Origin of the sequence: Streptomyces sp. CG4, assembly GCF_041080655.1 — a bacterium.
Lineage (GTDB): Bacteria > Actinomycetota > Actinomycetes > Streptomycetales > Streptomycetaceae > Streptomyces.
Genome location: NZ_CP163525.1, coordinates 4,392,017 through 4,449,687, shown reverse-complemented (window position 1 = coordinate 4,449,687; position 57,671 = coordinate 4,392,017). Strand labels below are relative to the sequence as shown.

45 protein-coding genes and 1 tRNA gene (2 of these 46 running past the window's edge) are annotated in these 57,671 nt (G+C 70.8%); 18 read left to right on the top strand and 28 right to left on the bottom strand.

The features are described 5' to 3' along the window. Window positions 1-980, top strand: partial view of a PucR family transcriptional regulator gene (locus tag AB5L52_RS20215; RefSeq protein WP_369365418.1) — the 3' portion only. It extends 232 nt beyond the left edge of the window; 980 of the gene's 1,212 nt are visible here — the last part of the coding sequence; its start codon lies off the left edge, out of view; its stop codon occupies window positions 978-980. Here the strand turns inward: AB5L52_RS20215 and AB5L52_RS20210 are convergent. Then, window positions 970-2,865 (bottom strand): alkyl/aryl-sulfatase, encoded by a 1,896-nt coding sequence (locus tag AB5L52_RS20210; RefSeq protein ID WP_369365416.1) that lies wholly within the window; start codon window positions 2,863-2,865, stop codon window positions 970-972. The genes AB5L52_RS20215 and AB5L52_RS20210 overlap by 11 nt on opposite strands. 182 nt (window positions 2,866-3,047) lie before the next feature. Between AB5L52_RS20210 and AB5L52_RS20205 the strand changes: the two genes are divergently transcribed. The 5 genes from AB5L52_RS20205 (at window position 3,048) to AB5L52_RS20185 (ending at window position 8,043) form a co-directional block, all read left to right on the top strand. Further along, a complete protein-coding gene (locus AB5L52_RS20205; protein WP_351566762.1) occupies window positions 3,048-3,923 on the top strand; it encodes a class I SAM-dependent methyltransferase in 876 nt (291 codons plus the stop codon). A 127-nt stretch (window positions 3,924-4,050) separates the two neighbouring features. Next, on the top strand, window positions 4,051-4,989 hold the full coding sequence (locus tag AB5L52_RS20200) for an ATP-binding cassette domain-containing protein (protein WP_351026057.1): 939 nt from the start codon (window positions 4,051-4,053) through the stop codon (window positions 4,987-4,989). After that, on the top strand, window positions 4,986-5,837 hold the full coding sequence (locus AB5L52_RS20195) for an ABC transporter permease (RefSeq protein ID WP_369365413.1): 852 nt from the start codon (window positions 4,986-4,988) through the stop codon (window positions 5,835-5,837). The genes AB5L52_RS20200 and AB5L52_RS20195 overlap by 4 nt, the downstream gene beginning before the upstream one ends. A gap of 251 nt (window positions 5,838-6,088) precedes the next feature. Continuing rightward, window positions 6,089-7,378: a histidine kinase gene (locus AB5L52_RS20190; RefSeq protein WP_369365411.1), complete on the top strand. Its 1,290-nt coding sequence runs from the start codon at window positions 6,089-6,091 to the stop codon at window positions 7,376-7,378. Further along, window positions 7,375-8,043: a response regulator transcription factor gene (locus AB5L52_RS20185; RefSeq protein WP_351026060.1), complete on the top strand. Its 669-nt coding sequence runs from the start codon at window positions 7,375-7,377 to the stop codon at window positions 8,041-8,043. Before AB5L52_RS20190 ends, AB5L52_RS20185 begins: the two co-directional genes overlap by 4 nt. 24 nt (window positions 8,044-8,067) lie before the next feature. On the opposite strand, the gene AB5L52_RS20180 is transcribed toward AB5L52_RS20185, so the two are convergent. Beyond that, the gene (locus tag AB5L52_RS20180; protein ID WP_369365408.1) at window positions 8,068-8,847 is read right to left on the bottom strand and encodes a polysaccharide deacetylase family protein; all 780 of its coding nucleotides are present in this window, start codon (window positions 8,845-8,847) and stop codon (window positions 8,068-8,070) included. Then, complete coding sequence (locus AB5L52_RS20175; protein ID WP_369365406.1) at window positions 8,844-10,232, bottom strand: glycosyltransferase; 1,389 nt, start codon at window positions 10,230-10,232, stop codon at window positions 8,844-8,846. The genes AB5L52_RS20180 and AB5L52_RS20175 overlap by 4 nt, the downstream gene beginning before the upstream one ends. Window positions 10,233-10,470: 238 nt before the next feature. On the opposite strand from AB5L52_RS20175, the gene AB5L52_RS20170 reads away from it, so the two are divergent. Beyond that, window positions 10,471-10,911 (top strand): BlaI/MecI/CopY family transcriptional regulator, encoded by a 441-nt coding sequence (locus AB5L52_RS20170; protein ID WP_369365404.1) that lies wholly within the window; start codon window positions 10,471-10,473, stop codon window positions 10,909-10,911. Further along, entirely contained in the window at window positions 10,883-11,923 is a 1,041-nt protein-coding gene (locus AB5L52_RS20165) for a M56 family metallopeptidase (RefSeq protein WP_369365402.1), read from the top strand. The genes AB5L52_RS20170 and AB5L52_RS20165 overlap by 29 nt, the downstream gene beginning before the upstream one ends. 125 nt (window positions 11,924-12,048) lie before the next feature. Here the strand turns inward: AB5L52_RS20165 and AB5L52_RS20160 are convergent, their stop codons facing one another. The 12 genes from AB5L52_RS20160 to AB5L52_RS20105 form a co-directional block, all read right to left on the bottom strand. Then, complete coding sequence (locus AB5L52_RS20160) at window positions 12,049-12,894, bottom strand: serine protease (protein ID WP_351572433.1); 846 nt, start codon at window positions 12,892-12,894, stop codon at window positions 12,049-12,051. A gap of 472 nt (window positions 12,895-13,366) precedes the next feature. Next, window positions 13,367-14,638, bottom strand: coding sequence for a TIGR02679 family protein (locus AB5L52_RS20155; protein ID WP_369365399.1), 1,272 nt, complete (start codon window positions 14,636-14,638; stop codon window positions 13,367-13,369). Next, window positions 14,635-18,873: a TIGR02680 family protein gene (locus AB5L52_RS20150; protein ID WP_369365397.1), complete on the bottom strand. Its 4,239-nt coding sequence runs from the start codon at window positions 18,871-18,873 to the stop codon at window positions 14,635-14,637. Before AB5L52_RS20150 ends, AB5L52_RS20155 begins: the two co-directional genes overlap by 4 nt. Beyond that, a complete protein-coding gene (locus AB5L52_RS20145) occupies window positions 18,870-20,195 on the bottom strand; it encodes a TIGR02678 family protein (RefSeq protein ID WP_351572442.1) in 1,326 nt (441 codons plus the stop codon). The genes AB5L52_RS20150 and AB5L52_RS20145 overlap by 4 nt, the downstream gene beginning before the upstream one ends. Continuing rightward, the gene (locus tag AB5L52_RS20140; protein WP_351572445.1) at window positions 20,192-21,832 is read right to left on the bottom strand and encodes a TIGR02677 family protein; all 1,641 of its coding nucleotides are present in this window, start codon (window positions 21,830-21,832) and stop codon (window positions 20,192-20,194) included. Before AB5L52_RS20140 ends, AB5L52_RS20145 begins: the two co-directional genes overlap by 4 nt. A gap of 488 nt (window positions 21,833-22,320) precedes the next feature. Beyond that, window positions 22,321-23,214 (bottom strand): phosphorothioated DNA-binding restriction endonuclease, encoded by an 894-nt coding sequence (locus tag AB5L52_RS20135; RefSeq protein ID WP_351572448.1) that lies wholly within the window; start codon window positions 23,212-23,214, stop codon window positions 22,321-22,323. A 31-nt stretch (window positions 23,215-23,245) separates the two neighbouring features. Beyond that, entirely contained in the window at window positions 23,246-24,619 is a 1,374-nt protein-coding gene (locus AB5L52_RS20130; RefSeq protein ID WP_369365394.1) for a DUF4041 domain-containing protein, read from the bottom strand. 750 nt (window positions 24,620-25,369) lie between these two features. Continuing rightward, entirely contained in the window at window positions 25,370-27,754 is a 2,385-nt protein-coding gene (locus AB5L52_RS20125; protein ID WP_351572454.1) for a hypothetical protein, read from the bottom strand. 972 nt (window positions 27,755-28,726) lie between these two features. Further along, entirely contained in the window at window positions 28,727-29,065 is a 339-nt protein-coding gene (locus AB5L52_RS20120) for a hypothetical protein (RefSeq protein ID WP_351572457.1), read from the bottom strand. A gap of 922 nt (window positions 29,066-29,987) precedes the next feature. Then, window positions 29,988-30,061, bottom strand: a tRNA-Pro gene (locus AB5L52_RS20115). A 66-nt stretch (window positions 30,062-30,127) separates the two neighbouring features. Beyond that, window positions 30,128-30,886 carry a Pr6Pr family membrane protein gene (locus AB5L52_RS20110; protein ID WP_369365392.1) on the bottom strand — a complete coding sequence of 253 codons (759 nt, stop codon included), beginning with the start codon at window positions 30,884-30,886 and terminating at the stop codon, window positions 30,128-30,130. A gap of 115 nt (window positions 30,887-31,001) precedes the next feature. Continuing rightward, window positions 31,002-31,925, bottom strand: a complete 924-nt coding sequence (locus AB5L52_RS20105; protein ID WP_369365390.1) for a metallophosphoesterase — start codon at window positions 31,923-31,925, stop codon at window positions 31,002-31,004. A 177-nt stretch (window positions 31,926-32,102) separates the two neighbouring features. On the opposite strand from AB5L52_RS20105, the gene AB5L52_RS20100 reads away from it, so the two are divergent. Further along, the gene (locus AB5L52_RS20100; RefSeq protein ID WP_351026074.1) at window positions 32,103-32,570 is read left to right on the top strand and encodes a GatB/YqeY domain-containing protein; all 468 of its coding nucleotides are present in this window, start codon (window positions 32,103-32,105) and stop codon (window positions 32,568-32,570) included. Between the two features lie 223 nt (window positions 32,571-32,793). Here AB5L52_RS20100 and AB5L52_RS20095 read toward each other — a convergent pair whose 3' ends face one another. Then, window positions 32,794-35,109, bottom strand: coding sequence for a transglycosylase domain-containing protein (locus tag AB5L52_RS20095; RefSeq protein WP_369365387.1), 2,316 nt, complete (start codon window positions 35,107-35,109; stop codon window positions 32,794-32,796). Between the two features lie 517 nt (window positions 35,110-35,626). On the opposite strand from AB5L52_RS20095, the gene wblA reads away from it, so the two are divergent. Beyond that, on the top strand, window positions 35,627-35,965 hold the full coding sequence (gene wblA, locus AB5L52_RS20090; RefSeq protein ID WP_067046754.1) for a transcriptional regulator WblA: 339 nt from the start codon (window positions 35,627-35,629) through the stop codon (window positions 35,963-35,965). 362 nt (window positions 35,966-36,327) lie between these two features. On the opposite strand, the gene AB5L52_RS20085 is transcribed toward wblA, so the two are convergent. Together AB5L52_RS20085 and AB5L52_RS20080 are read right to left on the bottom strand one after the other, a co-directional pair. After that, the gene (locus tag AB5L52_RS20085) at window positions 36,328-37,740 is read right to left on the bottom strand and encodes an ArsA family ATPase (protein WP_369365385.1); all 1,413 of its coding nucleotides are present in this window, start codon (window positions 37,738-37,740) and stop codon (window positions 36,328-36,330) included. After that, complete coding sequence (locus tag AB5L52_RS20080; protein WP_351026077.1) at window positions 37,737-38,714, bottom strand: ArsA-related P-loop ATPase; 978 nt, start codon at window positions 38,712-38,714, stop codon at window positions 37,737-37,739. Before AB5L52_RS20080 ends, AB5L52_RS20085 begins: the two co-directional genes overlap by 4 nt. A 143-nt stretch (window positions 38,715-38,857) precedes the next feature. Between AB5L52_RS20080 and AB5L52_RS20075 the strand changes: the two genes are divergently transcribed. The 4 genes from AB5L52_RS20075 to AB5L52_RS20060 all read left to right on the top strand — a co-directional run bounded on the left by AB5L52_RS20075 (window position 38,858) and on the right by AB5L52_RS20060 (window position 41,395). After that, entirely contained in the window at window positions 38,858-39,019 is a 162-nt protein-coding gene (locus AB5L52_RS20075; protein WP_003975360.1) for a DUF4177 domain-containing protein, read from the top strand. Continuing rightward, window positions 39,016-39,480, top strand: a complete 465-nt coding sequence (locus AB5L52_RS20070) for a RidA family protein (RefSeq protein ID WP_351026078.1) — start codon at window positions 39,016-39,018, stop codon at window positions 39,478-39,480. The genes AB5L52_RS20075 and AB5L52_RS20070 overlap by 4 nt, the downstream gene beginning before the upstream one ends. Window positions 39,481-39,677: 197 nt before the next feature. Continuing rightward, entirely contained in the window at window positions 39,678-40,559 is an 882-nt protein-coding gene (locus AB5L52_RS20065) for an NUDIX hydrolase (protein WP_369365379.1), read from the top strand. Further along, window positions 40,556-41,395, top strand: coding sequence for an MBL fold metallo-hydrolase (locus AB5L52_RS20060; RefSeq protein ID WP_351026082.1), 840 nt, complete (start codon window positions 40,556-40,558; stop codon window positions 41,393-41,395). Before AB5L52_RS20065 ends, AB5L52_RS20060 begins: the two co-directional genes overlap by 4 nt. A gap of 9 nt (window positions 41,396-41,404) precedes the next feature. Here the strand turns inward: AB5L52_RS20060 and AB5L52_RS20055 are convergent, their stop codons facing one another. The 4 genes from AB5L52_RS20055 to AB5L52_RS20040 form a co-directional block, all read right to left on the bottom strand. Further along, on the bottom strand, window positions 41,405-41,875 hold the full coding sequence (locus AB5L52_RS20055; protein WP_369365377.1) for an SRPBCC family protein: 471 nt from the start codon (window positions 41,873-41,875) through the stop codon (window positions 41,405-41,407). Window positions 41,876-41,889: 14 nt separating this feature from the next. After that, on the bottom strand, window positions 41,890-42,789 hold the full coding sequence (locus AB5L52_RS20050) for an RNA polymerase sigma-70 factor (RefSeq protein ID WP_369365375.1): 900 nt from the start codon (window positions 42,787-42,789) through the stop codon (window positions 41,890-41,892). Window positions 42,790-42,893: 104 nt separating this feature from the next. Next, window positions 42,894-44,381, bottom strand: a complete 1,488-nt coding sequence (locus AB5L52_RS20045) for an alpha/beta hydrolase (protein ID WP_369365373.1) — start codon at window positions 44,379-44,381, stop codon at window positions 42,894-42,896. A 271-nt stretch (window positions 44,382-44,652) separates the two neighbouring features. Beyond that, window positions 44,653-45,327, bottom strand: coding sequence for a Crp/Fnr family transcriptional regulator (locus AB5L52_RS20040; protein WP_018547939.1), 675 nt, complete (start codon window positions 45,325-45,327; stop codon window positions 44,653-44,655). Between the two features lie 366 nt (window positions 45,328-45,693). Here AB5L52_RS20040 and nth point away from each other — a divergent pair, with 366 nt between their 5' ends. The 3 genes from nth (at window position 45,694) to AB5L52_RS20025 (ending at window position 48,651) form a co-directional block, all read left to right on the top strand. Beyond that, window positions 45,694-46,584 (top strand): endonuclease III, encoded by an 891-nt coding sequence (nth, locus tag AB5L52_RS20035; protein WP_351026090.1) that lies wholly within the window; start codon window positions 45,694-45,696, stop codon window positions 46,582-46,584. 54 nt (window positions 46,585-46,638) lie between these two features. Further along, window positions 46,639-47,334: a CoA pyrophosphatase gene (locus tag AB5L52_RS20030; protein WP_351026091.1), complete on the top strand. Its 696-nt coding sequence runs from the start codon at window positions 46,639-46,641 to the stop codon at window positions 47,332-47,334. 117 nt (window positions 47,335-47,451) lie between these two features. After that, a complete protein-coding gene (locus tag AB5L52_RS20025) occupies window positions 47,452-48,651 on the top strand; it encodes a MarP family serine protease (RefSeq protein WP_351026093.1) in 1,200 nt (399 codons plus the stop codon). A gap of 78 nt (window positions 48,652-48,729) precedes the next feature. Here AB5L52_RS20025 and AB5L52_RS20020 read toward each other — a convergent pair whose 3' ends face one another. The 6 genes from AB5L52_RS20020 to AB5L52_RS19995 all read right to left on the bottom strand — a co-directional run bounded on the left by AB5L52_RS20020 (window position 48,730) and on the right by AB5L52_RS19995 (window position 56,653). Beyond that, window positions 48,730-48,909: a hypothetical protein gene (locus AB5L52_RS20020; RefSeq protein WP_351026095.1), complete on the bottom strand. Its 180-nt coding sequence runs from the start codon at window positions 48,907-48,909 to the stop codon at window positions 48,730-48,732. A gap of 138 nt (window positions 48,910-49,047) precedes the next feature. Then, entirely contained in the window at window positions 49,048-49,980 is a 933-nt protein-coding gene (locus AB5L52_RS20015) for an alpha/beta fold hydrolase (protein ID WP_369365369.1), read from the bottom strand. Beyond that, entirely contained in the window at window positions 49,977-50,465 is a 489-nt protein-coding gene (locus tag AB5L52_RS20010) for a phage holin family protein (RefSeq protein ID WP_351026098.1), read from the bottom strand. The genes AB5L52_RS20015 and AB5L52_RS20010 overlap by 4 nt, the downstream gene beginning before the upstream one ends. Before the next feature lie 105 nt (window positions 50,466-50,570). Further along, window positions 50,571-52,007, bottom strand: coding sequence for a Na+/H+ antiporter NhaA (nhaA, locus tag AB5L52_RS20005; RefSeq protein WP_351026100.1), 1,437 nt, complete (start codon window positions 52,005-52,007; stop codon window positions 50,571-50,573). Between the two features lie 225 nt (window positions 52,008-52,232). After that, window positions 52,233-54,188, bottom strand: coding sequence for an acetate--CoA ligase (gene acs / locus AB5L52_RS20000; protein WP_369365366.1), 1,956 nt, complete (start codon window positions 54,186-54,188; stop codon window positions 52,233-52,235). A 131-nt stretch (window positions 54,189-54,319) separates the two neighbouring features. After that, the gene (locus AB5L52_RS19995) at window positions 54,320-56,653 is read right to left on the bottom strand and encodes a SulP family inorganic anion transporter (protein ID WP_369365364.1); all 2,334 of its coding nucleotides are present in this window, start codon (window positions 56,651-56,653) and stop codon (window positions 54,320-54,322) included. A gap of 280 nt (window positions 56,654-56,933) precedes the next feature. Between AB5L52_RS19995 and AB5L52_RS19990 the strand changes: the two genes are divergently transcribed. Then, a protein-coding gene (locus AB5L52_RS19990) for a hypothetical protein (RefSeq protein ID WP_369365362.1) crosses the window boundary here: on the top strand, window positions 56,934-57,671 show its 5' portion. It continues 528 nt past the right edge of the window; 738 of the gene's 1,266 nt are visible here — the first part of the coding sequence; its start codon is at window positions 56,934-56,936; the stop codon falls past the right edge of the window.

Here is a 57,671-nt window from a genome sequence, read left to right as displayed (position 1 = left end):
AACGCGCCGCCCAGCGCGCCGGGGAAGGGATGCCGCTGAACCTGCTGCTGCGCACGTACACCCTGGGCACGAAGGAATTGTTCCGGGCGCTGCGCGAGACCGCCCGGCCCGATGAGCGGGACGCCCTGGCCGAGCTGGCCGAGGCGCTGTTCGGCGCGGCGGACCGGGTCGTGGGAGCCGTCGCCGAGAGCTATCTCGACGAGCAGGCCGCGGCGGCCGCATGCGGGTCCCCCCAGGCCCTTTGGCACTGGGGGAGGGAGGAGGAGCGGCGCTCGCGTGCCCGGACGCTGCTGGCCGGCCGGCCGGTCGCCGACGGGGTCACACCGGACGGGCCCGCGCTTGTGGTGTGGCTGCGCTTCGACAACTCGGCATCGGGCAACGGGAGTTCACCGGTGGCCGTCCGGCGGCTGGTGCGGCGGGTTCAGGCCGCGCTGGACCGGGGCTTCGGCACGTGCGTGCCCGCCCTGCTCGACGCCGACGGCGGGCACGCCGTGATACCCGGTACGACCGAACTCCCCTGCCGGATCCCGGAGTTGCTGCGCGAGCCCGCGGGGGCGGGGGTGCGGCTGGCGGCGGCCGGTGCGACCGGGGCCGGTGACATCCCGCGCGCCGCGCGGCTGGCCCGGGAGGTGGTCCGGATCGCCGCCGCGTGCGGCCGGGAGCCCGGGCTGCACCGGCTCGACGACGTGCTGCTGGAGTACCACCTGTCCCGCCCCAGCGCGGGCAGCGACCGGATCGCCGCACTGCTCGACCCCCTGGCCGGCCGGCCCGAACTCGTCGAGACCCTGCGCACGCATCTGGAGCAGCGCCAGGACCGCCGCGCCACCGCCCGCCGACTCAGTCTCCACCCCAACTCCGTCGACCACCGGCTGGCCCGCGTCCAGGAGCTGACCGGCCTCGACCTCGCCGACCCCCGGAACACCGCCCTGGTCCTCGCGGCCCTGCTGCTGCGCGAGACGGACGCCGGCGTCATGGAGTGACGATCGCGAAGTCCGGGTCCGGCGCGTCCAGCAGCGCACCGAACGTGACCAGGGCCCGCGCGTCACCGTCCAGGACCACCGCGCCGCCCGCGACCTCGTCGGCGAAGGTCGAGGCTCCGCCCAGCACGGAGTCGAGCGTGGTGCGGGCCAGCCGCAGCACGACGGCGGGCTGCTCGCCGCGCGGGGCGTCACCGGCCATCGGGGTCAGCGCGCCGTTGGACAGCAACAGGGACCACACCTCGCCGCTGTCGGTGAACTCCCAGCGCAGCAGCAGCCGTCCGGCCCCGGCGGCCCGCGGGCCGTTCACGCGTACGGCCAGCGACCGGAAGACCTGCTCGACCGTCAGCGCGGCCAGGATGTCCGGGGCCGTGCGGGTCGGCGTACCGAGGATGCCGCCGCGCAGCTCGGCAGCGCCCATCAGATAGAAGTTGCGCCACGGGCCGCACTCCGCGCCCCGGCCGAGCCGTTCGAAGGTCTCGGCCTGCAGGGCGCGCGCCTCGGCGTGCTCGGGGGCGGCGAAGAGCACATGGCTCAGCACCTCCGCGACCCACCGCAGATCCCCGGCGTCGTACGACGCCTTCGCCTTGGCGACCACGGAGTCCGCACCGCCCATGAACTCCACGTACCGGCTCGCGGCTTCGGCGGGCGGATGCTGCCACAGATGGGCCGGGTTGCCGTCGAACCAGCCCATGTAACGCTGGTACACGGCCTTGGCGTTGTGGCTGAGGGAGCCGTAGTGGCCGCGGGTGTGCCAGGCCCGGTCGAGGGCGGGCGGGAAGCAGAGCTGCTCGGCGATCTCCGCCCCGGTGCGGCCGGAGTTGATCAGACGCACGGACTGGTCGTGCAGATAGGCGTAGGCGTCCCGCTGCTCCTCCAGGAAGCGGACGACGCGGTCCTGCCCCCAGGTCGGCCAGTGGTGCGAGCCGAAGACGACGTCCGTGTCCGCGGCGAACAGCCGGACGGTCTCGGTCAGATACCGGGCCCAGGCGCCGGGGTCCCGTACCAGGGCCCCGCGCAGGGTGAGCACGTTGTGCAGCGTGTGGCAGGCGTTCTCGGCGACGCACAGCACCCGCGCATCCGGGAAGTGGAAGTTCATCTCGGCCGGGGCCTCGGTACCGGGGGTGAGCTGGAAGACGATCCGCACCCCGTCGACGGTCTCCTCCTGCCCGGTCGCGGTGATGTCGACGGTGGGCGCGATCAGTCCGACGCTCCCGGTCGACGTCGTCTGCCCGAGCCCGCAGCCGATCTGCCCGGCCGGGCCCTTGGGCAGCGCGGCCCCGTACATGTAACCCGCCCGGCGGGCCATCGCCGTACCCGTGAGGACGTTCTCGCTCACCGCGTGCTCCAGGAACCCGGCCGGCGCCAGGACCGGTACCAGCCCGTCCGCCACCTCGGCCGGGTCGACGATCCCGCGCACCCCGCCGAAGTGATCGACGTGGGAGTGGCTGTGGATCACGCCCGTCACGGGCCGCGCGCCGCGGTGCGCGCGGTACAGGCCGAGCGCGGCCGCGGCCACCTCCGCGCTGATCAGCGGGTCGATGACGACGACACCGCGGTCGCCCTCCACGAAGGTGATGTTCGACAGATCGAGCCCGCGTACCTGGTAGATCCCGGCCGCCACCTCGTACAGACCCTGGCGTGCCACGAGCCGGCTCTGCCGCCACAGCGAGGGATGCGCGGTCGGCGGACACTCCGCGTCCAGGAAGCCGTACGCGTCCGCGTCCCACACCACCCGGCCCCGCGCGTCCCGCACCACGCCGGGCTCCAGCCGGCCGAGGAACCCCCGGTCCGCGTCGACGAAGTCCTGCCCGTCGTCCTGCTCGTCGTCCCGTTCTTCACCCCGGGCGAGCCCGCCGTCCAGGGGCTCCCGCTCACTGCCGGTCATGACCGACGATCCTCACACGCCCCGCGCGACGGCGCCCGATGACGCATCACAGAGCAGCCGCTGACACATCACAACCGACGGCGGCGCGTGATCGCAGGCGAGGTGAATCGACTCCGTCGACGTCGGGACCGACCCCGTCGAAGTCGGGAATCGACGCCGTCGAAGCCGGGAATCGATTCGCCATGACCGACAACACCAGTCACGGCAGCAGCACACCGGACCACGAGGAGACGACCCGCCGCTACTACGAAACCAGCGACGTCGACGCCTTCTACGACGCCGTATGGGGCGGCGAGGACATTCACATCGGCCTGTACGCCCACCCGGGGGAGGCGATCGCCGATGCCTCGCGCCGCACCGTGCGGCACGCCGCGGACCTGGTCGCGGACCTGCTCGGCCCGGCGGCCACGGTGCTCGACCTCGGCTCCGGGTACGGCGGTTCGGCGCGCGCCCTCGCCGAGCGCTTCGGCTGCCGGGTCGTGGCCCTCGACCTCAGCGAGGAGCACAACCGGCGGCACCGCGAGGCCAACGCCCGGCAGGGGCTGGACGGCCTGATCGAGGTCGTCACCGGCTCCCTCAACGACCTCCCCTACGCGGCGGAGCACTTCGACGTGGTCTGGTCCCTGGAGGTCCTGTGCCACGTGACGGACCGGGACCGCGCGCTGGCCGAGGCGGTACGCGTGCTGAAACCGGGCGGGGCGCTGGTCTTCTCGGACATCATGGCGGCCGAGGAGACCCCGGCGCAGGCCGTGCGGCCCGCGCTGTCCCGCCTGGGCGTGCAGAGCCTGGCAACGGTGCCGTTCTACCTGGAGCAGCTGTCCGCACTCGGCCTCAAGACAGGCTTCGAGGAGCGCACCGCGGACCTCACCACCCACTACGCCCGCCTCGACGAGGAGGTGCGCCGCCGCACGACCGAGCTGCGGACCGTCATCAGCCCGTCCTACCTCGACGACCTGTTGACCAACCTTCCCCTGTGGACCGACATCACCCGCCGCGGGCTGCTGCGCTGGGGCCTCTTCCACGCCCGCCGCACCCCGCCCGGACCGCCCGGACCGTAGTACCCGGGTACCACCCGCCCGCCGCTGTTCAGTCCCCGGTACCACCGGATCGGGGAGGTCGCGGACCTAGCGTGGCGGAGGAGGCGTCGGGCGTGCCGGACGCCGCGGTCCGAGAGAGAGAACGCGAATGATCGACGCACAGCAGCTCACCAAGAGGTACGGGGAGAAGACGGCCGTCGACGGCCTGGACTTCACCGTGAAGCCGGGCACGGTGACCGGCTTCCTGGGTCCCAACGGGGCGGGCAAGTCCACGACGATGCGCATGATCGTCGGGCTGGACGCGCCGACGAGCGGCTCCGTCACGGTGAACGGCCGGCGCTACGCCCGCCACCAGGCGCCGCTGCAGGAGGTGGGCGCGCTCCTGGAGGCGAAGTCGATCCACCCGGGCCGCTCGGCCTACAACCACCTCCGGGCCCTCGCCCTCACCCATGGCATTCCGCGCAGCCGGGTCGACGAGGTCGTCGACCTCGCCGGTCTCGGCAGCGTCGCCAAGAAGCGCGCCGGTGCCTTCTCCCTCGGCATGGGCCAGCGGCTCGGCATCGCCGCCGCGCTGCTGGGCGATCCGCAGACGGTGATGCTGGACGAGCCCGTGAACGGCCTCGACCCCGAGGGCGTGCTCTGGATCCGCACCCTGCTGACGTCGCTGGCGGCCGAGGGACGGACGGTCTTCGTCTCCTCGCACCTGATGAGCGAGGTGGCCCTGGTCGCGGATCACCTGATCGTCGTCGGGCGGGGCCGGCTGCTGGCCGACACGACCGTACGGGACCTGGTCCGCGCGGCCGGCGGTGACACCGTACAGGTCGCGACGGAGGACCCGGCGCGGCTGCGGGACGTGCTGGCCGGACCGGGCGTCGAGATCACCGGCCGTATCGGCTCCGAGGAACTGCAGGTGACCGGGTTGTCCGCCCGCGAGATCGGGCTGACGGCCGCCGAGCACGGGATCGCGCTGTTCGAGCTGAGCACGAAGGCGGTGTCGCTGGAAGAGGCATTCATGGAACTGACCAGGGACGCTGTGGAGTACCACGGCTCCACCACCGGCACCGACACCTCCGGGAGCGCGGCATGAGCACCCTCACGGCAACACCCGAGACCCCCGAGACCGCCCAGGCGGCCCCGGCCCGGCCCGGCTACCGGGTGACCGGACGGCGCGTGCTGGCCTCGGAGTGGGCCAAGCTGTGGTCCCTGCGCTCCACCTGGATCACCCTCGGCCTCGGCCTGCTGTTCCTCGTCGCCTTCGGCGTCATCGCCGCGAGCCACTACAAGTCCAATCTCGACTCCGGCCGCCACATGGACCGGGACTTCGCCACCGCGACGGCCGCGAGCCTGTCCCTGTTCGGCACCAACTTCGCCCAGCTGGCCCTCGGTGTGCTCGGCGTGCTGGTCACGGCGGGCGAGTACTCCACCGGAATGATCCGCTCGACCCTGGCCGCGGTGCCGCGCCGGCTGCCCGTGCTGTGGTCCAAGGCGGCGGTGTACGGGCTGGTCGCGCTGGTGGTCGCCACCGTCGGCGCGTTCATCGCCTTCCTCGTCGGCAGCCGGATCGTCTCCGGCACTCCGGCGGCCCTGGGCCTCGGCCACGCCGGCGTCATACGCAGCCTGCTGGGCGCCGGGCTCTACCTGGGCCTGGTCGGTGTGATCGGCACCGCCCTGGGCGCGTGGCTGCGGTCCGTGGCCGGCGGCATCTCGGTCCTGGTCGCCGCCCTCATGCTGGTCCCCGGGCTGATCTCCCTGCTGCCCAGCTCGTGGCAGGGCGACATCGACCCCTATCTCCCCAGCCACGCGGGCGAGTCGATCTTCGCCCTGACCCACGACTCCACCACGCTGTCGCCCACCGCCGGGCTCCTGGTCTTCCTCGGCTGGACGACCCTGGCACTGGCCGGCGCGGCATACCGGCTGCTCCGCAGCGACGCCTGACCCCCGACCACCGCACGTCATGGACTGGGACCCGGCTTACGGGCTGAATCCGCTTCTTGGGCGGGACCTGCAGCTTGGGCTGGACCGGCTCCTTGGGCGGGACCGGCATCAGGTGCAGGACCGGCGTCATGGGCTGGACCCGCTTCTTAGGCTGGATCGGCTCCTTGGGCGGGGCCGGCTCCGGACCGGAATCCCCCTCTGGGCCGGGCCCGCTTCGCGGGTCGGACCTGCATCATGGGCTGGTGAACTCCATGACCACCGATGATCTCAGCGGGATGGGGCCGCTGGTCGCCCGGCTCGGCCGGGTCGGCCAGCGGCTCCGGCACGCCGACCGGGCCCGTCCGTGGGTGCTGGACACCGCGGTCGTGGTCCTGGTCTTCCTGATGTTCTGCCTGCCGGACCTGCTCCACGGGATCGGGGCCGACGGGGACGGCGACGGCCACCGCCGCTTCCGCCTGGCGTTCACCCAGCTGCCCCCGGCCGGCATGCTGGCCCTCCAGGCCGGACTGGTGCTGCCGCTGCTGTGGCGGCGGAGGGCGCCCGCCGTGGCCTTCGGCGCCGTCTCGGCCGTATTCGTCCTCCAGTGGTCGCTCGGCGCCGTACTCCGTGCGGACGTCGCCCTCTTCGTCGCCCTGTACAGCCTGACCCTGCACGGTCGGCTGCGGCAGCTGCCGTGGGCCTGTGCGGTCACGGCGGGCGCGCTGGGCCTGGTCGCGGCGCGGGTCTCGGCGGCGGTGTCGGTGTGGGACGCGCTGTTCTTCCTGCTCAGCACGGCGACCGCGGCCCTCGCGCTCGGCCTGATGATCCGCATCCGGCGGGCCCAGCTGGCTGGCCTGCGGGACCGCGCGGCCCGGCTGGAGATCGAACGCGACCAGCGCGGCAGGCTCGCCGTCGCCGCCGAACGGACCCGGGTGGCTCGCGAGATGCACGACATCGTCGGCCACAACCTGTCCGTCATCATCACGCTCGCCGACGCGGGCGCCTACGCCACCGCCGTCGCCCCGGAACGCGGCAAGGAGGCCCTGCACCTCATCGGGGACACCGGCCGCCAGGCCCTGAGCGAACTGCGCCGGGTGCTCGGCGTGCTGCGCGAGGCGGACGGCCCGCGCCGCGAGCCCGAGCTGAGCCCACAACCCGGGCTCACGGACATCGACGCCCTGTGCGAAGGGGTGCGCGCGGCCGGTCTGGAGGTCGTCTACCGCACCGCCGGTGACGTCGACGCCCTCGACAGCGGGGTGCAGCTCACGGTCTACCGCATCGTGCAGGAAGCCCTGACGAACACCCTCAAACACGCCGGCGCCGGCGCCCGTGCGAACCTGGCGATCGTCGCGACGGACACCCGGCTGACCATCACCGTCCAGGACTCCGGCCCGGCCGGACCGGTCGGCCGTCCCGGGACGGCGAACGAGGAAGGACACGGCCTGGTGGGCATGCGCGAACGAGCGGCTCTCTACGGCGGGCAGGTCAGCGCGGGTCCCGCCGGCCCGGGATGGACGGTGCGGGCCGCCCTCGACCTCGCACCCCAGGACGGTGCCCGATGACCACCGTGCTCGTCGTGGACGACCAGCCGCTGCAGCGGTACGGCTTCCGGATGCTCCTCGACTCCATGCCGGAGACGGAGGTGGTCGGCGAGGCCGCGCACGGAGCCGAGGCCGTGCGCAGGGCCGCCGAACTCCGCCCCGACGTCGTCCTCATGGACGTACGCATGCCGGGCATGGACGGCATCGAGGCCACACGCCGTATCGTCGCCGCCGGCGACCGCTCCCGGGTTCTGGTCCTGACCACCTTCGACCTCGACGAGTACGTCCATGCGGCGCTGCGCGCCGGGGCCAGCGGCTTCCTCCTCAAGGACGCCCGCCCCGAGGAACTCCTCGCGGGCATCCGCGCCGTGGCGGTCGGGGACGCGGTCATCGCCCCCGCGCTCACCCGCCGCCTCCTGCACGAGTTCGCCCGCCTCGTGCCGCCCGGTGCCGGCGGCAACGCCGAGGACCCGCGCCTGAGTTCCCTCACCGACCGCGAACGGGAGATCCTCGTCGCCATCGGCAAGGGCTGGACCAACGGCGAGATCGCCGCCCGTTTCGTCCTGTCGGAGTCCACGGTGAAGACCCATGTCGGTCGCGTCCTCGCCAAGATCGGCGCCCGCGACCGCATCCAGGCGGTGATCTTCGCCTACGACCACGGCCTGGCCCGGCCCCAGACGGGTTGAGCCGGCGGGTCCGGCCGACCGCTGTCAGTGATCCGAAGCGCCGACCCGGCCCGTGTGCAGGTCCTGGTCCGCGGTGCCGCCGGGCCACCCGTGGTCGCACAGCCGGCCGACCTCGTAGCCCCGCTGCGCGCAGGTGTCGAGGATGCGCGGGAGGGCGCCCAGGGCCGAACGCCAGGCGCCGGGGGCGGAGGTGCAGTCCGAGTCGTGGAGCAGGACCGTGCCGCCGCCGTCCAGGTCGGCGGCCACCGTGCGGTGGACCGACTCCGGTGTGGCCCGAGCCGTCCAGTCCTCGCCCCAGCAGGTCCACAGCACAGGGGTGAGCTCCAGGCGCCGGGCCGCCATATGGGCGGCGGTGGACATGACGCCGTAGGGCGGACGGAAGAGCGTGGGCCGGGTGCCGGTGATCGCGGCGACCGTGTCGCGGGCGCGGGCGAAGTCGTCGTAGGTGGCGCGCGGACCGCGCAGCAGCAGGGGGCGGTGCAGCCAGCCGTGGATGCCGATCTCGTGGCCCGCGGCGGCGATCTCGCGCACCAGGCCGGGGGTGCGGTGGGCCTCGCTGCCGAGCAGGAAGAAGGTGGCGCGCACACCGCGCCGGTCGAGCAGCCGCAGGAAGAAGGGGGTGGACAGGGGGTCGGGTCCGTCGTCGAAGGTGAGCGCGACATGGTCCGGGCGGCCCCGGCCGGAGAGGCGGGGCATGACGCGGTTGCGCAGTGGGCCGAAGGTGGAGACGACGGGAGCGGAGTGGAGGGCCGCGAGCGCGGTGGCGGCCAGGGCGGTCGCCCGCAGCGGGCGGGGTGTGGTCACGAGTGGTGCCCTTCCGGAGCGTGGCCGTGGCCGGGTGCGAGGTGGTCCGGGTCGAGACGGTGGCCGACGGCGTGCAGCAGGGCGGGTGCGTCGTACGTCATCGCGACGCCGGTGCCGACGGCGCAGGCGCACACCGCGCAGGCCACCGCGCCGGTGACCGCGAGCCGCCGCGGGCGGCCGCGCCGCCGGGCGAGCGGCGGCGCGGGCAGGGGCGGCGGACCCGAGCGGTGGACGCGGGCGATCTCGGCCGCCGGGCCGTCGTCCGGGGACTGCGCGAACAGGGCGAGCCCCGCCGCACGCTGCCGCGGCCCCGGCGGGCCGTCGATCAGGTCGCGCAACACGCCCTTGAGGTCGGCCGGGTCGCGGATCCAGGCGGCGACGCCCGCCTCGTCCAGGGCGGCGGCGTTGGTCAGTCCGTGCCCCGGGATGCAGCGGTAGCTGGCCACGGGCAGGCCCGCGGCGAACGCCTCCAGGGAGGTCAGTCCGCCCGCGTTCTGGACGAGGACGTCGGCCGCGTGCATCAGGCCGGGCATGTCGTCGACCCAGCCGTAGGCGTGCTCGATGCCGTCCGCGCGCAGTTGCCGGGCCAGGGCCTCGTTGCGGCCGCAGACGACGACCGGGACGGCGGCCGCGCAGTCGCGCAGCTCGCGGGCCACCTGCCGGACGGGCCCGACCCCCCAGGACCCGGCGACCAGCAGAGCGAGCGGGGCGTCGTGCGGCAGCCCGAACCTGGCCCGGGCGTGGTGGCGTTCGCGCAGGTCGCACGGGCGGAACCGGGGGTCGGCGACCGGCCCGCACACCCGGACGTCCCGTGCCCCCGCCGCCCGCGCCTGGGCGGCGGGCACGGCATGGGCCGCGAGGTGGACGTCCACGCCGTCGGCCACCCACAGCGGATGCACGGAGAAGTCGGTCAGGTAGGTGAGGACCGGGACGGTCAGGCGTCCGGCGAGGCGCAGTTCGCCCAGCACACGACTGGCTCCGGGATAGGTGGAGACGACCGCGCCGATGCCGGGGTGCAGGGCGCGCAGCACCCGGTCCTCGGCGGCACGGAGCAGCGCGCGTGCCGCGGGGCCACCGCCACCGGCACGCTCGGTGCTCGCGTAGATCCGCTGGTAGGCCCAGGGCGCCCGGACGAGCAGGCGGTGGTAGCCGTCCCGGACGGCCCGGCCGAGCCCGACGGGCAGCAGGTCCAGCAGGTCGTAGCGGTCGACGACCAGTCCGTCCGCGGTGAGGCGGCGCTCCAGCTCGGTCGCGGCACCGTCGTGACCGGCACCGACACTCGCCGACACGACCGCGACCCGGCCCGGGGACAGCGCGGCGGCGCGGGTCACCGGCAGGACATCCGCCGTCGCGAGTCTCGGAAGCGTACGTCCGGGATTTGCCATGGGCTTTCCTCTGCGCAGATGGGAGGAGACGAGGGAGAAGCACGGGGAGGAGACGAGGGAGAAGCACGGGGAGGAGACGAGGGGAACCAGGGGGCGGGGGAGGGGCACAGGACAGGATGGAGAGCGATTAACTACAAGTTGTAGTAGCTCGCGCTTCGAAGCCCGGAGCTTACCTCCTACAACTAGTAGGAGGTTGCCGGGTAGCCTGTGCGAAGGCAAGGTGAAGGAAAGAGGAACGGTGCACGACCCCAGGTACGCCGGAGCCGGCGGCGCATCGGACGACGCATGCGGCGGTACATCCGGCAGGCGGGCCCGCGGCGAACTCGAGGGCAGCGTGCTCGCCGCCCTCTGGTCCGCCCACGGCCCGCTGACCGCACGACAGGTACGGGAAGGCCTGCCGGGCGACCTGGCCTACACCACCGTTCTGACGATCCTTTCCCGGCTGTACGACAAGGGGATGCTCGTCCGGCACCGCAAGGGCCGCGGCTACGCCTACGAGCCGGCCCGCGACGAGGCGTCCCACACCGCGCAGCGCATGAAGTCGCTCCTGGAGGGCGGCTCCGACCGCGAGGCGGTGCTGGCCCGATTCGTCTCCGAACTCTCCCAGGAGGACGAGCAGTTGCTGCACCAGCTGCTGTCCGGGTACGGCGGTGCCGGACACCTGGGCGACGGGACGTGAGCCGGTGCTGATCAGCGTCTACGTCCCGCTCGCCGTGACGGCCGTACTGACCGTGCTCGCACCACGGGTGGCCCGCCGGCTCGCCCCGCGCCACGCGGCGTGGGCCCTGGCGTGCACCGCGCTGGTGACAACGGTGGGCTGGACGGGTTCGCTCGCCCTCCTGGCGTTCACCGGAATCGCCCAGATTCCGCAGGTCGCGGCGGAGGGCCGCTGGTCGGTACCGGCACTGCGGGCCGAGGACCCGGTCTACCTCACCGTAGCGATCGTCAGCGCCGCCGCCCTGACGGCGGGAACCGTCTCCCTGGCCCTGGCCGCCGTACGGCAGACCCGCCATCTCCTCCGGTCCCGGCGCGAGTGCGCGCGCATGCCCGGCGACAGCGAGCTGGCCGTCGTGGACAACGACACTCCCCACGCGTTCGCCCTGCCCGGTGCGCCCGGCCGCATCGTGGTGTCACGCGGCATGCTGCGCTGCCTCGACCACGAGGAACGCGAGGCCCTGCTGGCCCACGAAAGAGCCCATCTCCGCGGCCGCCACCACCTCTTCCAGACCCTGTGGCGCCTGACGGCGGCCCTCAATCCGCTGCTACGCCCCCTGGCCGACGCGGGCGGCTTCGCCCTGGAGCGCTGGGCCGACGAGGAGGCCGCGGCGCGGGTCGGCAGCCGACGGATCGTCGCCCGTGCCGTCGGCCGGGCCGCCCTCGCCTCCTCGCCCCGCGCATCGCGCCCCCCGGCCCTCGCCGCCACCGGCGGCGCGGTCCCCCAACGCGTCCGAGCCCTCCTGTCCCCGCCCCCGCCCCGCCGCCCCCTGCCCATCGCCGGCGGAGTCCTGCTCCTGACCCTGTGCTGCGCCGGCCTGGCCAACGCCACCTCCGACAGCGACAAACTCCTCGACGACGCCCAACGGGCCCAATGCGCCGAGTCGCTCACCCACCCGAACGCCCCGGACCTCGACGGGCTGGAGGCCTGCTGCGAGCACGGCGTGTGGGGCGGGCGCGCAGAACATCACGGGTGACGGCCAGAGCCTCACGGGTGGCGGGCAGCGCGCCCCGGCGCTCGCTCCAACAAGGCCGACAAGCGGTCCGAACCGCTGCCGGTCGTCCGTGTTGGCGCACGTCAAGCTGCCGCACGGACCACGGATCACGGATCACGGATCGCGTCCTTGTACAGTTCGGCCGCCGGGCCGCCCAGTGTCACGCTGTAGGACACGTCGTCGGTGTCGCCGCCCTCGTCATAGCCGCCGAGGACGCCGACGACCTGGCCGTCGCCGTTGATCCAGGGGCTGCCGCTGGTGCCGAGCGTGAAGGCGGGGCAGTCGATGCGCTGCTGGGTCTTGCTGTGCGCGGTCGGCTTGTTGGTGCAGCTGATGGGCGTCTCGCGGGAGTCGGGGTAGCCGATGACGGTCACGGCGGTGGCGCCGGTGGCCGTACCGGTGGTGAACCGGTTGGCTCCGACGACGTCCTCGATCGCCTTGCCGTCCTGGTCGTCGACGGTGGCGAAGGCCAGGTCGCTGTCCTCGTCCTGGTCCTTCGTCCATCCGTCGGGCAGATAGCGGTGCCCGACCTTCCATACCCCGTACGGCGCCTTCCCGTCCCGGTAGCCCGGCACGAACACCAGGTCGGTACCGGTGTCGCTCACACAGTGCGCGGCGGTGAGGATGAGGTCGCCGTGGGGGCTGTGCACGACCGAGGCCGTGCAGAGGTGCCCGCCGGACAGGTCGTCGGCCCGGTCCGCGTAGAACAGCGCGCCGACCCGCACCGTCTGCGGATTGGCGACGACGTCGCCGGTGGCCCCCAGGGCCTGTGTCGGAGGTCCCGCCTGCCCCGCGGGGCCCGCCCTGCGGGCGGACGACGGGACTTCCGACACAGGTCCCGAGAGCCTGGGCCTGACCTTGGCCGACGCCACGGACGAGGTCAGGGTGAGCATCACCACGGCGCCGAGCAAGGCGGGACGCGAGGTGACCAAGATGCGTGAGATGCGGTCCATCAGTGATCACTCTGACTCACAAAAGTGAGAAGCGCGCTCCGACTTAACTGAGATTTTCCTACGACCCCCCTACGGCCGCCGGGTTCGCGACGTCACCAAGGTACTCGGCAGCCCCCTGCCCCACCTCCGCGACGGACGCCGGACCCGCCTGGGAGAAGCCGACTGGGATCTTCTCCCGGATTGCTCCCAAACGATCTCCGAAAACCACCCAGGGGCCTGACCCACTTGGTGGATCAGGCCCCTGACCTGGTACTACAGCGTCGGGGTGGCGGGATTTGAACCCACGACCTCTTCGTCCCGAATGAGGTTCGGTTGGTGATCCTGCCAGCCTCGATGGCGTTTCCGCAGGTCAGGTGAGTGGGTTCGGTTGGTATCGCAGGGCCTGGAAGGGGTTCGGGGAGCGGGTTGGCTCCCAGATGGCTCCCCGCACCGAGAGTCCTCCCTCAGCACCTGCGCGTGTCCCGCGGCGTGTCTACGTCTGACCCGACAGGTCGTCCACCAGAAGGTCGAGGGTGATCTCCTCATGGAGCGCGACCCCGAGAGCGGTCATGGCAGGGGCGAGGCCCGGGTCCCAGGCCGCGCTGACGGGCTGGCCGTCGAGCGGCAGCTGAGGGATTCCCTCGGCCTGGCTTCGAGCGGCCAGGTGCTCGTAGTCCTCGGCGCCCATGCGCCATGGCTGGGCTCCATAACGGCGGATGATCCGGTTCGCCAGAACGATTCCCGGCCAGTCGAAGTCGCCGTGGTACGCGAAGCGGCAGCCGGTGGCGGCGAGGGCGTCGAGGAGGATGAGGACCACCGTCGCTGCGCTGCCTGACGTGCATACCAAGGGCCGGAGGCAGGCCGCGTCCGCTGCGGCTTCCACCACGCGGGGATTCTCACAGATGTGGATCACTGTTCCGGCAGGCAGACGTAGCTGCAGGTCGTGCAGGTCGCGCGGTGTGAGGTGGGCTTCGGCGTGATGGTCGGTCCGCTCCCGCAGGGCCTGCTCCCGCCATCCCCCACCTACGGGCCGCAGCCCGTAGGTCAGCACGGTGCTGGAGACCTCGTCCGGTGTGACGGACACCAATCGCCACAGTGCGCGCCGGCCGGCCGCGTCGCCGGGGAACTCGGTGCTGTGGGCGAGGGCGATGCCGCGTTGGACGAGGCGTGCGAGCCAGCTGCCGTCGTCCAGGCCGTGTGCGGACCCGGTCGCCAGGGCGGCGAGTTCTCCTCGGCCTCGGGGGCCGCCCCGCTCGGGGCCGAGCAGTAGGGTGAGGACTTGGACAGCCTGCTGAAGCGTCCGTATCGCCGTTTCAGGTGGTACTCCTCTCGGTACGCCGGTACGGCGCAGCAGGTCGTACCACTGGCCAGCCCACTCCTGGACGGCGAGCGGAGAGGCGTCCAGCGCCGAGGCGAGCGACGACCAGATGTGCTCGCGCCGTGCCGCGATACCCGCGCGGACGGCACGGCGGTCAGTGAGCGGAGGGCCCAGTTCCTCCAGCACCTCTCTGAGACCGAGTCCGGCCGCCGAGGCGCGCAGCCGCGTGTCGAGCGCATCGAGGCGCACAGTCACGGCAGCACCTGTGACGGGCTTGCCCAGAAGGAGCGACAGGTCGTTGCGTTCCTGGGTGCTCACCGAGGTCAGCCGGAGGGAACCGGTGGCCTGCACGCCGTTGCTTTCCAGGCGCTTGCGTACCGCTTCCCAGAGCCTGGTCAGCCCGGGACCGCCCAGCCAGTCCCGTGTGCCCGCGGGCAGCTTGCTCATACGGACACCAGACGCCGGTGCTGGCCGTTCCAGGTGTAGTGCAGGGTGGCCACCCCGCGCACATGGGGATCGCGGAGGCACTCGTAGATGTGGAGGGACGGCACCTCCGGCCAGTTGCCCATAAGCCGTTCGCTAGTGAGGACGAAGTCGAGATCGAGATCGACGAGGATCCGTCCCAGCCGCCCGTGGGTAGGTTCGTCGACCTTGGCGAAGGCGTCGTCCAGGAGGATCAGCCGCGGGGCGTGGGGTGCCGACTCGGCGAGGCTGGTGAAGTGGGCGGCGGCTGCCGCGAAGAGCACGAGGTAGGAGAGCACTCGCTGCTCGCCCTGGCTGAGCCCGGTGCGGCCGGTCAGTTTCCGCCGCCGTCCCGGAGCGGCGTCCTCGACCACGAAAGTGTGGAAGCGGAACCAATCACGGTAGTCGAGCGCGGTCCGCAGGTGGGCGGCGTAACCAGCTGAGGGATCGGCCCGCCGGGCATCCTCGATTCGGCGTTGCAGCACCTCGCGGAGCTGCTCGGTCTGCTCACGCGTGCGCAGGCTCGACGGACTGCGCAGCAGGTCCACGGCCGCCCGCACGTCCGCGTCGACGTCCTCGTCCAGCTTCCACAGCAGTTCAACGCCGAGGCCGTGGGAGGTGCGCACGGTCCGCAGGGTGTCGTTCAGAGCCGCGACCAGGTTCGCCGCGGTGATGACCTGGGCCGAGAGATGGTCGCCCAGCTCGCCGGTCAGGAACCGCTGGAACACCTCACGTTCGCGCTCGGTGAGCCGTCCCCGGGCCTCTGCCGCCTGGACGGCGATCCGCTCGCCCACGGACGCGACGTCGTGGGAACCGTGGTCGTCGATCAGGCGGCACACCTTGATCCCGTCGCGTTCCTCCAGTTGCGCATCGTAACCGCCGGCCAGCTGGTCGCGCAGGTCGGTGTGCCGGTTGAGCAGGGTGCTGTCCGACACCTCGCCTTTCGGGCGGCCGAGGGCCTGCTGTACCGCGTCGGCCAGCGCCTGTAGCGCGCGCAGACGGCTGCGGACGTCCGAGCCGGGATCGTCCACCACGTCCTCGGGCAGTGCGGACCGGTCCAGCCCGGCGCCGCGCACCACCTCCGGTCGGCCGAGTGCGCCGCGAAGGGCGCCGCCGGTTGCGATAACTGCCGTCTCCTGGGCGGTCAGGTCCTCGCGCAGGCGTTTCTCCTCCTCTTCCGCGCGCACGCGCCGGTCGTGCAGATCGTTCCGGATACGTTGTGCTGCCGGGACGGCCTGGGCCGCATGCGCGATGCGCTGTCTGGTTTCCTGCTCGCGGGTGAGGATCTCCTCTTCGGTCGCCCCGATGGCCTCCTCGCGGGTGCGCAGGTCCTGTTGCGCGGTACGCAGCCCGCTGAGGCGATGCCGGTAGTTCTCGTCCGCGGCCAGGCGGTCTTTTCGGGCGCGTTCGTACCGTTCGGCATCGGCGTGATGGGTGCCGAGCCGCTCGCCCGTGCTGCCGATCGCTCGGCGAAGATGCCCGATGCCGGTGAGAAGGGCAGCCAGCGCGGTGCGTACGCGTTCCAGTTCGGCGGGGTCGCTGGGCAGGTCATGGGCGGTGGCGGTGGCGTCTGCCTCGGCGCGCGCGGTTACGGCGAGGGCGCGGGCCTCCTCGGCCAGCCGTGCCGCGCGGGTGGCCTTGGCGGTCACTTCACGCAGTGTCCTCTCGTCCGACTCGGCTCTGCTCCAGGCGTCGGCGAGACCGCGTGCCCGGGGGAAGTCCTGCTCCGCGAGCCTGAGGGCCCGGCGCCGGGCGTCGGCCTCGGTGAGTTCGTGACGGGCGTCGGTCAGCCGCTGCTCCGTCTGTGTGAGCCGCTCCTCCAGCTCGGCGAGGATGCGCCGTCGGGTCTCGGCGCGTACGGCGGCTCCCACGTACTCGGCGTCATTCTTGTGGTGTCGGCCGCTGAGGATGCCGAGGCGCCAGCTCCCGTCGTAGTACACCGCGTCATGAGCGCCCGTGTCCGCAGCCGGTGCGAGCGCGATGGCGGCCAGCAGATGTTCCACCTGCTCGGACGTGACACCGCAGGCCGGCTGGGGTGCTGGGCGCAGGGCCGAGGCGAGGGTCGGCCCGTCCGGCAGCGCGGGGCCGGGACGCAGCAGAGTGTCACGGGTGCCGGGATCGACAAGAGCGCCGTTCGCGCCGACCCACGCGTCCAGGATTCCGCTGGCTTCCAGCGCTGCTTCCAGACCGGCCCGGTGCGCGGGGCTCAGATCATTCGCGAAGTCCACCAGCCGATAGAAAGGCGCTCCGGTGCCTGGTGTCCTTTCGGCGACGCGGTGGTGGGGGACCGGCGGCTCGGGATCGGTACGTCGCTCCCAGTCTCGCTTCTGATTCGCCAGGCGGCCGAGTTCTTCGTCGAGTCGGCCGACGGTGAGTGCGAGGGCGTCGCGGCTCCCGGTGAGTTCCTCGCTGTACGGCTCCAGTGCGGCATGGGCGGCCTGCCGCGCCTGGCCGTCGATGTCGGGCGGGAGCGTGCGGTCCGCGAACGGGGCGTCGGCGGAGCTCTCGCAGGCGACCGTGGTGTGGAGGGTGTCCAGGGGCGGGCAGCCGGACCCGACGGCGGTCCGCGTGCGTGTTACCCACTCGGCGACCCGGCGGGCATAGGCACCGCTCTCCTCGGCGATCTTCTCGCGGTCGGCATCGAGACGGCTGGCGGCCTCTTCCGCCTCGCCTTCCAGCCGTTCGCGCTCGGTGTCGGCCTGCGCCGCCCGGTTTCGGGACTCCTCGGCCCGTGCGGTAAGACGCGTCACCTCCTGGACCATCCGGGTTCGATTCTTCGCGACCGTCTCGGCGCCCTCCAGCTGTCCCAGCCAGGACCGCAGTCCGTCCTGCACCGCGGCCGTGTCCACGCGGACGACCGACCGATGCTGCACGGTGTGCGTCTCCCCGTCCGGAGCGGTCAGCTTCGTCTCGACAGCCTGGGAGCGGACCGTGCGGGGCAGGGCTACTGCCTCGCCGAGATGGCCGGCGGGAAGCCCGGCCTTCTCCGCCTGCGTCAGCAGTTCCCGGTGTTCAGTGCCCAGTTCGGCGAGCCGGCTGCCGAGGTGCTCGACACCGTCGGTCAGCCGCTCGGCCGCGCCCTCCTCTGCGCCGTGTGCGTTGCTGAGGGCGGTGAAGGCGGCCACGGCGGCGGTGTGCAGCGCCTCGACCGTGTTGCGGCGCTCCGACAGTTCGCGCAGGCTGCGGTAGGCGTGGCTGGCGTGCAGGGCGGCGAGGTCGGTCCGGGCGGCTTCTTCCTCTTCGCGCAGGGTTTCCAGCCGGGCCTCCGATTCCTCCTCCCGCGTCCTCAGTTCGCTGGTCCGCTGTGTGGCGTCTCCGGCCGCCCGGCGTCGCTGCGCGAGGATCTCCAGCTCCTGGCTCACTGCCTGTGCGGACGCCCGCAGGACTCCGGACAAGTAGCCGCGGTAACTGGTGAGGAAGGTGCGCAGCGCCGTATCGGTGCGCTCCAGTCGGCCGAGTTCGTCGCGTACGGCGTCGAGGTCGTGGAGGTTGCGCGCGACCTTCTCGACCACGTCCTCGTCGAGTCCCGGCAGGGTCTCGCTCAGCAGGGAGGCGAGTCCACCGTGCTCGATGCGGTCCCCGACCGTGGGCCGCCGCAGCCGGTGGAGAAGCTGGGTGAGGTTGCGGTAGCGGGTCGCGTCGGTGATGCCGAACAGTTCCCGAGCCACCCGCGAGCGGTGGAGGACCGCGCGGTCGGTGATGTTGTCGGAGCCGATGATCTCCTTGAGCCGGTCGACCGGCAGGGGCTTTCCGTCCTCGACCAGGTGCAGGTCCTCACCGACGCGCAGCGGAGTGACGAAGAACGTCGGCAGCGCCTTCTGTGTCGACTTCGAGGCGCGGATGGCGGCGCCGAGTGTGACGTGGCGGTGGTCACCGCCGTCGGTCGTGCCCCGGAACTCCACCCACAGGTAGCCGAGACGGTTGGTCTGCTCGAACCCGTCCAGCATTAGCCAGGCGAGGGTGGTCCTGCCGGTGCCCGTCGCGTCCAGTGCCCGTGAGTCGCCGTCCAGCAGATACGGGAGCAGCATTTCCAAGGCTTTGGACTTGCCCGCGCCGTTCTTGCCGCGCAGCAGCAGCCGTCCGTCGCCGAAGGCGAACTCCTGCTCGTCGTACTGCCAGACGTTCTGGATGCCCGCGCGGTGCAGCCGGAAGCGGGTGCCGGCGGTCGTGGTGGGGCCGGAACGCGGCAGTGGGACGAGGCCACGCGCATCGGTGGTCACAGCGGCAACTCCTCCTGAACGTCGGTGCCCTTGCCGACTGCGGTGGCCGGGCGCACGGTCACGTGGGTGGCATAGCGTGCCGCCGCGGCCAGCAGCACCCAGCCGTCACTGCCAGGACGCGCCCCACGAACATCGGTCACGGTGCGCCCCTCCGGTGCCTCTTCGGCGTATCCCTCCGGCAGGCCCTCTCCCTCGGCACGCAGCCGGCCGGCAGGGGCCATCAGCCGCATGTGGGCCAGCAGGTCCAGCACGGCCTCCCGCAGGGCGGAGAGGTCCTCCAGGTAACCGCGCTGCCAGTTGCTGCGCTGTCCGTACTCGGCGACCAGTTCAGCCAGCAGCTCGTCCACGAGGCCGTCCGGGACAGCCACGCCGATGACGAGCGTCCCTCCGGTCGCCGGGTGTCCGGGCTCCTGCGGCCGAAGTCGCCCCACGAGCCGTTCCACCAGCAGCAACGCGGCCTGGGCGACCGTCCCGGTGCCCGGCAGGTGCAGATCCGTCAGCTCGTCATCGGGGTCCACCAGCGCCACCCCCTCGGCGCGGATCTCCATTTCCAGGCCCAGAAGTTCGGAGAACGCCTGCGCTTCCCGGCGCTGCCGGGTGCGCAACCAGTCGCGTTCGGCGTCGGTCAGCTCGTCGAGGTAGACGACGGGTGTCTCGACGAGCATCCGGCGCACATAGGTGCGAGGTCCGCCGAAGCCCGGGTCCGCTGCCCGCCGGACCAGGTCGGCGCCGTCACGGGCCTGGGCGAGCGGGCCGGCGACGACGACGCGGGCCAGCTCGCGGTCCACTGTGATCAGGGCCTCTCCGCCCGCATCCTGCGCGAGCGCGGCCACATGGCCCTCGGTCTCGATGAGGACGCCCCACTCGACCAACAGGCGCAGAGCCGCTACCAAGGTCCGTTTCCCGGCCGCTCTGCCCGTCTCCTCCAGCTCGATCTCCGCATCGGCCGCGGCGGCCCTGATGTCGGCCACCAGCTGTGACAGCAGAAGTTGTTCGGGGGCGGTCACCAGCACGGACAGGGCCAGCGCGAGGCAGGCGTACGTGTGCGGGGTGAAGGGGGTGCCGGTGGAGCGCTCCAGCCGGTGGCCCGCGTCTGCCCCCAGCCCCGCCTTGAACAGCCGGGCGTAGGAGCTGTCGACCAGGAGGCGGTAGCCAAGCACCTGCTGGAACCGCTTGCCCAGCCAGTCGGCGTGCCTGCGGATCAGCGGGAAGAGGTCGGCGTGCGGGCCGTCCGAGGTGACCAGCGGATGGGCGAGCAGCAGCCGGGCGGCGCTGCGGCGCTCGGCGGCCAGGGCGACGTCGTGTGTCGAGGGGAGGGTCATGACACGCTCACCTCCGCATCGCTGTCGGCCACGTCGGAGGAGGTACGGCCGACGTCCAGCTCAAGGTCGTCCAGCAGCAGGTCGCCGTCGACCGAGTGCAAGACGCACCGGGCGCCCGCCGTGCGTCGCACGGTGAGCCGGATGCCCAGCTCGGCGTCCTCACTGTGCGCCTTGTCGAGGCCAAATTCCGTTGCGCCCTTCCCGTCCGTGCCGGCGCGACGCCGGAGCTGCGCGTTCCCGAGTGCGGTGGCGAGCAGCTCCAAGAGCAGACCGAGCGCTGCGGAGGTGAGGCGTACCTCGGCGAACCGGCCCGAGGCGCTGCGTAGTTCGTCCGCCGCCGCTGCCCTAGCCGCGGCCCGCTCACGGGCGGCCTCGCGCAGCCGCCGCTTCTGTGCGGAGTGGTCCTCCACCGCGGACGTCCGGCCCCGCTGGGCGCGGCTGCCCCTTTCCCGCAGGGCCACCGGCACCTCGACCACCGGGCCGGTCCACCAGCTCGTGTAGGCGGGCACCACCTCGTCGGTGGCTGGGGGTATGCCCAGATGGCGGGCGGCGTACAGCCCGAAGGCGGCGACGGCGATGTCGTGCGCGTCCTGCGGCGCCGCTTCGTCGAACCACCGGGCCAGCCGCAGCAGATCCCTGCGCCGGGACATCTCCCCGGTGGCCGACCGCAGCATCCGCTTGGCATTGGCGAGCAGCGACTGCAACGCACGGAGGGTGGCGTCCCGCAGTTGGTCGACCTGGCTGCCCTGCCCGTCGGTGTCGCTGAACCAGCCGCGCAGGCCCTCCCAGTCCGCGAGCTCGCGCCCACGGCTGCGCTGGACCCGCGTCTCCAGTCGGCCGTCGCCCTGCGGTGACAGCCCGGTGAGGCCCTGTGCGTGGGCGTCCAGCCGGGCCAGCAGACCCGGGACGTGCGGCCACAGCGTGTCCAATGCCGCCGAGATCCGGGGTGCGCGGAACGCCACGTCTTCCGTGATCGCCTCGACGTAGTCGAGGAGCAGCTCTTTGAACCCCTGGTACTCGGCGCTGTCCAGGTCGTACCGGGCCAGAACCTGGCCGAGGTAGGCGTAGAAGTCCCGGATGGAGTCAGCGAACTCGGTGAATTGCACGAACAGCGTGCTGACCCGCTCCAGCCCGTCCTGCGGTTCGATGCCGCCGGGCGCGGTAACGAGCTCGGCCAGCTCCCTGAGTCCCCGCTCGACCAGGGCGAGCAGCTCGCTGCTCACCTCGCGGGCGGCGTCGGCCTCGGCCAGGACGCCGTCGGCGTCTCGCTGGATGCGCTCGCCCAGCTTCGACAACTGGTAGCGCGAGCGGGACCGCTGGTACTCGCTGATGCTGGACGCCTTCACGGTGTGGCTGCTGCGCAACAGGTTGCCCCATCGCACCAGCTGTTCCAGCCGGACGGTGAGGGTGTCGGCGTCGAGCCCCGCGGCGGGGCCGCCCACCTGGCGCAGCTTCGCCAGGACGTCCGGGACGGCCAGGTCCGCCAGTAGGGTCCCGCAGAAGACCCGCATGATCGCCAGGTGCTCCAGCCGCTCGGGCGCGCTGAGGTAGGTGTACGCGTCCAGCCGCCGGCGAGCTTCGCTGTGGACATCCTGCGTTGCGGCGTTTTGCGCTGCGCCGGGTGCGGGTGCCTCCATGCCTGCGAGGTTACGCGGCGCATCCGGCTGCCGCCGTGGTGTGGCCGAAAATGCCGCGGACACGCGCCAGGCAACAGCTCGGTCTCGGGCGACGAACCGGGTTCGGCTACTTCCGCCGGCGACAGGCCATGTCCAGGCACTGTGCGTCGCGGTCTGTGAGCAGGGGCTGAGGGGAGCATGTCGGTGCTGAGCTGGGCCGGGCCCGGTTGCCAGTGGCCCGGGAGTCAGACGTATCTTGCGCTGATCACTCTCCGGCTGATCACTCAGCCTTGGGCGCCCTCAACCATGTCTCGAAGTCGCTCAGGTACTCGCCCATGGCCCCGAGAGACATCGGCGACGACTCGTACTGCGCTGAGAGGTTGACCTCGTACAGCTTGTAGGCGGGTTCGGTCTCGCGTGCCGCAGCGCACGCAGCCGCCAGCGCTCGGACAGCGCGCTCCCGGTCGCCGGCTTCCACTGCCTCGACGAGGTCGGAGCTGAACGCCGGGTCAGGCGGCGGTCGGGCGTGGGCTGCCGTGGAAGACCTGGCTGCTGTGCCAGGAGCGGTGGGCTGCCGCGATGGGCGGTATGCCGGGTTGAGGGCCTATGAGCGGACGGCCTGCGAGTGCGGTGACATGCTCGCGGGCAGCGTGGCTGCGGCCGATGAATTGCTGCGAGACCAGGACGCGGTGGCCGTCGCCTATGCCGAGGACCCCCTTGTCGAAGAGTTTGTGGTGCAGCGAGCACAGGCACAGTCCGTTGTCGAGGTCGTCCGGGCCGTCGAACGCCCACCAGCGCACGTGTGCTGCCTCCAACCCGACGGGTGCTGTGCCGATCATGCCGTCGTAGCCGCAGAAGGCGCACTGGTACTCGTACGCGGTCAGCACCATCTCCCGCATCCGGCGGTCTCGCTGCCGTCTCTCGGGCGCTGCCAGAGCGTCGGTCTCCGCCAGTTCCAGTTCCAGGCCCACCGCGTCGCACAGGTCCTGGTGCAGCGACGCCGGGAAGTGCAGATCCAGCAGCACCCTTGCCATGTGGCCCAACAGCGACGGTTCCCGCCGGAGAGCCACCTGAAGATCCGGCGCCAGCCGCCCAGTGGCCCGGCTGGCCCGTAGTTCCCGCACCCCGGTGCCTGGGCTGCCGACACCGTGCTCGGTCCGCACTTCCCACACCCCGTCGCTGACCAGATGGTGGAAGGGATAGGCGGGTGTGGTCCCGCGTGGCGGACCGTACTCCACCAGCAGCTGCTTCAGATCCGACTCCACCGCGCTGTACGGCAACTCATCCGCGGCATCCGCCTGAAAACGGCCCAGCGCGTACAGCAGCAACAACGGCTTGTGCGGCGCCCGCACGCCGTCCCGACTCCACTGCCTCAGGTTCGCGGCACGCTCTAGCCAATCCATGACCGTGATCGTAGTGATGCTTCGCCGCACATCACGCTGTCCGGGCGGCAACTCCTCCTGCGCCTACGGCAGGCGCACCGGCTTCGCCCATGCGCCTGCCGGCCCGCCATTCCAGCGCCTGGGGTTCCTCGGTGAACTCGATCAGATGCTGTCCGGCGAACCGCTGCAGCGCGTCGCGCACCTCCGCCGGGGTGGCGTAGAAGAACTCCTTCCGACTGTTGACCTGGTTGACCCGCTGCGAGGCGAACTGTCGGTGGAGTTCCGTCTCCAGGCCGACCGCGTCCTTGCTGAAGATCAGCGCGTGCACATCGAAACGGAAGGGCACAGCCGCGCCACTCAACTCGTAGACACGCTCCAGAGGTTCGAGCCTACGCGTCATGCCGATCTTCACCATACGATCGCCGAAGGCGCCGATGTTCGAGATGACGTACACATAGCCGGCGCGGACGTTCGCCGCACGGGACTCGACGTCCTGCAGAGCATTCTCGATCTCGGCCAGTTTGGCCTCCATCTCCGCCGCACCCGCCTCGTCACCGCGCTCGCGCAGGCGGTCAAGTGCTGACTGATAGTGGCCGAGTTCCTTGTTCAGCTTCTCGCGCTGCCGGTCGAGTTCCCGCTGGACCGCTGCCTCCTCACGCTCCCGGGCGCGTACCTCGCGCTGGGCTTCCTTCTCCTCTTCCTTCTTATGCAGGAAGTCGGCGGTGAGCTCCAACTCCCTTACGCGCGCATTGTGGTACTCGTCGGTGATCCAGATGTGCATGGTGGAACCGAGCCGGGCGATCGTTTCGCGGCTCTTGTAGAGCCGGTCGACGAGCGAGCTCAGCCGGTGCGGCCGCATGGACCGCACCGCGTAGTCGGCTTCGGCGTTGTAGGCGCGCAGCATGAGCTTGGAGAAGTCGCGGACCATCTTCTGGCCCTCGCGCTTGGAGCCGTTGACCGTCCAGTCCGTGGCCGCCTGTACGGCGCGGCCCGCACGGGCGAGCGTCTTGATCTCGTTCTGCAGCGTGTCGAGGCGACTGCGGTAGGCGATCGCGTCCTGCAGCGCATGCCGGTAGGAGTAGATCCCAGCCTCCTGCAGCATGGCGGTCTTGTCGGCGTTGACGATCCGGACCTGCAGTTCGGCAAGCCGCCGCTCGGCGTCTGACACGTCCTTGCGGTGACGCTCGCCCTCCTTGCGCACTCGCTCGGTCTCCTTCGCCGTCCGGCGCGCGTCGTCGAGGATCTCCTTCGCCGTCTCGCGCGCGTCCCTGAGGATCCCCTCGGCCTCCTCGACGGCTTCGGCGGACGCCTTCTCGCGCAGTGCGGCGGCCTCCGCCTCGACCTGCCGTACGAGGCCCGCGCCCCGCGCGGCATCCAGCCCCTGCGTCCTTGCGATCCAGGCCCGCAGCTCTTCGACCTCGGACACGGCATCCGCACGACGCCGACCGAACAGCCCGCCCTTCCGAGGCGCTGGCACCGCTGTAGCGTTCCCGGGAGCGGCTGCGCCCGGCACCGCAGAGGCTCCTGCGGCAGGGCCGACGGCGAGGGTGTCGGGGGCGGATCCGGCCTCCGGGACCCACAGCTGCCATCCTGGCGGAATCGGGGGCCACGAGGGGTCGGGCCGCCAGTCCGGTGGCGGCATCCATCCCGCAGGTGGCACAGGCCAACCCGGCGGCGGATTGAAACGGTAAGTGATCATTTCCCCCCTCGCCCCTGATGCTCCCCAGCACACAGGGCGCCGGATAATTCCGGCAAACGTCGAGTGACATTTTCTTGGGGATCAGCCACCCGATCACCGCATATTCCATCTCGTGACCATCCTGTAACTATGCGTGAGGGTCTCTCCGGAGGGGGCCATGAGTTCCAGGTGGAAGGCGACGAAGTCCCCGACCGGCGAACTGGTCAACGAGCCACTGAGTCTCGTAGATGGACGGACCGTCGTCCGGTGAGAAGCGCGTGCGCATCAAGGTGACGATCGAAAGCCATTCACACGGCCGGCAGCGATGACGGGTCAGTGCCGAAGGGAGGGATGCGCCTTCTCAAGTGCTCTTGAGTCGGCGCTCCGGTGGCTCTCAAACGGGTCTACAGCAAGTTAGGACCGGTGTGATCTCACAGCACCGGTCCCAACCTGGTGTCACTGTCGGGGTGCCGGACTTGAACAACGACCTCTTACCGGTCAGTCCAGGATCGTCTCCTGGGATTCATCGGATTCCGGGTCGTCCCCCTCTGGCGCACGGTTCTCCACGGTCCTGCGCCGCAGGTTCTCCACGTCAGTCAGGATGCCGACCAGCAGTTTGTGCAGGTCGTCCAGCTGGTCCACCGGGACGATTGGGGTGTGGTGCCCGACTTCCGGCTCCAGGGCGTGCAGATGGTCGAGGGCGTCCCGGGCACCCTGCACCCCGAGGTGGAGGGCCTTGCGGTGCGCGGCGGCGCGCTGGCTGGGAGGTGGCGGAGCGTCTTCGGTGCGGGGAGCCGGGAGGGAAACGGCGGGCAGAGCATTCTCGGCGCCCTGAGCAGCGCCGTCCTGGAACAGCGCCGTCACCGGGTCCCTGGTGACGGGCACCTCGTCGGAAGAGGCACTGGTGAAGACGCCGCCGTCTACCAGCATCGTCTCACCGTTCGCCGAGGGCGCCGCCGGAACCTGCACCGGCGCCGGTCCGGTGACAGTCGACGGGGGTACGGCCTGCGCCGCGCGCTCCGGGGCCGAGGCCGCGACGACATCCCACTCGTACAGTGGCATCGGCACGCCATTGGCGTCGCGGGCGATGCGGTCTGGGGCATCGAGGTCGACTTTGAAGTACACGTACGGCGGCTCGGCGGACGTGGCCGACTCCCTGCCGGTCAGGCTCTGCCTGGGCACGGAGTTCTGTGGGAGGTCGTCACTGCGGAACGTGTTGGCGGCCAGCGCGAGAGTCCACAGGCCGAGTTCGTTCGTCGGCCGTGAGAGTCCCTCGATGACCTTGTTCACGTCCGATCGGAAAGGGACGCCGCCCTTCTCCTTCTTGGCCCCCAGCGATGAGCCGACGTTCCTGGTTAGCAGCTTGTCGGCGATCAAGGCGACACCGCCGGCCACAGCCAGGGTGCGGCGGGCATCGTCGTCGCCGTTCATCGCCGGTGCGATCAGCTCGGTGAAGTCGTCGGTGGGCTGTGGAGTCCAGCCCTGGGTGACGTCGTTCGACAGCACACCACCGTTGTTCCACGCGTTTCGCGCCTGCTTGGTGACGAGCTTCTTCTTCGCACGCCAGGGCAGGTCGATGATCGGACCGAGCAGCTCGCCGAACCCCTTCATACTCATACGCTGGCCGCCCTTGATGGCCTTGGCTTGGTCCTTGAGAAGCTCCAGGAGATCCGGCTGTGTCAGGGCGCTGACCAGGTAGACGGCACGCCACAGGGCGGTCCCGGGTGGTGCCGGATCGCCCCCGAAGACCTGCGGCAGCTCGGCCACGGGAATGCGGCCGACGGCAAGGCCGTACACCGCCTGGAGATCGGCCGTGTTCCAGCGCGGGTCGCCCTGCTGGATGATCCGCTTCAGGGCCCGGGTGATGACCTCGACGTTCTGAGCCGCCGCGTCCCACTGCTTGAACTCGACGTGTACCGAGGCCAGTACTGAACGAATGGCGTCATCAAAGAGGTCCTCGGGAGACAGCACCCGGCCCTCGTGTCCCTCGACACCGACGGCGATCTGCGCCGGAACGACGTAGGACTGGGCGATCTGAGCGGCCCGAAGCCCGGGCGTCGTCCCCTTCATCTCATCGTGGAACTCTTGCCGAAGTTCCTGCCGCCACCGAGTTCGGCTGGCGGCCAGGCGCTGCCCGAGATCGGGCCCGGCAGCCGTCCCTGTCGCGTAGGCGCTGCCGAGCAGTGCATCGGTAGCCAGGGTGGCCACCTCGGCGGGGTCGGCACCGTGCCCGGCTAGTACCGCCCAGGCGCTGGCGAGTCGGGTGATGCCGTCACGGACGACGAGAACGTGGATCGGCTCCGCGCCGTCCTCGAAGGCGATCTCGACGGGATGGGTGATCAGGTTGCGGGTGACAGAGCGCGTGAGGATGGAAGTGGCGTAGCTGTTGAGCGATAGCGTCGCGTGGATGGTCTGCCACAGGTGGTTCCGCAGGTGGGCGGGGTTCTCGTAGCGGTACTGCACGATCGCACCGGGACGGCCCTCATGGGTGATCCCGTGCACCTGCGGGTCGGGTACCTCCGAGACCTCCATGCCGGTACGAGGCTGGGGACCGGGAAACAGCTCGCTGAGCAGGACACGGGTGACAACCGACCGCAGCGTCGCCCCTTCGACGTTCTCGACCATCAGGAGGCCCAAGGGCTCATCCGTCGTCGGGCGAAGCTGAACTGCCAATGCTTCGGGCCGAGTTGTTGCACGTGCTATGGCTCCCCACGCAGTGTCCGGCAGCCAGGTGCTCGGATTGGCCCGGCCCGCTGCGGTCACCGCCGCGACATGGCTGTCCGTTGAGTCGGCAGGGAGGTGGGGCGAGATGTTGGTTACCCGGATCGTGTCCGTCCCCCAGGGGACGTCGATGGAAAGGGCAGCAGGTTTGTCGGTGGTCATGGGCGCAGATCTCCAATGTGTGGTCCGAAGTGGCCTGCGGCGGTCATCACGAAGGGCGGCGAGTCGCACTGAACTCGCCGCCTGGGTCGTTATGCCAAGGGTTCTCCCGAGATATCCTCATCTGCCCAGGACAACTCTGGCGGGAGCCAGGTCGGCCTGCAGCTCATGTGCGGGTAGCACCGGTGTTGATAAGCGGCGTAAGCTCCGAGCTTTGCGGGTGTCAGGAACAGCTCGACCTCGGTCGCACGACAGGGAAGAGCCCTCATGGCGGGTGATTCCGGAGGCAGGGGTTCAAGATCCGGGCCGTCCGCCGTGAGGCGGTGCCAGGCAATCCCTCGGCTGGTGTGAATGAGGGCCAGCCCCGAGGGTCGTCCGGCGAGCCGAGTGCACAACCAGTCGAGCACGTCCTGATCGGCCTGCCGGGAGTGTCGCTTGGGCATGTGGGCAACGAGCGGCTTGGGGAACTCGGCCAGTGCCTCGGTGAATTGTCTGGCGTACTGGTGACCCAGTGTCTGCGCAGCTTTGGGGCTGGCGGCCCTCGCGCGGAGACCATATTCGCCCTTGACGAGTCTGCTCGGATGTGGTAAAAGCCCTGCTGTAGGGGTGTGGAGGCGGTCGCCGAGAAGAGCATTCCATCTATGCCGGTACCTGGGAATCTCTGCTCCTGTCAGCTCAAGCACGCATATGGTCCGAAGTGGCAGCCGTCCGGAGGTGCCGACGATGAAGACGGGTTCCTCACGCGGCACGCGTATCTCTTCAGCGTTGCTCATCTATAACTCCTGACAGTGCCGGTGCCCTGTGGGCAGGTGACGAGGCGTCACCAGTGTGACTGGCGAGTCCCATTGGAACCACCGTACGGACGAGTCGTAGGCGCGCGCAGTCGTTTTTAGCCCGAAACCACCCTGGATGCGGGAGATGCGCTCGTTGATGTACGCGGCAGGAAGGAATCAGACGTGTCGCTTCTACGTAGCTTCAGCTCAGGTTGCTCTTGGCTCGCGGGTAGTTGTCGAACACCTGGGGGAGGGGGCTCATCCCGAGCTTGTCCAGATGTGCGAGGGCGGCGGCGACGTCGGCAACTTCGCCGAGGACGCTGTCGCGTTGAATGACCCAAACGAACTCGTTCTCGGATGTCGGCAGCGTTCGCGGCAGGGTGGAGAGCCCGATCCTCTCGAACTCTTCGCTGATCTGTGTGCACAACTCCGAGCTGAGCCGCGCCCGTTCCGGCGCAGCATGCTTCTTGATGAAGTGCATGGACAAGCGCTTGATGCCGTGGTCGACTTCGACCGCGTGCTTGATAATTGTGAAGTCCATAACTCAGTAGCTTACTGAGTTAATAAGGAAGTTGAGAAGGGAAAGTCAGGATCTGACTCACTGGAGGGGCTGATCCTGGCTAACCGCTCGTGGCTAGCGGCGGTGCGGGCGTGGCCAACCTGAACAGGGCTACTCCGGCCGCCACTAGGGTGTGGCCGCTGATGACACCGGTCGTCTCGGTGAAATTCTGAGAGTGTGCGAGGGAGCGCGTCAGCAGCCACATATCCAGGGCGTACCGGGCGGTGGTGCTCTCAGGAGAGGTGAGGTAGCTCGGGAGCCTCGCTGGCTGTTCCGAGCGGCCGGGGGGGGGGCTGGTTCGACGTGGCACTACCCCCTAGCGGACGCCGCTCACGTCGCCCACGACCCGCCATCCGTGCGTCGTCGGTCGTACCCCGGAAGTGGCAGCGCAGTAACCCGATCGGCTACGTGGACTGGTTCCGGCGGCGGCCCGGAACTGTCCCGCCAGATCCTGGAGAGGCGGCACGTCAACGTCGCGGACGTCCCCACCAGGCCGGTCCGCAGTCCGCTTCAGCGCGTTGTGTAGGTCGTCATATGGCACTGCGTGATCATGTTCGCGGAGGAGCGCGACAGCCGGCCTCCGTCCATCCTCATCGCCACCCTTTCGTACACGATCCTGCCGTGGGCCGCGGAGTGGCTCCTCTCCTCCTTACGGAACTGTGGCGGGTCATGGGCGCTGGGCTGGCGGGGGTCGCCACTGCGTCGTGCCACAGCTCGCTGAGCCTGACGAAGGCGATAAGCCGTTCTGCCGGGCAGCGCGTGCCCGCCAGCGCCTGATCTTGTGGAGCGGTATCCGGGAGCCAGATCCGAACTCGGCTCCCGAATGACTCCCAAAACGACCCCAGGAACCACTCAGGGGCCCGACCCGCTAAGCGGATCAGGCCCCTGACCTGGTACTACAGCGTCGGGGTGGCGGGATTTGAACCCACGACCTCTTCGTCCCGAACGAAGCGCGCTGCCAAGCTGCGCTACACCCCGATGTCGCTGCTTCTCGCGGCGACGACGTTTACTTTAGCCCACCGGTGGCTGTAGACGAAATCCGGTTTAGACGCGGCGGCGGCCCGGGGTGGGGCGGGTGTGGTCGAGGGCCACCAGGAGGACGGCCAGGGCGTAGATCGCGAGGCCCAGGAGGAGGGCGTTGGCCAGGGTGCTGCGGTAGCCGTGGGCGGCCGCGTCCAGGAAGGGGTAGAGGTAGCGGGCCGGGTTCGAGGGGGCGAGGAAGGCCGCTCTGCCCAGGGAGAAGGCCAGGTAGGCCAGGGGGTAGAGGAGCCAGGCGGCCGCCTGGCGCAGGTGCAGGCGGGCCGCGGGCGTGAGCAGCAGCCAGTCCAGCACGGCCGCCACCGGCGTGATCGTGTGCAGGATCTGCAGGGCCGCCCACTGGCCGTGCCAGCGCACCGGCGCCGTCGCCGCGCCCGTCATCGAGAACGGCGGCGTCGTGTGGGCCAGGAGCAGGCGGTAGACCAGCGCCGCGATGAGGACGTAGAGGAGTGTGGCGCCTGTCACCGCCGATGGCAGCGGGCGGCGGGCCCGTCGCGCCCTCGACGCCGACAGGACCATGACGACGGCGAGCAGGATGTTCGCCTGGACGCTGAAGTAGCTCAGGGTGCGTGCCGGGGCGCCCAGCCGGAGCTCCAGGGCTACGCCGGCTGCCGCCACCACGGCGGTCAGGAGGCGGAAGACCGCGACCGCGGGGCGGCGCAACGGTCCCACCACCGCCGTGGCCGGGACCGGGGCGGGCAGCAGCAGGGGCGGGCCCGGGACCGCGGGCAGTTCCGGGATGTCCCTGGGTATCGGGGCGGTCATGCCCTCACGCTAGGAGCGGGGGAGGGGTGCGGCCATGTGGAGTAGCCCGAGTGGGGTACATCCGGGTGTACCCGGGTACACCCGAGTCCCACCGCTCCTACTGCTCCTACCGCTCCTACCGCTCCACCAACGTCAGCAGTGTGGCCTCTGGTGGGCACGCGAAGCGGACCGGGGTGTAGCGGTTCGTGCCGCAGCCCGCCGAGACGTGGAGGTAGGAGGTGTTGCCCTCCGCCGTGTGCGTGGAGAGGCCCTTCACGCGGTCGGTGTCCAGGTCGCAGTTGGTGACGAGGGCGCCGTAGAAGGGGATGCACAGCTGGCCGCCGTGGGTGTGGCCGGCCAGGACCAGGGGGTAGCCGTCCGCCGTGAAGGCGTCCAGGGCGCGCAGGTACGGGGCGTGGACCACGCCGAGGGAGAAATCGTACGTTCCCGAGGGGCCGCCCGCCACCCGGGCGTAGCGGTCCCGCTTGATGTGGGGGTCGTCGAGGCCGGTCAGCCCGATCGAGACGCCCTCGACCTTCAGGACACCCCGGGTGTTCGTCAGGTTCAGCCAGCCCGCCGTGTCGAAGCCGTCGCGCAGGTCCTCCCACGGGTTGTGGATCGCGCCCACGGCCGGCGGGTTGCCGTTCAGGCCGTGGCGGCCGCTCGTCTTCTCCAGCAAGTAGCGGGCGGGGTTGCGGAGTTTGGGACCGTAGTAGTCGTTCGAGCCGAAGACGTACGCGCCCGGGAACTCCATCAGCGGGCCCAGCGCGTCCAGGACCTCGGGGACGCCCTCGGGGTCGGACAGGTTGTCGCCGGTGTTGATCACGAAGTCGGGGCGCAGGCCCGCCAGCGACTGCAGCCAGCGCTGCTTCTTGCGCTGGCCGCTCACCATGTGGATGTCGGAGACCTGGAGCATGCGCAGCGGGCGCATGCCCGGCGGGAGGACCGGGACCGTCACTCGTCGGAGGCGGAAGGAGCGGGCCTCGAAACCCGCCGCGTACGCCAGTCCGGCGGCGCCGGCCGCCATGATTCCCAGGGGTACTCCGTATCGCGCGCGCATATGTCCATCGTGTCAGACCCCGAGGGGACGACGGGACCGGCCGGCCTCCCCCGAAACGCCGGGCCTCCCCCGAACTGCCCGGCCTCCCCTGAATCAGCGGGTGTTCGGGGCCGTGCGCCTGAGACGACGGCCAAATCGGCGGGCGTTCGCCAGGGTGCACCTGCGACAATCGACCCCATGACCACCACGCTCAAGTCGAAGCTGCAGGACCACCTCAACGCCGCGATCAAGGAGCGCGACGAGCTCCGCTCCTCGACGCTGCGGCTGACGCTCGCCGCGATCACCAAGGAGGAGGTCGCGGGCAAGGAGAAGCGGGAGCTCTCCGACGACGAGGTCCTCAAGGTGATCACCCGCGAGGCGAAGAAGCGCCGGGAGGCCGCTGAGGCCTTCGCGCAGGGTGGTCGGGCCGAGTCGGCCGAGCGGGAGAAGGCGGAGGGCGAGGTGCTCGCCGAGTACCTGCCCAAGCAGCTGTCCGACGACGAGCTGACCGCGATCGTCGCCCAGGCCGTGGAAGAGGCGAAGGCGGCCGGCGCCGAGGGGCCGCGTGCCATGGGCGCCGTCATGAAGATCGTGAACCCGAAGGTGGCCGGCCAGGCCGAGGGCGGCCGCGTCGCCGCCGTGGTGAAGAAGCTGCTCCAGGGCTGATCCCGAGCCCGGCCCTGGCTCAGGGCTGGGACGCCCGTACATATGACGCCCGTACATATGACGCCCGTACATATACGGATACGGCTGTACGGAATGCGCCGTAGTACGGAACTTGCGGCTCTACGGATACGCGGCGGCGGGGCCGCACCCCTCTGTTTCAGGGTGCGGCCCCACCGCCGTACTCACGTCGCAGAACGCAGAATCAGAGCGCGGGGCTCCTCGGCTAACCCCGCAGACCCCCGTTCCCGTTTCCGTTGATTCCGCCGTTCCCCTGCCCCTGGATGAAGCCGCCCGGGAGGGAGAAGGTCGGTGTCGGGAAGGCGCCGCCGGTCGTGTCACCCGTGGTGCCGTCCGTTCCCCCGCTCGTCAGACCGCCGATCAGTCCGCCGATCCCGCCCGTGCTGCCCCCGTTCTTGCCGTTGTCCCGCCCCCCGTGGCCTTTTCCCCGGCCGTCGCCCTTCTTGTTGTCGTCGGGGATGTCGATCAGGTGGAAGTCCTGCGCGGGCTTGCCCGCCAGCGCGCCGGTCATCATGTCGCGCCAGATCGGGCCGGGCACCTCACCACCGAACACCTTCTCGTGCGGGATGCCGCCGATGGTGATGTTGGTCATCTGGCGCCTGTGCTGCGGGTCGCCGACCCAGACCGCGCCCGCCATGTTCGGGGTGTAGCCGACGAACCAGGCGGCGTACCGCTCGTCCGTCGTACCCGTCTTGCCCGCGCTCGGGCGGTCGCCGAGGCCGGCCTCCTGGCCCGTACCGTCCTCGACCACGCCCTTGAGGAGCGTGCTGATGGTGTCCGCGGTCTTCTGGGACATCGCGCGCCGGCAGGTCGACTTCGGCACGTCCAGCGACTTCTGCTCGCTGCCGACCTGCTGGGTGATCGACTCGATGGCGACCGGGGTGCAGTACATGCCGCGCGAGGCGAAGGTGGCGTACGCGTTCGCCATCGTCAGCGGCGACACCTCCTGGGTGCCGAGCGCGATGGAGGGAGCCTGGTCCATCGCACGGCCGTCCGCCCGCTGCACCCCCATCTTCTTCGCCATCTGGGTGACGGGGCAGATCCCGATGTCGCTGATCAGCTGCACGTAGTAGGTGTTGACCGACTTGGCGGTCGCATCCTTCATGCCGTACGGGCCGTGCTCCGACTTGTTCTCGTTCGCCAGCTTGGCGGGGTTCTGCGGGTCGTTGCGCCAGACCTTGCCGTCACACGCCTGCACCGGGCTCGGGTACGTCATCTGGTACGGCGACGGGTACTTCTGGGTCGGGGCCTTGCCGCCCTCGACCGCGGCCGCCGCGACGATCGGCTTGAACGTCGAACCGCCCTGGTAGCCCGCGCCGCCGCCCATGTCCGAGTTGGCGGAGAGGTTGATCTGCGTCTCGTTCTTGCCGAAGCCGTACGGGCGGGACTGGCCCATGGCGAGGATCCTGCCGGTGCCGGGCTCGACGATGGTCGCGGCCGTCGCCACCGGGTCGGACTGGTAGACGTGGTCCTTTATCGAGGCCTGCACGGATTGCTGTGACTGCGGGTCGAGCGTCGTACGGATCGTCAGACCGCCCTGGTTCCACAGCTTCGCGCGGACCTCCCGGGTCTTGCCGAAGACCGGGTCGTTCAGGACGACGTCACGGACGTAGTCGCAGAAGAAGCCGGCGCCCTTGACCGCGGTGATGCAGCCGTTCTTCGGCTGGCTCGGGTTCAGTCCGAGCGGCGCCTTCTTGGCCTCATCGGCCTGCTTCTGGGAGATGTCGCCGACCTCCGCCATCCGCTGCAGCACGATGTTGCGCCGCCTGGTGGCCTCCGCCTCGTCGTTGACCGGGTCGTAGCGGCTCGGGGACTGCACGATGCCGGCCAGCAGCGCCGACTGCTCCAGGTCCAGGTCCTTGGCGTGCTTGGAGAAGTACCGCTGGGAGGCGGCCTCGACGCCGTAGGCCTGCTCGCCGAAGAACGTGATGTTCAGGTAGTTCTCGAGGATCTTCTTCTTGCCGAGCTTCTCCTCGATCTGGATCGCGTACTTCAGCTCCTTGACCTTGCGCCCGAGGGTCTGCTGGGTGGCCTGGGCGACCTTCGTCGGGTCGTCGCCGGCCTCCTCGATGAAGTAGTTCTTCACCAACTGCTGCGTGAGGGTGGAGGCGCCCTGTGCGACGCCGCCCTGCTGCGCGTTCGTGTTCAGGGCACGCAGCACGCCCTTGAGGTCGATCGCGCCGTGCTGGTAGAAGCGCGCGTCCTCGATCGCGACGATCGCCTTCTGCATGTACGGCGAGATGTCCTTGAGGTCCACCACCGTACGGTCGCGGGAGTAGACGCTCGCGATCTGCTGGCCCTGGTTGTCCAGGATCGTCGTGCGCTGACTGAGCTGGGGACTCTTCAGGTTGGCCGGGATCTCGTCGAAGCTCTGGACCGAGCCCTTGGCCACGAGGCCCAGCGCGCCGGCCGCGGGCAGCGCGATGCCCGCCATCACGGCTCCGGCGAGCACACTGACACCGAGGAACTTGGCGGCCTGCTGCGTTGGCGACAGACCACCACCCGAGCGCTTCTTTGGCATGGGGGCAGCCTAATCCGTACTCCTGAGCGTTCCGAGGGAGCGGCCCTCCTCGGGACGGCCTGGCGCCGGATCGTGACGGCAGCGCGACCTGACCTGCCTACGTTTCCATTTCCCGGACACGCGCGCAGGCCTTGGCCTAAGCTGCTCTCAACTGTCACAGCGGTGCGATCACGTATCAATACGTCCGGCGACCCCGAGTCGTTTCGGTCGTACCTCGTTTTTTTACGCGAGGACGTGACCGTTCGTGGGGTGGAGGTGTCCGAATCCGCCTCCTGTGTCACCCGGCGCCCGTTGTGGCGCGTCACAGCCGTCCCGGTTTGCCGGGATGGTCGTGTATGTCGTCAGCTCACTCCCGCGGGTGATCTGCCGCTTACCCATAGTCCGTTCGGGCCATTCAAGATTGGGCCCGAAGGGGGTGTTGCGCTGTGCCCACCTTCCGTAACGTCCTCAACTGGCGGCGGTGAATATGCCGCTGCCGCCGTGGGGGAGCCTCGATTCGGGAGAGGACGGCGCCGGTATGGGCTGGGTAACCGACTGGAGTGCGCAGGCTGCCTGCCGCACTACCGATCCGGATGAACTGTTCGTTCAAGGAGCAGCGCAGAACAGGGCCAAGGCGGTGTGCACCGGATGTCCGGTACGCACGGAATGCCTGGCCGATGCGCTGGACAATCGCGTCGAATTCGGCGTGTGGGGAGGCATGACGGAGCGGGAGCGCCGCGCACTGCTGCGTCGGCGGCCCACCGTGACCTCTTGGCGCAGGCTGTTGGAGACAGCCCGCTCGGAGTACGAGCGCGGCACAGGCATCGTGCCCCTCGACAGCGACGAGGTGTACGAGCACTACGCGGCGGTGAGCTGAGGGCATTTTCGCTGCCGAGTGGGTACACGCACGCCTGGGGAGCCGGGGAGCAAAGGCGTGCGGGAGGCGAGGGCGTGCGGGAAGCGCCGGTCCGGCCTACACCTGGGGAAGCCGTGATCGGCCTTGCGGGCCCATCCATGGGGACATCGTGCACATCGTGCGCTGGTGCAGGGCGTACGTGTCCGCGGGACCACCTAGCCTTCCGCATATGTCACATGTGCCGTCCCACATGCATGTGACCTCTGCGCTGTATGCGCGTGTGCCACCCACGCGCGCACGACGGTCAGTTACCTGGGGACGGTCAGTTACCTGGGTGCGACCGCCACCCACGCGCGCTCACGGCTGCGCCGGCTCTTTGTCCCCTACGCCGGCTCCGTCCGTTCCGCCGTGCCCGCTGCCAGCCGGGCGCCGATGTCGCGCAGGCCCGTGAGGTCATGGACATCGCCGGGCAGTGCGGGCACTTCGACCACCGCCACCTCGGGGTGACGGGCGGTGAAACGGTCACGCGTGCGCTGCTCGCGCGAGAGCAACTGCATGCGATCGGCGTGCAGTCGCAGCAGTCCCGCGGTGAGCCGGTCGACAGGGCGCTCCGTGTCGGCGGGGGAGCCTTCCTCGGAAGCAGTGGCGTCGGTTGCGGTCTCGGATGCGGGAGATCGCGAACTGCCGTATGAGTCGGGAGAGTTACGAAGTCCAGCTTTCCCGCCCCCCTGATCCACAATGCGGGGGTCCGCAAGATTTTCGGCGGCCGCGAGCGCCCGCTCGGCCGAGAGCCGGCCCGCGTCGCTGCCATGAACCCGGTTCAGCACCAGGCCCACCAGCGGCATCTTCTCCGCGGCCAGCCGCTCCACGAAGTACGCCGCCTCGCGCAGTGCGTCCCGCTCCGGGGCCGCGACCACCAGGAACGCCGTACCGGGCGCCTGGAGCAGCTTGTACGTGGCGTCCGCGCGCGTACGGAATCCGCCGAAGGTGGTGTCCATCGCGGCCACGAAGGTCTGGACGTCCTTCAGCAGCTGGCCGCCCAGCAGTTTGCCCAGTGTGCCCGTCATCATCGACATGCCGACGTTGAGGAAGGCCATGCCCGCGCGTCCGCCGAGCTTGGCGGGGGCGGTCAGCAGGCGGATGAGGCGACCGTCGAGGAAGGAGCCCAGCCGCTTGGGCGCGTCCAGGAAGTCCAGCGCGGAGCGGGACGGCGGGGTGTCGACCACGATCAGGTCCCACTCGTCCTTCGCGCGCAGCTGGCCCAGCTTCTCCATGGCCATGTACTCCTGCGTGCCCGCGAAGCCCGCCGAGAGTGACTGGTAGAAGGGGTTCGCCAGGATCGCGGCCGCCCGCTCGGAGTCCGCGTGCGCCTCCACGACCTCGTCGAACGTGCGCTTCATGTCGAGCATCATGGCGTGCAGCTCGCCCTCGCCCTCGGTGCCCTTCACCCGGCGCGGGACGTTGTCGAGGGAGTCGATGCCCATCGACTGGGCCAGCCGCCTGGCCGGGTCGATGGTGAGGACGACCACCTTGCGGCCCCGCTCGGCCGCTCTGAGACCGAGGGCCGCCGCGGTCGTCGTCTTGCCGACCCCGCCCGAGCCGCAGCACACCACGATCCGGGTCTTCGGGTCGTCCAGCAGCGGGTCGACGTCCAGCACGCGCGCGGGGGACAGAGGCCGGCCCTGCTCGCGCCCTTCGGCGGACCCGGACCCGTCAGCCCCTTCAGCGGCCTCCCGCCCTTCGGCGGACTCGTGCCCCTCGGCTGTCTCCTGCGCCTCGGCCGGGTCCGGACTCATGACACCCCCTGTTTCCGCAGCTCGGTGGCGAGTTCGTACAGGCCCGCCAGGTCCATGCCCTCGGCGAGCAGCGGCAGTTCGCCCAGCGGCAGGCCCAGCTCGCCGAGGACCGCGCGCTGCTCCTGCTCCAGGGCGTACCGCTCGGCGTACTCCGCCGCCTGCCGCAGGAGCGGGTCCACCAGCTTCTCCGCGTTCCCGCCGCGCCGGGCTCCGCCCAGCCCGGCCGACGACAACGCCTGTGCAACCGATGAACGCTCCACGCTCCGTACGAGTTCCAGGTCGGCCGCGTCCAACACCTCCGGCCGGACCATGTTCACGATGACCCGGCCCACCGGAAGCCGTGCGGCGTGGAGTTCGGCGATGCCGTCGGCGGTCTCCTGGACGGGCATCTCCTCCAGCAGCGTCACCAGGTGCACCGCCGTCTCCGGCGACTTCAGCACCCGCATCACCGCCTGCGCCTGATTGTGTATGGGGCCGATCTTCGCGAGGCCCGCCACCTCGTCGTTGACGTTCAGAAAGCGGGTGATGCGGCCGGTCGGCGGGGCGTCCATGACGACGTAGTCGTACGCGAACCGCCCCTTCTTGTCCTTGCGGCGCACGGCCTCGCACGCCTTGCCGGTCAGCAGGACGTCCCGGATGCCGGGCGCGACGGTGGTGGCGAAGTCGATCGCGCCGAGCTTCTTCAGGGCGCGGCCCGCGCCGCCCAGCTTGTAGAACATCTGGAGGTAGTCCAGAAGGGCCAGTTCGGGGTCTATGGCCAGGGCGTACACCTCGCCGCCCCCGGGAGCGACCGCGATCTTCCGCTCCTCATACGGCAACGCCTCCGTCTCGAAGAGCTGGGCGATGCCCTGCCGGCCCTCGACCTCCACGAGAAGCGTCCGCTTCCCCGCGGTGGCGAGGGCCAGCGCCAGTGCGGCGGCGACCGTCGTCTTTCCGGTCCCGCCCTTGCCGCTGACGACCTGGAGCCTGCTCACGCCTTCGAGACTAACCAGTCCGGCCGACGGTCACGCCCGGGGCTGTGGATAACGGTCGTCACACTCGGGCCGCCCGCCCCGGGAACACCGCCGGCCGCGGTCGGCCGCCTTCCCCACCGGTCACAGCGGCTACAGTCGGCCCCATGACCAAGTGGGAATACGCAACCGTTCCGCTGCTCGTCCATGCCACGAAGCAGATTCTGGACACCTGGGGCGAGGACGGCTGGGAGCTCGTCCAGGTCGTGCCCGGGCCCAACAACCCCGAGCAGCTCGTGGCCTACCTGAAGCGGGAGAAGCAGGCATGAGCGCGGTCGAGGCCAAGCTGGCCGAACTGGGCCTGACCCTGCCAGAGGTCGTACCGCCGCTGGCCGCGTACCAGCCGGCCGTCCAGTCCGGTGTGTACGTCTACACCGCCGGCCAGCTGCCGATGGTCGAGGGCAAGCTGCCGGTCACCGGCAAGGTGGGCGCCGAGGTCACGCCGGAGGAGGCCAAGGACCTGGCCCGCACCTGCGCGCTGAACGCGCTGGCCGCCGTGAAGTCCGTCGCCGGTGATCTGGACCGTATCGCGCGCGTGGTGAAGGTCGTCGGCTTCGTCGCCTCCGCGTCCGACTTCACCGGGCAGCCCGGTGTCGTCAACGGCGCCAGCGAACTGCTGGGCGAGGTCCTCGGTGACAAGGGCGTGCACGCCCGCAGCGCGGTCGGCGTCGCGGTGCTGCCGCTGGACGCGCCGGTCGAGGTCGAGATCCAGGTCGAGCTCGCCCCGTAACCGTGCGGAGCCCGCCGACGTCATCGGGCGGGCTCTGCCGACACGACCGGGCGCGAGCCGACACGACCGGGCCCGATCCGTCGCCGTAATCCGGCGGGATCTGCCGACGTACCCGGCCGTACCCGGCCGTACCCGGCCGAACCCGCTGACCTCGGGCACCTCTCGAACATTCGCCCTGCACGGGATAGCCTCCGGCCATGGCGAACGGTCAGTGGTATCCCCCGGAATGGCCGGACCGCATCCGCGCGCTCGCGGACGGCACCCTCACCCCGGTGTCCCCGAGACGCGCGGCCACGGTCCTGCTCCTGAAGGACACCGAGTCCGGCCCGGTCGTCCACATGCTGCGCAGACGCGCCTCCATGGCCTTCGCCGGAGGCGCGTACGCGTATCCGGGGGGCGGTGTCGACCCGCGCGACGACGACCGTCTGGTGCGCTGGGCGGGCCCCACGCGCGCGTGGTGGGCCGAGCGGCTCGGCGTCGACGAGCCGGGCGCCCAGGCCATCGTCTGCGCGGCCGTACGGGAGACGTACGAGGAGGCGGGCGTGCTGCTTGCCGGGCCCGACGCGGACTCGGTCGTCGGGGACACCACCGGGGAGGACTGGGAGGCGGACCGGGCCGCGCTGGTCGAGCGCGAGCTGTCCTTCGCCGAGTTCCTCGACCTGCGCGGCCTGGTGCTGCGCTCGGACCTGCTGGGCGCCTGGACCCGCTGGATCACCCCGGAGTTCGAGGCCCGCCGCTACGACACCTGGTTCTTCGTGGCCGCCCTGCCGCAGGGCCAGCGCACCCGGAACGCCTCCACGGAGGCCGACCGCGCGGTGTGGATCCGCCCCGCGGAGGCCGCCGCCGGCTACGACAAGGGCGATCTGCTGATGATGCCGCCCACCATCGCGACCCTGCGCCAGCTGGCGCCGTACGACTCCGCGGCCGGGGCGCTGGCGGCCGCTCCCGCGCGCGACATGACCCCCGTGATGGCCGGTGCCCGCCTGGTGAACGGCGAGATCGTCCTGTCCTGGCCGGGACACGACGAGTTCACCAAGCACATCCCGACGGCCGAGACGAAGGGCGGAGGCCCCGCATGACCGACGCAAGTGCCCTGCCGGGCCAGCCCCGCGGCCAGGTGCTGTCCGGCCCCGCCACCGAACGCGCCGTCAACGTCCTCGCGCCCAACGCCTCCGCGATGACCCTGGACGGCACCAACACCTGGATCGTCGCCGAGCCCGACTCCGACCTCGCCGTGGTGATCGACCCGGGTCCGCTGGACGACGGCCATCTGACCGCTGTTGTGGACATGGCCGAGAAGGCCGGCAAGCGGATAGCCCTGACCCTGCTCACCCACGGCCACCCCGACCACGCCGAGGGCGCCGCCCGCTTCGCGGAACTGACCGGCACACGCGTGCGTGCCCTCGATCCGGCGCTGCGGCTCGGTGAGGAGGGCCTGGCCGCCGGGGACGTGATCACCGTCGGCGGCCTGGAGCTGAGGGTGGTACCGACCCCCGGGCACACCGCGGACTCGCTGTCCTTCCATCTGCCGGCCGACCGGGCCGTGCTGACCGGTGACACCATCCTCGGGCGCGGTACGACGGTCGTGGCGCACCCCGACGGCCGCCTGGGCGACTATCTGGACTCGCTGCGCCGGCTGCGCTCGCTGACGGTCGACGACGGCGTGCACACGGTCCTGCCGGGGCACGGGCCGGTCCTGGAGGACGCCCAGGGCGCCGTCGAGTTCTACCTCGCCCACCGCGCCCACCGGCTCGCCCAGGTGGAGACGGCGGTCGAGGACGGCTACCGCACCCCGCCCGAGGTCGTCGCGCACGTCTACGCCGACGTGGACCGCTCCCTGTGGCCGGCGGCGGAACTATCCGTACGGGCCCAGCTGGACTATCTGAGCGAGCACGGGCTGATCCAGCCGATGTGACCAGGTCCCTCACCGGGCCGACGGAGCCTTCGCAGCTCGACCGGTCAGCGCCTTGTCGGCCGCCTCCAGGATGTTGGCGAAGGTGCGGGTGATGACCGGGCGGGCCAGGAACCGGGTGAGCGGGCCGCCGATCAGCGGGAGCGGAATCCCCGCGCGGGTCGTCCAGCGGACCAGGGTGCCGCCGTCCGTCTCGGTGAACGTCATACGGCCCAGTTCGTGCCGGGCCGGCGGCACGCTGCGCTCCACGACGTACTCCGTGGCGTACGGCGGTTCGTACACGCTGATGCGCTCCCGGAACCAGCCGATCAGCCAGAGGTGGTCGCGGATCGCGCCGACGCCGTAGGGCGCGCCCTGGCCGTGCCGGGCCAGCCGGCAGCGCAGCACCAGGGGTGAGGCGGTGTAGTGGGTGGTCGTCGTGAGCCAGGCGAACACGTCGTCGATCGGGGCGGCGATGACGCGTTCCACGGTCATGGTCTCCATGCCTGTCGGCCTCCTCAGCCGAGTGCTCCGCTGTCGGATGCTCCTCTGTCGAGCGGTCGCACCACGTCGGCGCGATCCAGCTTGTCCGGGTTGCGCATGCCGTAGAGGCCGGTGATCCGCCCGTCGCGGATCTCGAACGCCACCAGCCAGTCCAGCGCGCCGCCGGTGAGGAACCGGGCCGCGGGCATGCCGTTGTAGCGGGCGGGTTCGATCCGGGCCGTCGTCGCGCTGGTGCGGTACACGCCGAGGACGAACCGGGCGACGTCGTCGCGCCCCACGATCGGGCGGCGGGCGGCACTGACCTTCCCGCCGCCGTCGGAGATCACCACGACATCGGGCGCGAGCAGGTCCATCAGGGCCTGCACGTCGCCGTCCGCCGCCGACCGCAGGAACCGCTCGACGATCTCCCCGGTGGCGGCGGAGCCGGGCTCGAAGCGGCGCCGGCGCGCGTGGACGTGGCCACGCGCGCGGTGCGCGATCTGCCGGACGGTGGCCTCGGCCTTGCCGATCGCGGCGGCGATCTCACCGTGGGTGTAGCCGAACACGTCGTGCAGGACGAACACCGCCCGCTCGGTCGGGTTCAGCGTCTCCAGGACCAGCATCATGGCCATCGACACCGACTCGGCCAGGACGACGTCGTCGCCGACCTCGGGCGCGGTGCGGATCGGCTCGGGCAGCCAGGAGCCGACGTACTCCTCCCGCCGGGACTTGGCTGCGCGCAGGTGGTTGAGCGCCTGCCGGGTCACGGTCCGCACCAGGTACGCGCGCGTGTGCCCGACCGTGGCCGGATCGACCTCCCGCCAGCGCAGGTAGCTCTCCTGCAGTACGTCCTCGGCGTCGGCGGCGCTGCCCAGCATCTCGTAGGCGATGGTGAACAGCAGCGGACGGTGCTCGGTGAAGGCGTCCTCGGCCATGATCCGGCTCGGCTCCTCTCTTCGGACGGCACTGAGACACGTCGGCGCGGGAAACCGTGACAGTTCGCTGCTGTGACTCGCATCACAGCGAAGCGGCCCCGGGGCTACGGCGCCGGTGCTGCCGGGCAGGTGGCGTTCTCGGCCGGAAGCCTGCCCGTGAGCAGATAGCGGTTGCCGGCGGCGTCCATGCAGGTGTTGCCGTCGAACAGGTACTGGCCGTGGTTGCCGCCGCCCGCGACGACGAGGCGGGAACCGGACAGCGCCTTCCGCATGCGCTGCGCGCCGACGACCGGGGTCGCCGGGTCGTCCTTGGCCTGGAGCAGCAGGATGGGCGGCACCTTCACCGAGCCGATCTTCACGGGCTTGGCCGTCGGTGCCTGCCAGTACGCGCAGGGCGCGCTGTACCAGGTGTTCAGCCAGGCGAACAGCGGCGCCTTGGGGGCGGCCGCCGTCGTGTCCCGGTGCCAGGCCGCCCAGTCGCGGGGCCAGGCGTCGTCCACGCAGTTGTAGGCGAGCTGAGCGGCGTCCACGCCTCCGTGGGACAGCTGGTCGGTCGCGCCGAGCAGCGCGCTCGCGTTCCCGCCCCGGTAGTCCGAGACGGCCTGGGCGGCATCGCCCCAGGACAGATCGGTGTACATGGCGGAGGCCAGCAGATCGTCCAGCTCGGCGCTGCCCGCGCGGCCCCCCGCGGGGTGGGCGGCCAGCTTCGTACGGACGGCGTCCCACGCCGCCGACACCTTCGCCTGGCTGGTGCCCAGGTGGTAGGTCGCGTCCTTCTTGGCCGCCCAGGCGAAGAACTGGCCGGCCCGGTGCTGGAGCGCCGGATCCTGCTCGAACTGCGAGCCGTAGGTGCTGACCGTCGGATCGACGACGCTGTCCAGAATCATGCGGCCGGTGTGCGCGGGGAACAGCGTCGCGTACGTCGCACCGAGCCGCGTCCCGTACGAGTAGCCGAGGTAGTCCAGCTTGTCGCGGTGGAACGCGGTACGGATCCGGTCCATGTCGCGGGCCGCGTTCTCGGTGGTGATGTACGGCAGCAGGTCCCCCGCGTGCGTGGAGCACTGCTCGGCGACCTTGCGGGCGACCGTGCCGCGCGCCTGTTCCTCGGCCGCGGTCGCGGGCGCGTACGGCGCCACCGGATGCTTGATCAGCTTTCCGCGGTCCCCGCAGGAGACCGGGGTGCTCGCACCGACACCGCGCGGGTCGAAACCGACCACGTTGTACACCGCGCGGACGTCCTCGGGCAGCGAACTCCACACCAGCTTGGCCGTGCCGATGCCGGACTGGCCCGGCCCGCCGGGGTTGACCACGAGGGTGCGCGGGGCGTGCGGATCGCCGGCCATCGAGAGGGTGAGCTTGATCTGCCGGCCGTTCGGCTTGGCGTGGTCGAGGGGCACCTTGAGGGTGGCGCAGTAGGTGCCGCGCGGTGCCTCGGAGCCCGCGGGGCAGGTGGACCAGTGCAGGGCCGCGGGGCCGGTGACCGGGCCGGCCGGCGCCGCGTGGGCCGCCTGCGGTCCGGCGAGGGCGACGAGCCCGAGGGCGGCGGCCACGGCCGCGCTGCGCCGGACGTGGGGAGAGGGTGGTCGGGTCACGTCTGCCGCCTTCCGGTCACATCGCTGCTGCTGGAGAGCAAGATGAGGCAGGGGGCGGGAAAGTTGCCCGGTGGCGGATGCGTGTTCGGCCCGGCTTCGGAAGGGGTTGTCCGGTGCGGGGGCAGTTGTCCGTTGTCCGCTCGATGTCCGGGAGAGCCCTGAGGGCGCGGTGCCTTGACGCCGTTCACCTGGGGGAGATGCGAGGGGCAAGGCTGTTTCAGGCCGGAAACGAGGGGCTGGGGGCAGCAGCCCCCAGCGACCTCAGTGGACCTCAGCGGGAGCGCTTGGCCAGCCGCTCCACGTCCAGCAGGATCACGGCCCGCGCCTCCAGGCGGAGCCACCCGCGCTGGGCGAAGTCCGCCAGCGCCTTGTTCACGGTCTCGCGCGAGGCGCCGACCAGCTGGGCCAGCTCCTCCTGCGTGAGGTCGTGGACGACGTGGATGCCCTCCTCGGACTGCACGCCGAAGCGGCGCGAGAGGTCCAGCAGGGCGCGCGCCACGCGGCCGGGGACATCGGAGAAGACCAGGTCGGACATGGCGTCGTTGGTCTTGCGCAGCCGGCGGGCGACGGCGCGCAGCAGCGCGGTGGCCACCTCGGGGCGGGCGTTCAGCCAGGGCTGGAGGTCGCCGTGGCCGAGGCCCAGCAGCTTGACCTCGGTCAGCGCGGTGGCGGTCGCCGTGCGCGGGCCCGGGTCGAACAGCGACAGCTCGCCGATCAGCTCGCCGGGGCCGACCACGGCCAGCATGTTCTCGCGGCCGTCGGGTGAGGTGCGGTGGAGCTTTACCTTGCCCTCGGTGACGACGTAGAGCCGGTCGCCCGGGTCGCCCTCGTGGAACAGGGAGTCGCCACGTGCGAGAGTCACCTCACTCATGGAGGCGCGAAGCTCCGCGGACTGCTCGTCGTCGAGAGCCGCGAAGAGCGGGTTGCGCCGCAGAACGTCGTCCACGAGTTCTCTCCTTGTCGACCTGCTCAGGGGATCTTGCTCCCCCGTGGTACCAGGGGACCGTGCTCCCCATCTTGCCGGACGGTCCAAACAGTGTGATCTGTCACAAGGATGCCGCACAGGTGTCCCGAGGTAAGCGTCAGGGGTCCAATCGGGGGCCGATCCTCGGGGTCCGAGGCGGATGTCGGTGCCGGGCTTTAGGCTGGCCGGGTGTCCAAATCGCCGGTGAGAGCACAGGCCAAGGGGGCTTAGCGGGTGGTTGTACGTCGCGATTCCGCTGTGGGCGAACAGAGCTCCGGCGGCAGTGAGAAAACCGGAAAAACGGTAAAAAGGGTCGCCCAGTCCAAGAAGGCCACTGCGAGGAAGACGGTGCCGTCGAAGAAGGTCACGAAGAAGGCGGCGCCCGCGAAGGCCGCCGCGAAGGCCGCCAAGACCGCCGCGAAGTTCGCCAAGGCCGCAGCCAAGACCGCCGTGAAGCCTCCGGCGCAGGAGTCCCGTACCGCCCTGGTCCGCCGCGCCCGCCGCATCAACCGCGAGCTCGCCGAGGTGTATCCGTACGCCCACCCGGAGCTGGACTTCGAGAACCCCTTCCAGCTGCTGGTCGCCACCGTGCTGTCGGCCCAGACCACCGACCTGCGGGTCAACCAGACGACCCCGGCGCTCTTCGCCAGGTACCCGACCCCCGAGGACCTGGCCGCCGCCAACCCGGAGGAGGTCGAGGAGATCCTGCGCCCCTGCGGGTTCTTCCGTGCCAAGACCAAGTCCGTGACAGGGCTCTCCAAGGCCCTGACCGAGGACTTCGGCGGCGAGGTGCCCGGCCGGCTGGAGGACCTGGTCAAGCTGCCAGGCGTGGGCCGCAAGACCGCCTTCGTCGTGCTCGGCAACGCCTTCGGGCGGCCCGGGATCACCGTGGACACCCACTTCCAGCGGCTGGTCCGGCGCTGGCAGTGGACCGCCGAGACCGACCCCGACAAGATCGAGGCCGCCGTCGGCGCGCTGTTCCCGAAGAGCGAGTGGACCGATCTGTCCCACCACGTGATCTGGCACGGCCGCCGGATCTGCCACGCCCGCAAGCCCGCCTGCGGCGCCTGCCCGATCGCCCCGCTCTGCCCGGCCTACGGCGAGGGCGAGACCGACCCCGAGAAGGCGAAGAAGCTCCTGAAGTACGAGAAGGGCGGCTTCCCCGGCCAGCGGCTCAAGCCCCCGCAGGCCTATCTCGACGCGGGCGGCAAGCCGGCCCCGCCGCTGGGGGCCGCGTGACGGAACGTTCTCGGGGCCCTCGGGCGTTGGACGGACAGAGCGAGGGGGGCGGCCATGGCGAGGGCCAGTGAGACGCGGGGCGGCGCGGTGACGCTCAGCAAGGAGGGGCTGCCCAAGTGGCTGGCGCCCGTGGTGCGGGCCGCCGAGACGATCGAGCCGCTCCAGCTGAGCCGCTTCCTGCCGCCGGAGAACGGCTCGGGCCGGCAGTCCGCCGTGCTGATCCTGTTCGGCGAGGGCGAGCACGGCCCGGAGCTGCTGCTGATGGAGCGCGCGGGCTCGCTGCGCTCGCATGCCGGGCAGCCGTCCTTCCCGGGCGGCGCGCTCGACCCCGAGGACGGCGATCCGCACGCCGACGGACCGCTCAGAGCGGCGTTGCGCGAGGCCGAGGAGGAGACCGGCCTCGATCCGTCCGGCGTCCAGCTCTTCGGCGTGCTGCCCGCGCTGTACATCCCGGTCAGCGGTTTCGTCGTCACGCCCGTGCTCGGCTGGTGGCGCGCGCCCAGCCCGGTCGGCGTCGTCGACCCGAACGAGACGGCGCGGGTGTTCACGGTCCCCGTGGCGGATCTCACGGACCCCGCCCACCGCGTCACCACCGTCCACCCCAGCGGACACCGAGGCCCGGCATTCCTGGTCGAATCGGCCCTGGTGTGGGGATTCACGGCCGGAGTGATCGACCGCCTGCTGCACTTCGCGGGCTGGGAACGCCCCTGGGACAGGGAGAAGCAGGTCCCACTCGACTGGCGGTCATGACAGGGTGTCCACCGTGCTGTGTTTCCCGGGGGACGCCGTGTCCTCTTGCCACTGCGTGGCGGGCCGGACCCCTGTCCGAGCTGTGGGGACTGGAGTGAGTAGGCGAGGCCTCAAGCAGTGAACGTGCTGGACATCCTGTTGCTGGTCGCGGCCGTGTGGTTCGCGGTCGTCGGCTACCGCCAGGGCTTCGTCGTCGGCATCCTGTCGGTGATCGGATTCCTGGGCGGCGGCCTCGTCGCCGTGTACGCGCTGCCCGTGATCTGGGACGCCGTGACCGACAACGCGGACGTCGGCACCACCGCCGCCGTGGTCGCCGTGGTCGTCGTCATCGTCTGCGCCTCCGTCGGCCAGGCCCTGACCACCCACCTGGGCAACAAACTGCGCCGCTACATCACCTGGTCCCCGGCCCGCGCCCTGGACGCCACCGGCGGCGCCCTGGTCAACGTCGTCGCGATGCTGCTGGTGGCGTGGCTGATCGGGTCTGCCCTCGCCGGCACGACCCTGCCGACGCTCGGCAAGGAGGTCCGCGGCTCCAAGGTGCTCCTCGGCGTCTCCCGCGCGCTGCCGGCGCAGGCCGACACCTGGTTCGCGGACTTCTCCTCCGTCCTCGCGCAGAACGGCTTCCCGCAGGTCTTCAGCCCGTTCGCCAACGAGCCGATCAAGGACGTCCAGCCGCCCGACCCGGCGCTCGCGAACAGCCCGGTGACCCTGCGCGCCCAGCGGTCCATCGTCAAGGTGACCGGCACCGCGCAGAGCTGCGGCAAGGTCCTGGAGGGCACCGGCTTCGTCTTCGCCGACCGCCGCGTCATGACCAACGCGCACGTCGTCGGCGGCGTCGAGTCGCCCACCGTGCAGATCGGCGGCGAGGGCCGCACGTACGAAGCCAAGGTCGTCCTGTACGACTGGAAGCGCGACATCGCCGTACTCGACGTACCCGATCTGAAGGCGCACGTCCTCAGGTTCTCCCCCCGGGACGCGGCCGGCGGTGACGGCGCGATCGTCGCGGGCTTCCCGGAGAACGGCTCGTACGACGTCCGTGCCGCGCGGGTGCGCGGGCGCATCACGGCGAACGGCCCGGACATCTACCACCGCGGCACCGTCCGCCGCGACGTCTACTCGCTGTACACGACCGTCCGTCAGGGCAACTCGGGCGGCCCGCTGCTCACCCCCGACGGCCGGGTCTACGGCGTGGTGTTCGCCAAGTCCCTGGACGACGCCGAGACCGGCTACGCCCTCACGGCGGACGAGATCCAGCCCGACATCCAGCAGGGACGTACGGCGACCGATGAGGTGGGTACGGACAGCTGCGCCCTGTGACCTCGGGTGACGTGATCCTTCGGGAGGTGTGGCCCCGCACGGTGTGACCCGCGGGGGTGTGAGCCTGCCCGGAGGGGGTCAGCCGCGCGGGTGACGCAGCCGTACCGAGACCCAGCGGGCCCGCCGGCGCAGGATGCGCGGGATCCCCACGCGGAGGTCCCCTTCCGCGAGCTGCGGGTTGCCTCGCTGAGACGTGCCCGGACCGGTGGCCGAGCGGCGGTTGCGGGGTGCGTCACTGTAGTCGTGCGTCCAGCCCATACCCCGACGTGTGCCCCTGCCCGAAGGTCGATAACCGCCTGAGCGCCGCCCAATTGGCCTATGCGGCAGGCATGTGGCCGTTCGAAGGACAAGTGTTCACGATCCGGATACTCCACGCATCCGAACCTGACCGTACGGTCACCGGTCCGGCTCAGGATCCTTCAGCCAGTTGACCAGTTCCGTGGAGAACGCCGTCGGGTCCTCCTCGTGCGGGAAGTGGCCGAGACCGTCGAACAGCCGCCAGCGGTACGGCGCTTCGACGTACTCGCCCGAACCGGCGGCGCTGCGTGTGCGCGTCACCGGGTCCAGCGAGCCGTGCAGATGCAGCGTCGGCACCCGCACCGGCCGCTTCATCCGGCGGTTGAACTGAATGCCGTCCGGGCGGGCCAGCGAGCGCACCAGCCAGCGGTACGGCTCGATGGCGCAGTGCGCGGTCGACGGGATGCACATGGCCCGCTGGTACGTCTGAACCGCCTCGTCGTCCGGCAGCCGTGGCCCGGACCAGTCCCGGATCAGCCGGCCCACCAACGCCCCGCCGTCCGCAGTGAGTTGACGCTCTGGCAGCCACGGCCGCTGGAAGCCCCAGATGTAGGAGCTGGCGGCCGTCTGCCGGGCGTCCCGCAGCATCGCCGCGCGCCAGCGCCGCGGATGGGGCATCGACACCACCGCGAGACGCCGGACGAGCTTGGGCCGCATGGCCGCCGCCGTCCACGCCAGATAGCCGCCCAGGTCGTGCCCGACCAGCGCCGCGTCCGGCTCGCCGAGCGAGCGGATCACGCCGGTGACGTCGAGCGCGAGGTTGGCGGGGTCGTATCCGCGGGGCGTGCGGTCGCTGCCGCCGACGCCCCGCAGGTCCATCGCCACCGCGCGGTAGCCCGCGTCCGCGAGCGCGACCAACTGGTGTCGCCAGGTCCACCAGAACTGCGGGAAGCCGTGCAGCAGCAGCACCAGGGGGCCGTCGCCGAGTTCGGCGATGTGGAAACGCGCGCCGTTGGCGGCGACGTCCCTGTGCGTCACCTTTTCCCCGTGGGGAAGGTCGATCCGTACGGCCGTAGGGGCGGGGTCGGTCATGACTGCGAGCGTGCCACAGCTTCGATGGCGGCGGGGGCCCGGTCCTCGGGCAGCTCCGCGCGCGGGTGCGGCCTGGCGTTCTGCAGGACGCCCGCCGTCTCCTTCACCGACGCGGCCACCTTCTGCGGGCCCTGGCTCTTCCTGGCCTTCTTCGCGAAGGCCAGGCCGATCAGCCCGAGCAGAACGGCGACGAGCACGTTGGCCGCGAAGGACAGCACGAAGCAGATCGCCAGGTTCCAGTTGCTCCAGGTCCGGATGCCGTAGGCGAGGGCGAAGTTGAGCATCGGCAGGGAGAAGACCAGCACCACCGCTGCCATGGTGAAGGCGCCGCCGCTGACCGCGCCGCGCTTCACGTCCTGCTTCAGCTGGGCCTTGGCCAGGGCGATCTCGTCGTGCACCAGCGCCGACATTTCGGTCGTCGCCGAGGCGAACAGCTGGCCGATGCTGCGTTCGGCGCCGACCGGGCTGCCGTCGGGTGCGCTCATCGCGTTCTCCCTCAGAGGTCTCTCGTGCCGCGGGCGCGCCGTGCCGCCCTGGGCGACCGGTCGGCCCGCTCGTGTGGCCGTCTTGTTTTGTACCGTCTCGTCAGATCATGCCGGACGGTCGCCGTCCTCGCCTGCCCCGCCCGCTACTTCCGTAAGCCCGTGGCGCGTCGCGACCGCCCGCTCGGCGGCGATCCGCCGGTGTTCGGCGGCCTTGCGCTCGTGGATCTCGGCCATGCGCAGGTGATAGGCCGGGTCGTCCTGCTCGTAGATGTCCGGGATGCCGTCGAGGTCGTCGTCGCGGTCCTCCTCCTCGCACAGCCTGCGGTACTTGGCGTTACGTATCTTCAGCAGCACCGTCGCGCACACCGCGGCCATCAGCGATCCGATGAGGACGGCCGCCTTGACCTCGCCGGTGAGGACGGCGTCGCCGGCGAAGGCGAGTTCGCCGATGAGCAGGGAGACGGTGAAGCCGATACCGGCGAGGGAGGCCACCGCGAAGACGTCGGCCCAGGCGAGGTCCTCGCTGAGGGAGGCGCGGGTGAAGCGGGCGGTGAGCCAGGTGCCGCCGAATATGCCGAGCGTCTTTCCGACGACGAGCCCCAGCACCACCCCGAGCGTCTCCGGCCTGGTGAACACGTCCCCGAGCGCGCCGCCGGAGATCTTCACCCCGGCGCTGAACAGCGCGAACAACGGCACGGCGAGCCCGGCGGACAGGGGCCGCACCAGGTGCTCGATGTGCTCGCCCGGCGAGTGCTGCTCACCCTCCCGGGTGGTGCAGCGCAGCATCAGGCCCATCGCCACGCCGGCGATGGTGGCGTGCACGCCGCTGTTGTACATCAGCGCCCAGATCACCAGGGCCAGCGGCACGTACACGTACCAGCCGCGCACGCCCTTGCGCAGCAGCAGCCAGAAGACGACCAGTGCGGCGACGGCGCCGCCGAGCGCGGCGAAGTTCAGCCGGTCGGTGAAGAAGATCGCGATGATCAGGATCGCGAAGAGGTCGTCGACGACCGCGAGGGTGAGCAGGAAGGCGCGCAGCGAGCTGGGCAGGGAGGTGCCGATGACCGCGAGGACGGCGAGCGCGAAGGCGATGTCGGTGGCGGTGGGCACCGCCCAGCCTTGTGCCGAACCGTGGCCGGTGAGGTTGGTGAGGGCGTAGACGAGTGCCGGTACGGCCATGCCGCACAGCGCGGCGACCACGGGCAGTACGGCCGCCCTGGGATCGCGCAGGTCTCCGGCGACCAGCTCGCGCTTCAGCTCGATGCCGGCGACGAAGAAGAACACCGCGAGCAGGCCGTCGGCGGCCCAGTGGGCGACCGAGAGGTTCAGGCCGAGCGTGCCGGGGCCCAGGTGGAAGTCGCTGAGGGACTCGTGGCTGGGGCGGAGGGCGGGGACGTTCGCCCAGATCAGCGCCGCTACGGTGGCGAGGAGGAGTAGGATGCCGCCGACGGTCTCGGTGCGCAGCGCGTCCGCCACGAAGGCCCGCTCGGGCAGGGACAGACGTCCGAGGACCTTGCGGGCGGGGGTGCGGGGCGCGGTCATGGCGGGACCTCCGGTGGGTAGGCAGGACGGCTCACATGCCGACCAGACTTCCCGGCGCACCCCTAGACGTGTTCTTGACGCTTTACTTAGCTTACCTAATGTTGACGGGTGTCTCAAAGGGAGCGGTCCGGAACCGGTGATCCTCACGGCAAACCGGTGATCCTCACGGTAAACGGAGGAGGGGCACCCAGCCTGTCGGCCGGGTGCCCCCAAGGCTGATGGCGGTCAGTCCTCGCTCGGCGCCGCCGGCAGCTTGGCCTGGATGAGGTCCATGACCGCGGAGTCCGTCAGCGTGGTGACGTCACCGAGCTGTCGGTTCTCGGCCACGTCCCGCAGCAGCCGGCGCATGATCTTGCCGGAGCGGGTCTTGGGCAGCTCGGCCACCGGCAGGATCCGCTTCGGCTTGGCGATCGGGCCGAGCGTGGCGCCCACGTGGTCGCGCAGCTCGCCGACGAGCCCCTCGGTCTCCGCGGCCGTACCGCGCAGGATCACGAACGCGACGATCGCCTGGCCGGTGGTCTCGTCGGTGGCCCCGACGACGGCCGCCTCGGCGACCGACGGGTGGGAGACGAGCGCCGACTCCACCTCGGTGGTCGAGATGTTGTGGCCCGACACGAGCATCACGTCATCGACCCGGCCGAGGAGCCAGATGTCGCCGTCGTCGTCCTTCTTCGCCCCGTCACCGGCGAAGTACTTGCCCTCGAAACGGGACCAGTAGGTGTCGATGAACCGCTGGTCGTCGCCCCAGATGGTGCGCAGCATCGACGGCCACGGCTCGGTCAGCACCAGATAGCCACCGCCGCCGTCGGGCACCTCGCGCGCCTCGTCGTCGACGACGGTCGCGCTGATGCCGGGCAGCGGGGTCTGCGCGGAACCGGGCTTGGCGTCGGTGACACCCGGCAACGGCGAGATCATCATGGCGCCGGTCTCGGTCTGCCACCAGGTGTCCACGACGGGCGTCCGGTCCGCGCCGATGTTCTTGCGGTACCAGATCCACGCCTCGGGGTTGATCGGCTCGCCGACGGACCCCAGGATCCGCAGGCTGCTCAGGTCGAACTTGGCGGGGATGTCGTCGCCCCACTTCATGAACGTCCGGATCGCCGTCGGCGCCGTGTAGAGGATCGTGACCCCGTACTTCTGCACGATCTCCCAGAACCGGCCCTGGTGCGGGGTGTCCGGCGTGCCCTCGTACATGACCTGCGTCGCGCCATTGGCCAGCGGGCCGTACACGATGTACGAGTGCCCGGTGACCCAGCCGACGTCGGCCGTGCACCAGAACACGTCCGTCTCCGGCTTGAGGTCGAAGACCGCCCAGTGCGTGTACGCCGCCTGGGTCAGGTAGCCGCCGGAGGTGTGCAGGATGCCCTTCGGCTTACCGGTCGTGCCGGAGGTGTAGAGGATGAACAGCGGGTGCTCCGCCTCGAACGCCTCCGCGGTGTGCTCGGCCGGCTGACGCTCGACGAGGTCGTGCCACCAGTGGTCCCGCTCGCCGTTCCAGGCCACGTCCTGGCCGGTACGGCGCACCACCAGCACGTGCTCGACGTTGTCGACCTTGGTGATCGCCTCGTCCACGGCGGGCTTGAGCGCGGAGGGCTTGCCGCGCCGGTAACCGCCGTCGGCGGTGATGACGACCTTGGCGTCCGCGTCCTGGATGCGCGTCGCGAGCGCGTCCGCCGAGAAGCCGCCGAAGACCACCGAGTGGGCGGCGCCGATCCGGGCCGAGGCCAGCATCGCGATCGCGGTCTCGGGGATCATCGGCATGTAGATGGCGACCCGGTCGCCCTTGCGGACACCCAGTTCGAGCAGCGCGTTGGCAGCCTTGGAGACCTCGTCCTTCAACTCGGCATAGGTGATCGAGCGGCTGTCGCCGGGCTCACCCTCGAAGTGGATGGCGACACGGTCTCCGAGACCTGCCTCCACATGCCGGTCCACGCAGTTGTACGCGACGTTCAGTTCGCCGTCCTTGAACCACTTCGCGAACGGCGGGTTCGACCAGTCCAGCGTCTCGGTAGGCTCCTTGGCCCAGGTCAGCCGGCGGGCCTGCTCGGCCCAGAAGCCGAGCCTGTCAGCCTTGGCCTGTGCATACGCCTCCGCGGTGACGTTGGCATGCGCGGCCAGGTCGGCGGAAGGCGCGAACCTGCGTTCTTCCTTGAGCAGGTTGGCCAGGCTCTCGTTGCTCACGACATCTCCCTCTCGAAGGGTGTCCGTTGTGTCCCGGGCCACAGCTCATCAGACGCGGGGGTCCGATGACAAGAGCCGACCGGGAAATTGGTTTAGACCTGTCCAAGTGCCCCTGCCGAAGTGCCGTTCCCTCACGTCGGACTGTGTGCCTCCCCTGCGACCACCCCTTCCGTGATCCTCCCCGTGACGCCCTCGAACAGCCCGTCCTCTTCGCTCCCCGCCAGCAGATACGCCTGCGCCTCGCCCACGTGGAAGTACATCCCGTGCAGCTCCAGCTCGCCCCGGGCCAGCGCCCGGGCCACCGGGGTGTGCGCCCGCAGATGCTCCAGCTGCTGGACCACGTTGACCAGACACAGCTGCTCCACCGCGTCCGCCGGGAGTCGGCCGGCGAGCCGGGGCCGGGCGCGGCGGTCCTCGGCCAGCCGCGCCAGACTCGGCAGACCGTGCCGGAGCCAGCGCCGCAACGGGGTGCTGCCGCCCGCCCCGCTCGCGGTCAACAGCGCCTGCATCGCCCCGCATCCCGAGTGCCCGCACACGGTGATGGAGCGCACCCCGAGCACCTCCACGGCGTACTCGACGGCGGCCGCCACCGAGTCGTCGCCGCGTTCCTCGCCCGGCGCCGGCACCAGGTTGCCGACGTTGCGGACGACGAACAGGTCGCCGGGACCACTGGCGGTGATCATCGACGTGACGATCCGGGAATCGGCACAGGTGAGGAAGAGCTGTGCGGGCCGCTGCCCTGCCCGGGCGAGCCGCGCCAGCTCCGCCCGCACCAGCGGCGCGGTGTTGCGCTGGAACGAGGCGATCCCACGGGCCAGCTCCCGCGCCGCGTCCTGGTCCGCCGGGGCGGCGGCGGATTCCGGGAAGCAGGACCGGTGAGTGCGCCAGGACGTCCAGGGCCGGCAACCGCACCCGGCGGACGGGGGTGGCTCGGCGGTCCGGATTCCGCCGCGCCGGCCCGACAGCTCGGCAGTGCCGCCTCGCGCGGTGTGGGCACACGTCCAGTCCTGCAGCGACTCGTACGCCGCGTGGTCCATGAACGATACGTCCAACTCCACGACGGCGTGGGCGCCTTGGGGTACGAGATGCAGGGCTCGGCTGAGCCGGGGCACCGCGAGGAACGTCAACTGGCCTTGGATTCGTACGTGATGGACTCCTTCCTTCTCTTCGTGGGTGATGCGGGTGCGGGTGAGGCGGTGCAGGGCGACGGCGACCGCCACGGCGACGCCGAGGAGCACGCCCTGAAGGACGCCGAGGAACACCACGCCGAGTGCGGTCGCGGCGTAGACCGGCACTTCTCGGTGGCGCGTCACCGTGCGGATGTGGTGCAGGGACACCATCTGGATACCGACGGCCATCACCAGGGCGGCGAGGGAGGCGAGCGGGATCTCCGCCAGGATCGGGACCATCAGCAGCGCGGCGACTACTACGAGAACGCCGTGCAGCATTGTGGAGTTCCGGCTCAGGGCACCGGAGTTCACATTCGCGGTACTGCGCACGGCCACCCCGGCGACCGGCAGTCCGCCGAGCGCCCCGGCGACGATGTTGGCGGCTCCCTGACTCAGCAGCTCCCGGTCGAGGTCGGAGCGGCCGGCCCGGGAGACGGGGCCGGGGCGAGCCGCGGCCGGCCTGTCCACGGTCACCGCGCCGAGCAGCGACTGCACGCTGCACACCAGGGTGGTGGTGAGCACGGCGGCGACGAGCCCGAGCACCGGGCCCTCAGGCAGTCCGGCCAGGGCATGGCTGCGCCAGGACGGCAGCTCGACCCGGGGCAGGGCCGGCCCGGCGAGGGCCGCCGTCGCGGTGGCCCCGGCCACGGCCACGAGCGCGGCCGGCACTCCGCGCAGCAGCTTGCCCGGGCGGCCGGGCAGCCGGTGCCAGACCAGCAGGAGGGCGAGCGTCAGCGCGCTCATCGAGACGGCGGCCGGATGCACGTGGGCCAACTGGGCGGGCAGCGCCCGCAGGTTGGCCAGGACGGAGCTGTCCGGGCTGCCGCCGAGGACGATGTGCAGCTGCGCGACGGCGAGGGTGATGCCGATCCCGGCGAGCATGCCGTGCACCACGGCGGGGCTGACCGCGAGCGCGCCGCGCGCCACTCGCAGACAGCGGAGGCCGAGCTGGGTGAGTCCGGCGAGGACGGTGATGCCGCAGGTCGCCCGCCAGCCGTAGCGGTGGATCAGGTCGGCGGTGACCACGGTGAGCCCCGCGGCGGGCCCGCTGACCTGGAGCGGGCAGCCACCGAGCCGGCCGGTGACGAGTCCGCCCACGGCCGCAGCGACGAGACCGGCCTGCAGCGGGGCGCCGGTGGCCAGGGCGATGCCGAGGGACAGGGGCAGGGCGATCAGGAAGACGGCGACGGACGCGGAAAGGCCGGCGGCCGCTGTGGGGAGGCGGGGCCGGTGGTTCGGCGGCGGACCGTGCGGTGGATGCGGGTGCTGGGGGTGCGGGGGTGCGCAGGCTGACATGTTCCCGTCTCCTCCGGGGCGGCACGGTCACGGACTGGGCGGGATGGATCAACGTTGGTAAATGGAGCGTAATGACACGTAAAGGCAGTGCATAACGTTTCGGTGCAAATGGCTCAGTCAGTCACTCGTGTCGGGGAACTAATCATTTGATCGGCTTGTCGTGCTAATCCCTTCTCGCTCTCATGCGATCTTGGCGGCGCTGCCGGTGTAGTCCCGGCATATCCCCAGAAAACAGCCCACGTCAGCACTCGCCTGAGAGAAGGAAGAAGGTGGGCGGAGCATGACCGCCACCCAGAGGATCGCCGTCGGCGTTGTGATCGCCGCGGCCTGTGCCTCGTCGCTCGCCGGTTGCGCGACTGGCTCCCACGGCTCGAAGAAAGGAGCATCCGGTCCGCAGAAGGGGGCCCCGGCGCCCCGGAGTGTGCTCCGGCTGATCGGCGACGGATCGACCGCGTACACCGGCTCGCAGCCGTATCTGCCCAGACCCGAGCGGCTGAAGCCCGGTCAGAAGCCGCCGCAGTTCGTCGTCTTCTCCTGGGACGGTGCGGGCGAGGACCGCCAGAAGCTGTTCTCGCACTTCCGCAAGGTCTCCAAGGAGAACCACGCGACCATGACGTACTTCCTCAGCGGCGTGTACATGCTGCCGAAGGACAAGCGCGAGCAGTACAAACCGCCCCAGCATGCGCAGGGTAGTTCCGACATCGGCTTCAACGACGAGAAGGGGATCGCCGACACCGTCAAACAGGCCCGGCTCGCCTGGCTCGAGGGCAACGAGATCGGCACCCACTTCAACGGCCACTTCTGCGGGCCCGACGGTGGGGTCGGCACCTGGTCCGTGGACGAGTGGAAGAGCGAGATTGCCCAGGCCAAGCAGTTCGTGAAGACCTGGAAGACCAACACCGGCATGAAGAAGTCGTCTCCGCTGCCCTTCGATTACGACAAGGAGCTGATCGGTGCCCGCACCCCTTGCCTGGAGGGCCAGCAGAACTTCATGAAGGCGGCCCGCCAGTTGGGCTTC

Bases quoted from the DNA above. Each gene is read 5' to 3' on its own strand.
- AB5L52_RS20070 (WP_351026078.1), top strand. From the start codon at position 39,016: ATGAGCGCGGTCGAGGCCAAGCTGGCCGAACTGGGCCTGACCCTGCCA.
- AB5L52_RS20095 (WP_369365387.1), bottom strand. From the start codon at position 35,109: ATGCCAAAGAAGCGCTCGGGTGGTGGTCTGTCGCCAACGCAGCAGGCC.
- AB5L52_RS20200 (WP_351026057.1), top strand. From the start codon at position 4,051: ATGATCGACGCACAGCAGCTCACCAAGAGGTACGGGGAGAAGACGGCC.
- AB5L52_RS20050 (WP_369365375.1), bottom strand. From the start codon at position 42,789: ATGGCCGAGGACGCCTTCACCGAGCACCGTCCGCTGCTGTTCACCATC.
- AB5L52_RS20145 (WP_351572442.1), bottom strand. From the start codon at position 20,195: ATGACCCTCCCCTCGACACACGACGTCGCCCTGGCCGCCGAGCGCCGC.
- AB5L52_RS20140 (WP_351572445.1), bottom strand. From the start codon at position 21,832: ATGGAGGCACCCGCACCCGGCGCAGCGCAAAACGCCGCAACGCAGGAT.
- AB5L52_RS20210 (WP_369365416.1), bottom strand. From the start codon at position 2,865: ATGACCGGCAGTGAGCGGGAGCCCCTGGACGGCGGGCTCGCCCGGGGT.
- AB5L52_RS20065 (WP_369365379.1), top strand. From the start codon at position 39,678: ATGGCGAACGGTCAGTGGTATCCCCCGGAATGGCCGGACCGCATCCGC.
- AB5L52_RS20190 (WP_369365411.1), top strand. From the start codon at position 6,089: ATGACCACCGATGATCTCAGCGGGATGGGGCCGCTGGTCGCCCGGCTC.
- AB5L52_RS20205 (WP_351566762.1), top strand. From the start codon at position 3,048: ATGACCGACAACACCAGTCACGGCAGCAGCACACCGGACCACGAGGAG.
- AB5L52_RS20010 (WP_351026098.1), bottom strand. From the start codon at position 50,465: ATGAGCGCACCCGACGGCAGCCCGGTCGGCGCCGAACGCAGCATCGGC.
- AB5L52_RS20060 (WP_351026082.1), top strand. From the start codon at position 40,556: ATGACCGACGCAAGTGCCCTGCCGGGCCAGCCCCGCGGCCAGGTGCTG.
- AB5L52_RS20125 (WP_351572454.1), bottom strand. From the start codon at position 27,754: ATGACCACCGACAAACCTGCTGCCCTTTCCATCGACGTCCCCTGGGGG.
- AB5L52_RS20105 (WP_369365390.1), bottom strand. From the start codon at position 31,925: ATGCGCGCGCGATACGGAGTACCCCTGGGAATCATGGCGGCCGGCGCC.
- AB5L52_RS20120 (WP_351572457.1), bottom strand. From the start codon at position 29,065: ATGGACTTCACAATTATCAAGCACGCGGTCGAAGTCGACCACGGCATC.
- AB5L52_RS20160 (WP_351572433.1), bottom strand. From the start codon at position 12,894: ATGGACCGCATCTCACGCATCTTGGTCACCTCGCGTCCCGCCTTGCTC.
- AB5L52_RS20135 (WP_351572448.1), bottom strand. From the start codon at position 23,214: ATGGATTGGCTAGAGCGTGCCGCGAACCTGAGGCAGTGGAGTCGGGAC.
- nhaA (WP_351026100.1), bottom strand. From the start codon at position 52,007: ATGACCGCGCCCCGCACCCCCGCCCGCAAGGTCCTCGGACGTCTGTCC.
- AB5L52_RS20100 (WP_351026074.1), top strand. From the start codon at position 32,103: ATGACCACCACGCTCAAGTCGAAGCTGCAGGACCACCTCAACGCCGCG.
- AB5L52_RS20030 (WP_351026091.1), top strand. From the start codon at position 46,639: ATGGCGAGGGCCAGTGAGACGCGGGGCGGCGCGGTGACGCTCAGCAAG.
- AB5L52_RS20015 (WP_369365369.1), bottom strand. From the start codon at position 49,980: ATGACCGACCCCGCCCCTACGGCCGTACGGATCGACCTTCCCCACGGG.
- wblA (WP_067046754.1), top strand. From the start codon at position 35,627: ATGGGCTGGGTAACCGACTGGAGTGCGCAGGCTGCCTGCCGCACTACC.
- AB5L52_RS19995 (WP_369365364.1), bottom strand. From the start codon at position 56,653: ATGTCAGCCTGCGCACCCCCGCACCCCCAGCACCCGCATCCACCGCAC.
- AB5L52_RS20155 (WP_369365399.1), bottom strand. From the start codon at position 14,638: ATGAGCAAGCTGCCCGCGGGCACACGGGACTGGCTGGGCGGTCCCGGG.
- AB5L52_RS20075 (WP_003975360.1), top strand. From the start codon at position 38,858: ATGACCAAGTGGGAATACGCAACCGTTCCGCTGCTCGTCCATGCCACG.
- AB5L52_RS20055 (WP_369365377.1), bottom strand. From the start codon at position 41,875: ATGGAGACCATGACCGTGGAACGCGTCATCGCCGCCCCGATCGACGAC.
- AB5L52_RS20020 (WP_351026095.1), bottom strand. From the start codon at position 48,909: ATGGGCTGGACGCACGACTACAGTGACGCACCCCGCAACCGCCGCTCG.
- AB5L52_RS20185 (WP_351026060.1), top strand. From the start codon at position 7,375: ATGACCACCGTGCTCGTCGTGGACGACCAGCCGCTGCAGCGGTACGGC.
- AB5L52_RS20195 (WP_369365413.1), top strand. From the start codon at position 4,986: ATGAGCACCCTCACGGCAACACCCGAGACCCCCGAGACCGCCCAGGCG.
- AB5L52_RS20175 (WP_369365406.1), bottom strand. From the start codon at position 10,232: ATGGCAAATCCCGGACGTACGCTTCCGAGACTCGCGACGGCGGATGTC.
- AB5L52_RS20110 (WP_369365392.1), bottom strand. From the start codon at position 30,886: ATGACCGCCCCGATACCCAGGGACATCCCGGAACTGCCCGCGGTCCCG.
- AB5L52_RS20085 (WP_369365385.1), bottom strand. From the start codon at position 37,740: ATGAGTCCGGACCCGGCCGAGGCGCAGGAGACAGCCGAGGGGCACGAG.